The sequence below is a fragment of the Plantibacter sp. 2H11-2 genome, assembly GCF_050031945.1.
Classification (GTDB): domain Bacteria; phylum Actinomycetota; class Actinomycetes; order Actinomycetales; family Microbacteriaceae; genus Plantibacter; species Plantibacter auratus.
Window position 1 is genome coordinate 111,565 of the sequence record NZ_JBNBBL010000009.1, and the last position, 54,467, is coordinate 166,031.

Here is a 54,467-nt window from a genome sequence, read left to right on the forward strand (position 1 = left end):
CGCTGGTCACCGCGTCCGACGCACCGGCCGCACCCGAGCCCACCGGAGTCTCCGCGCTCGTCCACGACGTCATCACCGAGGCTGCCGCCGAGTGCCCGGTGCCGCGCGCGTCGGCACAGCTCGTCATCGACCTCGGCCTGCCGCGCAACGTCGACCCCGACGTTTCCACCGTCTCCGGTGCCGTCCTGCTCGACCTCGAGACCATCCGCATCCACGCGCCGCTCGAGGAGCTGCAGGCCACCGAGGTCGCGCGCTCCATCGTCAGCCGCGCCGCACAGAAGTTCGCCGCGGTCGGCGAGGAGCGCAGCCTCGAGCCCGCCGTCGTCGCACTCCGCAGCCACGTGCACGCACTCGTCGAGGCCGAGGTCGCCCGTGCGACCGCTCGCGGCGACGACGACGGTTCGACCGCCCGCGCACTGCGTCACCTCGCCGGAGTGCTGCTGCACGAACCGACGGTGCGCGCACGGAACCTCGCGCGCAACGGCGAGCAGGCCGCGTACACGACGGCGCTGCAGACGCTCTTCGGCATCGACGTCCCGCAGACACCGGCGGTCGTCGCGCCGGTCGCCGACACCGACTCGGCCGCCTCCGCCTCCTAGGCTTCCGACGGCACCGGGCTTCTCGCGTCGGGTGGCTCCGGTCACCGAGCCGAACCCCGGTCACCGAGCCTGTCGAGGTGCGCGAACACGCGACCCGACCATGGACGTTCCTCGTGTGCCCTTCGACAAGCTCAGGGACCGGAGAGGGGTGCTACTCAGGTACGGGAGGAGGGTTGCCGCCCAGGGACCGGTGCGGGAAGGGCGCTGGAACGACGAACGGGCACCGGCGCGATGCCGATGCCCGTCGTGATCCGCCTGCGGAGCAGGCCGTGGATCAGTAGTCGTAGTTGTAGTCGTACGAGCTCGCGGCGCCCATGACGCCGGCGAAGATGAGGATGTAGAAGATGATGACGACGATGCCGGCGAGGACCGAGACGCCGCTCACGATGGTGCCGGCGAGGGCCAGGCCGCGGCCCTGCTCACCGGTGCGCTTGATCTGACCGAGCGCGATGATGCCGAGCACGAGGCCGACGACGCCGAACCCGACGAACGGGGCGATGAGCGAGATGATCGCCATGACGTTCGTCTTCGGGCCGGTCGGCTGCGCGTAGCCGTACGGCGCCTGGGGCTGTCCGTACGGAGCGGCGGGCTGGCCGTAGGGGTTCTGCTGCTGCCCGTAGGGTGCCTGCGGCTGGCCGTAGGGGTTCTGCTGCTCGCCGTAGGGCGCCTGCGGCTGACCGTACTTCGGCTGCTCGCCGTACTGCGGAGCCTGCTGGCCCGACTGCTCACCGTAGGGCGAGGGCTGGCCGTACTGCGGAGCCTGTTCGCCGTACTGCGGAGCCGGCGGAACCTGAGATTCGCCGTAGGCCGGCTGCTGGGGGTTCTGGCTCTGACCGTATGGGTCGTTCGGCTGGCCGGAGTTCGGATCAGTCATGAAGGTGCACCTCGCGCATAGGGGTTCGACGAACGGACTCATGCTTGCAGCGCGCCGTCGCCTTGTCAACACAGGGTAACCCGCGATCCCTGATGTTCACTGGGCTCGCGCGGCGGGCACCGGAGGCGGTGGCAAGATGGACGAGGGGGTGCGAATGGACGAGGAGTCGGTGGCGGAAGCCGAGGACGTCACGCTCGCCGATGCCCCGCCGGTCGCCGAGCGGCCTGGCGCGCTGACCATCGCCGGGATCGTCGCCGTCGACTGGGTCCACTCCGTCGTCTGGCACACGCGGGCCTTCTTCAGCGGCCGAATCCCGAGGGAGTACGCCCGAGGCGACGCGAGTCGCCCCGTCGTCGTCCTCATCCCCGGCGTGTACGAGACCTGGGCGTTCCTGAAGCCGGTCGCCGACCGCCTGAACGCCGACGGCTACCGGATCCGCATCGCCCGCGGCCTCGGATACAACCGCAAACCCATCCGCGACACGGCGGCCCGCTTCGCCCGCGCGCTCGGGCGGTTGCCGAAGCCCGCCGCCGGGTGCGTCATCGTCGCGCACAGCAAGGGAGGCCTCGTCGGAAAGGAGCTGCTCCTCACCGAACGCGAGCGGCTGGGCCTGCTCGGGGTCGTCGCGATCTGCTCGCCGTTCTCCGGGTCGGTGCTCGCGAAGTACGTCGTCGACCCGAGCCTCCGCGCCTTCCTCCCGACAGACGAGACCATCGTCGCGCTCGGCGCCCCGCACGACGTCAACGCCGACATCGTCTCCATCTACAGCACCTTCGACCCGCACGTGCCGTCCAGCAGCGTGCTGCCCGGAGCGACGAACGTGCTCCTCCCGGTGCCGGGTCACTTCGTGATCCTCAGCACGGACGAGCTCAAGGACGCCGTGGAACTCGCCGTCGACGGGTTCGCCGATCGGGTGCGGCCCGCACTCGACACCGAGAACCCGGCCGACCGGTGAGCCGCGCACCCGAGAGCTCGGGCAGCGCGCTCCCCGACATCCTCGTGTCCGCGGTCGCGATCGTCCGCGGACGGCGGGTGCTCATGGTGACGGCTCGCGGCCGCGACGTCCTCTACATGCCGGGCGGGAAGATCGACGCGGGCGAGACGCCCGCCGAGGCCGCCGTCCGGGAGGCACGCGAGGAGGTCGCGGTCGAGATCGATCCGGCGCGGGTGTCGCCGTTGTTCACGGTGGTCACGCAGGCGCACGGCGAACCCGACGGCCGGCTCGTGCGGATGCACGTCTTCGCGGCCGAGACGCACGAGACACCGACGCCCTCCGCCGAGGTGAGCGCGGTCCACTGGGTGGGCACGGAGTCACTCGACCGCTGCCCACCTGCGGGACGCGACGTGCTCGAGCGCCTGGCGGCGGCGGGGCTCATCGACTGAGGAGCCCTCCGACAAGCTCAGGGACCGGCGGAGGTGAACCCTTCGACAAGCTCGGGGACCGACACGCTCAGGGACCGGCGGGGTGAGCCCTTCGACACGCTCAGGGACCGGCCGACCAGGGCCCGGATGAGTGAGACCGGCTCAGTGCACGTACTCGAGGAGGTCCTGGCCGAGGATCCGAACGGCGTCGACCACCCCGAGGCGCGTGCCGAGCTCCGTGTCGTCGTAGCTCGTGCACACGGCGTAGCTCACGGCGCCGTTCGGACCGCGGAGGATGCCCGCTTCGGCTCGCACACCGACCCCGGAACCGGTCTTGTTGAAGAGCTGGATGCCGTGGTCGGGCTCACGGTGGGCCAATGGGTCGAGCCCGAAGCCCGAGGCGACGAGCGAGAGGTCGGTGTTGAGCGACAACCAGGCCAGGACCCGGCGGCTGGTGGTCGCGTCGACGATCTCGCCCGTCGCGAGTGCCTGGAACAGCCAGGCGAGTTCGCGGGCGGAACCGACGGAGAGCTGCGGTGCGTTGTCGGGGCCGCGGTGGTCGCGGACGATGTCGAGGAGGGCCGTGCGCTTCAGCCCGATCTCCTCGGCACGGTGGCGGACGGCGTCGAGACCGATGTGGCGGAGCAGGACGTTCGTGGCGAGGTTGTCGCTCGTCGCGCCGACGAGGGCCGCGAGGTCGGCGACCGGGAGGGACGGCGCTTGCAGGTGCTGCCAGATCCCGGAGTCGGCGACGGCGTCGAGTGGCTCGCGGTCGAGGATGGTGAGCCCGCTGAAGTCGGCGTCGCCCAGACGGGCCGCGACCTCGATGAGGAGAAGGACCTTGCCGATCGAGGCAGTGGGCACGACGACGTGGTCGTCGGCCGACATGAGCATCTCGCCGGTGGTGATGTCGTTGATCCGGAGGCTGACCTGCGCACCCGACGCGGCCAGCTCACCGAGGGCGCTGAACCCGCGGGTGAAGGGTTCGATCTGGGCGGAGGCACGGTGGCGCCCTCGACGCGCATCGCGCGAACGGCGACGTTCCGACTCGTGCACTCGTGAAGCCACGGCTGACCGAACTCCTCTGCTCCAGATGGTGATCCCGACGATCCTGCGGGTGTGGACCTGCCCCGGTCAGCCCACTCGACGGCCGTCCGACGACCCGCGCAGCGGGCCTCCGGATGTGCCGTCCACGGTATCGTAAGCGCCCTTCGCGCTGGCTGCGAATCTGGGCCTGGGAACGTCGTTCCCGGGCGCGTCGGTCCGACATCCGTCGCTTCCATCGCCCGCGAATCCGGTCGGTCCACCGCCCGGATCCCGTCGGGCCCAGAGCCTGATCAGGGGCGAGCGCGGGCTGGGAACTGGGTCGCGAACTTGCCGCCACTGACGTCGATCAGCGCACCGGTGACGTAGCCAGCCTGGTCGCTCGCGAGGAACCGCACGATGTTCGCGACGTCCTCCGGTTCCTCCCATCGGCGCACCGAGAGCGTGTCGAGGAGTTCGTCCTGCTGCGCCGTCGGGAGATCGGCGAAGCCGTTCATCGCCGTCGGCACCATGCCGGGGGCGTAGGCGTTCACCGTGATGCCCCACGGCCCCAGCTCGCTCGCGAGGACCCTGGTCAACTGGACCACCGCGGACTTGGACGCCGCGTAGGCCGCGCTGCCGACGCTCGGGATGACCGCAGCGAAGCTCGCGGCGTTGATGATGCGCCCGGAGCGCTGTTCCTTCAGATACGGGATGACCGCCTTCGACACCCGGAAGACGCCGCCGACATTGACGTCGAAGCACCTCGTCCACGCGGCGTCGCTCGTCTCCTCGAGCAGCGACTGCACGTTGACCCCGGCGTTGTTCACGAGGACGTCGATCCCTCCGAGCCCGGCGGCAGCCGCCGCGACCGCGCTCGACACCGATTCCTCGGAACGCACGTCGCATGCGATGGCGACGAGGTCGCCGTGGTGGGACGCCACGAGCGCGTCCAGGGAGGAGACGTCGAGGTCGAGCACCGCGACGCGGGACCCCTCGGCGAGGAAGGACTCCACGAGGGCGAGCCCGATTCCGCGAGCACCTCCGGTCACGATCACCCGTCGATCCGTCAGGTCCAGCTGCATCGGTGTCTCCCGTCGTTTGAGCGCGTCCGTCGACGCGTCGACCCGATGTCGACGGCAGCGTGCGCACCAGGCGAGTAAAACATACTTATGATCGATCAGCTCGATACACTGGCGTCATGACGGATCGAGTGCTCTGGGTGACGGGTGGCGGCAGCGGCATGGGGCAGGCCGTGGCGATGTCTGCTGCTGAGGCGGGCTGGCGCGTCGCCGTGACGGGGCGACGCCGCGAGGCGCTCCTCGAGACCGTCGAGGCCGTCACCTCCGCCGGCGGTGTGGCCGTCGCCGCGGAGGCCGACGCGACGGACCCCACTTCGCTCACCCGAGCCCACGAACGCATCGTCGCCGAGCTCGGCCCGGTCGACGACCTCGTCACCGCGGCGGGCCTGAACGCACCACGGCGTCGATGGGACGACCAGTCGATGACGGAGTTCGCCGCGATCGTCGACACCAACCTCACCTCGGTCGCCCGGACGATCGATCTCGCACTGCCCACCATCCGTGACGCACAGGGACGGATCATCGTCATCTCCTCCTTCGCCGGTTGGCGCTTCTCGACGAAAGGTGGCGTCGCCTACAGCGCGAGCAAGACCGCGCTCGCCTCGCTCTGCGCGACCCTCAACGAGGAGGAGGGACTCCGCGGCGTCGGCGCCACCCACCTCTGCCCGGGCGACGTCGACACCCCGTTCCTCTCCATGCGGCCGCAGGTGCCGGACGCGTCGGCGCGCGAGACGATGCTGACACCCGAGGACATCGGCCGCGCCGTGCGGTTCATCCTCGACGGCCCGCCACACGTGCGGATCGATGAGCTCGTGATCTCCCCCACCCGTCCGTCAGCACGGGCGTGAGCCGCGCACCGGGGACGTCGGCCTTCGAACGGACGCTCGACCGGATCGGTACCGACATCGTCGACGGTGGACTACCCGCCGGCACGGTGTGCACGGTGGACGAGCTGGTCGACCGCTCTGGGCACTCGCGGTCCGTGGTCCGGGAGGCGACCCGCGTGCTCTCCGGCATGGGACTCCTCGCCAGCAAGGCGCACGTCGGCCACACGGTGCAGCCGTCGTCGAGCTGGGACTGGTTGCAGCCTCGGGTGCTCCGCTGGGCGTTGGCGAGCGGACGACGGGAGTCCACCCTCCTCGCGATCCGCGAACTCCGCACCGCGACCGAGCCGGAGTCGGCACGGCTCGCGGCCGAGCGACGCAGCGACGACGACGCCCGCGAGCTCCGCGTGACGAGTGAGGCGCTCCGCGCGGCCGCGGTTCGCCAGGATCCGATCGCGTTCCTCGAGGCCGACCTCCTGCTGCATCGCCTCATCCGGCGCGCGGCGGCGAACCCGATCCTCGACCGGGTCGGCGACGCCGTCGACGAGGCCCTCCGGGATCGTGTGGACCAGCTGCCCGGCGACGGCATCGACCACCACGACGCGGCGTTGCACACGGACCTCGCGTCGGCGATCGAGGCGCAGGACGGCGAGCGGGCCGCCGCGACGATGCGCGTGATCATCCTCCGCACGGCCTGACGGCGGCGATGCCCGACCGCCCCTCGCACTCACGGTTCTCGCAGCTTCGTGAAACACGTCCGTCACGCAGGTAACGACCGTGTTGCAGTGCTGGAAAATATTTGCAAGCTTCCTGTACTTATTGAATACTGTTTCCACACCCACTGAAAACAGCAGGGATCGACCGCGGTTTCCCGGTCACTCCGGATCCCGGGCCAACGACGGCTCGGACTCCCGATCCCAGAATCGAGGAGCAGCACCATGCGCAAGCGCACCCTTCCGCTGGCCGTCCTCGCCACCGCGGCACTCGGCCTCACCGCCTGTGCCGGTGGCGGTTCCGGCTCAGGCGACGTCTCGGCAGACGGCCAGACGCTCACCGTCTGGATCATGCAGGGCACCAACCCCGACTCCGAGGCCTTCTTCAAGGAGGTCGGCTCGGCCTTCAAGAAGGAGACCGGCGCCACCCTCAAGGTCGAGTACGTGCAGTGGGCCGACGCCCACGACCGCTTCGTGACGTCGATCGCCGGGAACACCACCCCCGACGTCGCCGAGACGGGCACCACCTGGACGGCCGAGTTCGCCGATGCCGGCGCCCTCGCCCCCATCGGCGACTACGTCGACAAGGCCGGCCTGAAGGACGACCTCGTCAAGGGCCTCGCCGACTCCGGTACGTACGACGGCGAGCTCTACGGCATGCCGTGGTACGCCGGCGTCCGCTCGATCGTCTACCGCACCGACGTCTTCGAGGAGCTCGGCCTCAAGGCGCCGACCACCTGGCAGGAGATCATCGACGCCGGCACCGCGATCAAGGCCGCCAAGCCCGACATGATCCCGTTCCCCGTCCCCGGTGACGCCGAGTTCACGGCGTACCCCTGGGTCTGGGGCGCCGGCGGCGAGGTCTCCGAGCTCGACGGCGACACCTGGAAGTCGGGGCTCGCGAGCGACGACTCACGCAAGGGCATCCAGTTCTGGACCGACCTGGCCACCAAGTACGACCTCTCCTCCTCAGGTGCCACCACCTGGAAGGAGACGGACGTCCTCGACAACTTCGTGCAGGACAAGGTCGCCATGGCGATCATGGGCTCCTGGACCCCGGCGACGATCGTCCAGAAGAACCCGGAGCTCGAGGGCAAGTTCGCCGCCATCCCGATCCCGGGTGAAGACGGCGGCATGTCGCCCTCCGTGCTCGGCGGTTCGCACCTCAGCATGTTCAACACCTCGAAGAACAAGGACCTCGCGTTCCAGTTCATCGAGATGATGACCACAGGCAAGTTCGCCTCCGAGTGGGCCGAGCAGACCGGCTACTTCCCCGGCCAGACCTCGCTCCTCAGTGACTCGACCGAGAGCGACGACCCGCTGGTGAAGCCCTTCGCCGAGCAGTTCGTCGACGGCGGCGCTTCCCTCCCCGTGACCCCGAAGTTCGGTGCGGTGCAGGCGAAGAAGACCACCAACGCGATGATCCAGGCCATCCTCTCCGGAAGCAAGTCGGTCGACCAGGCGACGACCGATGCCGCCAAGGAGATGGACGACATCATGAACGGCAAGTAGCCGATCGTGTCGACCCTCACCCCGCCCACGGTCACCCGCGAAGCCCCCGCTTCGCGGGTGGCCGGGGGCCCCTCCCCCAAGCGGCTGCGCCTCCTGATGCGCACCCGCCCCTGGCTGCTGCTCGCGCCGGCGCTCCTCATCCTCGCCGTGCTCCTCCTCTGGCCGCTCATCCGCGTCGTCCTGTTCTCCCTGCAGGACTACGGCCTGCGCGAGATCGTCAGCGGCGACACCAACTTCAACGGCGGCGCCAACTACGCCGAGGTCTTCGCCGACCCGACCCTCTGGACCGTCGTCCTCCCGAACACCGTCTTCTTCGCCGCGGCCGCCGTCATCGGTACGGTCGTCCTCGGCACCCTCGTCGCCCTGCTCATGGCGAACCTCGGCTCCTTCTGGCGCACCATCGTCGGCAGCGCCATCATGGTCGCCTGGGCGATGCCCGCCGTCACCGGCACCTACGTCTGGGTCTGGATCTTCGACGCCGACCGCGGCATCGTCAACCAAACGCTCATGGGGCTCGGGCTCATGGACGAGCCCTTCAACTGGTTCACGAACCAGTTCACGTTCTACGGCATCGCGCTGCTGAACGTGATCCACCACGGCTTCCCGTTCGTGGCCATCACCGTCCTCGCCGGCCTGCTCGGCGTGTCCAAGGAGATGCTGGAAGCCGCCGAGATGGACGGGGCGGGCGCGTTCCGTCGCTTCTTCCAGATCACCTTCCCGTCGCTGCGCCAGGTGTTCTCGGTCGTGATCATCCTGTCGACCATCTGGGACTTCAAGGTGTTCGCGCAGATCTACCTCATGCCGGGTGGTTCCGGCTCGAACCGCGAGGTGTTGAACCTCGGCGTGTGGTCGTACGTGGAGTCCTTCGGGCAGAACCGCTACGGCTTCGGCTCCGCGATCGCGGTGCTGTTGACGCTCGTCCTGCTCGGCATCACGATCGTCTACATCCGCGCCCTCATGAAGGAGGACGAACTGTGACCACCCACGCTCCCGCGCCCACCGCCGCCCGTCGACAGGCTCAAGGGCCGGGCACCGACCGGTCCACCACGCCGCAGGTCCCGATGCACCGGAAGGCGAGCGGTCGGAAGATCCGCTCGAACACCGTCAAGGCGATCCTCGTCACCCTCCTGCTCGTGTTCACGCTGTTCCCGGCGTACTGGATGCTGTCGAGCGCGTTCGACGCGCAGGCGTCGAGCGGCGGCCAGTCCTTCTTCCCGAAGGAGTTGTCGTTCACGAACTTCGAGTCGGTGCTGACCGACGGCGGGTTCGCGGTCTTCCTCCGCAACTCCGCGATCGTCGCCGGTGCGACGGTGCTCATCTCCGCCGCCGTCGCGCTCCTGGCGTCGGTCGCGGTCGCCCGTTTCCGGTTCAAGTTCCGCACCGCGGTGCTGCTCATGATCCTCGTCGTGCAGATGGTGCCGCTCGAGGCGCTCGTGATCCCGCTGTTCGTGCAGATCCGCGACCTGCAGCTGCTCAACACGCTGCTCGGGCTCATCATCGTGTACGTCGCGCTCGCACTGCCGTTCGGCATCTGGATGCTGCGCGGCTTCGTCGCGGCGGTGCCCGTGGAGCTCGAAGAGGCGGCGTTCCTCGACGGCGCCAGCTGGTGGCGCATGTTCCGCTCGATCATGCTCCCGCTCGTGGCCCCCGGCCTCGTCGCGACGAGCGTGTTCAGCTTCATCACGGCCTGGAACGAGTTCATCTTCGCGATGACCCTGCTCGGCGGCTCGACGGAGAACTACACGGTGGCCATCGGCCTCAAGCAGTTCTTCGGCCTGAACTCCAACGACTGGGGTTCGGTCATGGCGGCGTCGACCATCATCACGATCCCGGTCATGATCTTCTTCATCCTCGTGCAGCGCCGCCTCTCCGGCGGACTGGTGTCCGGAGCGGTGAAGGGATGATCGACCCCGACGTCGCGCGGCTCGTCCGGGGCGTCCTCTGGCCGGGCTTCCTCGGCCGGACCGCCCCGGACTGGCTGTTGCGCGAGCTGGACGGCGGCCTCGCGGGCGTCGTGTACTTCGGGCAGAACCTCTCCTCGGACCCCGCGGAGGTCGCGGCGCTGTCGGCCGAACTCCGCGACCACAGGCCCGAGATCCTCATCGGCGTCGACGAGGAGGGCGGCAACGTCTCCCGCCTCGAGGCGCAGACGGGCTCCACCCTGCCCGGGCATGCGCAGCTCGGTGCACTCGACGACGTCGAGACGACGCGCGCGGTGGGTGCGGCACTCGCCGAGCGGCTCCACGCCGCCGGGGCGAACGTCGCCCTCGCGCCCGTCGCCGATGTGAACACCAACCCAGCGAACCCGGTGATCGGGGTGCGCTCGTTCGGCCCCACCGCCGAGCTCGTCTCCCGCCACGTCGCCGCAATGGTCGACGGATTGCAGGCCGGCGGGGTCGCGGCGTGTGTCAAGCACTACCCCGGCCACGGCGACACGGCGAGCGACTCGCACCTGGATCTGCCCCGCATCGACCTGGACCTGGCGGAGCTCGAAGCCGAGCACCTGCCACCGTTCGACGCGGCGATCGCCGCCGGCGTCGCGAGTGTCATGACCGCCCACATCGTCGTCCCGGCGTTCGGTGACGCACCGGCGACGCTCAACCCGATCCCCCTCCGTCGGCTGCGCGAAAGCGGCTTCGACGGCGTGATCATCTCCGATGCGCTCGACATGGCCGCCATCCGGTCCACCACCGGCTCTGGACGCGGGGCGGTCCTCGCCCTCGGGGCCGGGGTCGACCTGCTCTGCATCGGCAACCCGTCCAACCTCGGGCCGAAGCAGGGCGCGACGACCGACGAGGACGACTACCTCGAGGTGTTCGAGGCGGTCTGCGCCGCCGTCGCCGACGGCGAGCTCGATCGAGCGATCGTCGAGCGCGCGGCCGCCCGTGTGGCGTGGCTCGCGCGGTCCGTCAGCCCTTCCCCGGTCCCTGAGCTTGTCGAAGGGCGCTTCTCCGACGCCATCCGGCGGGTCGTGCGCGTCCGGGGCGACGTCGCCATCACGGCCTCGCCGATCACCCTCGTCGACCTCCGCGACCGACCGACGTTCGCCGTCGCCTCGGCCCACGATCCGTTCGCCGAGTCACTCGCCGAACGGTTCGACGTCACCCGGCTCGCTGCCGGCCAGAGCCTCCGGACACCGGATCCAGACGCCGAGGCACCCGCCTCCGACGAGCTGGCCCTGCTGCTCGAGACGATCCCCGCCGACGACGGGATCGTCCTCCTCGCGGACCGCCTCGGCGACGACACCCCGCAGCGTCTCGCCGTGGACCGCGTCGCGCTGGTCCGCCCGGACGCCGTCGTCGTGAGCGTCGGGCTGCCAATCTCCGAGGACGCCGTCCTGCCCCTGCCGGTGATCGACACGCTCGCGGCCTCCCGGGCGTCCGCCGACCGGGTCACCGAACTCCTCACCGCGGCCTCCACCGCGGCGCCGATGCGCCATCAGTACGACCAGCACCACCGGAACGGATCATGAACCACCTCGCAGCACCCGTCCTCGCCATCGATCTCGGGAAGACCTCCTGCCGCGCCCGTATCACGAGCGGATCCGGCGACGACCTGACCGTCCTCGCGGAGGCCCGCGGCCACGGTGCACCGGGCCTCGCCGACCACGAGGGTGCGGAGCTGTCCGCCCGCGCAGTCCTCGAGACGGTCGCGCACCTTCCGGCGGACCTCCTCGCCGAGGTGCAGCACGTCGGGATCGGCGCCGCCGGGGTGGAGGCGGCACCGCACGAGGTCGCCGCGTTCACCGCCGAGCTTCGCCTGGCGCTCGGAGCGACGATCGCCGTCGTGAACGACGCCCTGGCAGCCCACGCCGGCGCCTTCGCCGGTGGTCCCGGCACGGTACTCATCGCCGGCACCGGATCCGTCGTGTTCGACGTCGACGCCGACGGCTCCGTGAAGCAGATCGACGGGTGGGGTCCCTGGCTCGGAGACGAGGGCAGCGGTCGATGGATCGGGCAGCAGGGCCTCGAGGCGTGCATGCGTGCCTTCGACGGGCGCGGCCCCGCGACCACGTTGCTCGCCGACGCCGAGGCGCTCATCGGGTCGATCCCCGCGCTCCCCCGCTGGGTCTCGAGCACCGGAGCACCGGCCCGCCAGCTCGGCACCTTCGCGCCCACGGTCATCACCCGAGCCGAGGAGGGCGACACCGTCGCCGCGGACATCGTCGACGCCGCCTGCGCCCACCTCGCCGTGAGCGCCGCCGCCGCCGGCACGGGCGCCGTGTGCGTCGTCGGCGGGATCGCCTCCCACCCCTACGTCGCCGCACATCTCGCGACGGCCATGCACGAGGTCGGCGTCGACCTCGTCGCACCCCGCGGTGACGCGCTCGACGGAGCCAGACTCGTCGCTCTCGACACCGCGATCTCCTACGACGGAAGGGTCGTGCGCGACGATGTCCACGCAGTCTGAGAGCGCCTCGACCGGGGCCGCTGAACCCGAGCGGGACCGCATCCGCGCGGAGCTCGCCACCCTCTCGACGGAGCAGGTGAACGAGCGACACCCCGACCTCGACGCCCTCTCCACGCGGGAACTCGTCGCCGCGATGAACGAGGACAACCGTTCCGTCCCCGACGCCATCGCGGCCGTGGAACCCGAGATCGCCGAGGCCGTCGAAGCGATCGTCGAGCGCCTCCGCCGGGGCGGACGACTCGTCTACCTGGGCGCCGGGACCGCCGGACGGATGGGCATCCTCGACGCGAGTGAGGCGCCACCCACGTTCGGGACCGACCCCGGCCTCATCGTCGGGCTCATCGCGGGTGGTCCGGGCGCCATCCAGCAGGCGGTGGAGAACGCCGAGGACCGCGACGACCTCGGTCGGGCGGATCTGGAATCGCTGTCGATCACCGCGGACGACGCCGTCGTGGGTGTCTCCGCATCCGGTCGCACGCCCTACGTCCTGGGCGCCCTCGAATACGCGCGCTCGATCGGTGCGATCACCATCGGCCTGTCGTGCAACGCCGGCTCCCCACTCGCCCGGGACGCGGACATCGGCATCGAGGCGGTCGTCGGTCCGGAGCTCCTCACGGGATCGACCCGGCTGAAGGCGGGGACGGCGCAGAAGCTCGTGCTCAACATGCTGTCGACGATCACGATGGTGCGGCTCGGGAAGACGTACCGGAACCTCATGGTCGACCTCCTCACCACGAATGAGAAGCTGCGGGCGCGGGCGGAACGCACGGTCATGCTGGCGACCGACGTCGACGCCGCCACGGCCGCGAAGACGCTCGCATCCGTGGACGGCTGGGTGAAGGCCGCTATCCTCGTCCTCGTGACCGGCATCGCCGCAGATGAAGCAGTCGCCCGCCTCCGTGGTGGCGACGGCTCCCTCAGTGCGGCCATCGCAGCGCACGCCGCCGAAGACCCGACGGGGGCCGCACCGGATGTCCACTGACGCGCTGCTCGTGCTCCGCCAGGCGATCCCTCGTCTGAGCGCCGCCGAGACGCGCGTCGCCGAGACCATCATCGGCACCCCCTCGCTCGTCGTCGAGTTGACCATCACCGAACTCGCGAAGGCCTGCGGCACCTCGCAGGCGACCGTCGCGCGGTTCTGCCAGACCATCGGGTACACCGGCTACCGGGAGTTCCGGGTGGCCGTCGCGACCTCCACGAGTCGCGAGCAGGCGGAGCGTGACCGGTTCGAGGTCGACGACGCCGACATCGACCCGGACGACTCGGTCGAGACGGTCGTCGCGAAGGTCGCGTACCAGGAGGTGCAGGCGATCGAGCTCACCGCCCGCTCGCTCGACCGCGACGCTCTGGACGCGGTCGTCGACGCACTGCTCACCGCCCCACGGATCGACATCATCGGCTTCGGGTCCTCGAACCTCACGGCGCAGGACCTCCACCAGAAGCTCTACCGGATCGGCATGCCGGCCAACACCTTCGTCGACGCCCACCTCGCACTGCCCTCGGCCGCCCTCCTCGGGCCGGGTGGCGTCGCCATCGGCATCTCGCACTCCGGGCTCACGGTCGAGACCGAGCAGGCGATGCAGCTCGCGCGGGCCGCCGGCGCGACGACCGTGTGCATCACCAACTTCCCCGACTCCCCGATCGCCGGCCGCTGCGACCTCGTCCTCGCGACGCAGGCGAGGGAGAGCCGATACCGCTCGGGTGCGATGTCCTCGCGCATCGCCCAGCTCGCGCTCGTCGACCTGCTCTTCATCCGCGTCGCCCAGCGTCGCTACGACGCCGCGGCGGAGTCGCTCCGCGTCACCTACGAGTCGATCCAGGACCACCGCATCGACACCTGAGTTCGGAGATCACGGCAGCAGCGAGACGCCCGTGTGCTCGGCGAGGGTGAGCAGCAGCTCGTCCTGGAACGCCTCGTCGCGGACCGCGCGGTGCGGCTCCTCGCGTCGCTGATGGTGCCAGTAGCCGGAGGTGTCGGCGCCGCGCGCTTCGGCGAGCGCCACCTGGGTCCGGTGCCCGAGTTCCAGGTCGTCGGGCGCGTTCGGGCCGCCCATCCGTGTCGGGACCCACCCCGGGTCGACCGCGTTGCTGAACCCCCCGGGACGCACTCGCGCGATGGCCGCCGCGAGGACGGTCACGAGGAGTTTGCTGTCGGAGTAGCTCGCCGTCCTCGTCGAACCCGACCAGTCGAGCCCGTCGAGCGTGGCGGTGCCACCGCGGTGCATGCTGCTGCTGAGGAACACGAGTCGCCGCACGGGGACGAGGGCGCTCAGCAGGTAGGGCGCGACCACGTTGACCGGTAGGACGGCCGCTCCGTCGAGGACGCCGGCGTTGTGGATGATCGCGTCCACGGGACCGGCTGCGGCGACCTGCTCCGCGAGCTCCTGGACGCCGTCGAGGGTGGCGAGGTCACCGGTGACGAGGTGCGCGGAGGGCTCGTCGAGCAGCCGGACACCGTCGGCGCGGGCGATGCTCCGTACGTGGACGAGCACCTCGTGCCCGTGCTCGACCAGCTCGGTCGCGGCGCCGAGCCCCAGGCCGACGGCGGCACCGGTCACGAGGATGCGCGCCATCAGCGACCCCCTGCCCGTCCGGCCTCGCTGGTGTCGGGCTCGTTCGTGACCGCCGCAGCGTCACGCTGCTCCGCCTCCCGCTGGGACGCCGCCCAGTTCGCGAGCAACTGCAGACGCTCGGCGGACGGTGAGCCGGGCTCCGCCGTGTAGACGAGCACGACGTGGCCTGGGTCGGCCGTGATCGCGAGCTCCTCGTAGGCGAAGGTCATCTCGCCGACGATCGGGTGGTTGAACCGCTTCGTTCCCGTGCCATGGGTGCGCACGTTGTGCGCTCCCCAGAGGGTGCGGAAGGCATCGCTCCGGGTCGACAGCTCACCGACGAGGTCGTGCAGTCCCTTGTCGTGCGGGTCCCGGCCGGCCTCGGCACGCATGACCGACACGCACATCTCGGCGAAGACGTCCCAGTCGGGGTAGAAGTCCCGGGAGGCCGGGTCGAGGAACTGGAACCGCGCGAGGTTCGGCGTGCGCCCGCCGTCACCGATGACCGGTGAGTAGAACGCGCGCCCGAGCTCGTTGGTCGCGAGCAGGTCCTGGTGGGTGTTGCGGACGAAGGCGATGCCGTCGGTGATCGCGTCGAGCATCCAGTGCAGGCTCGGCCGGGTCGCGGGGTTCTTGGCCGCCCGGCGACGCGGCCGACCGGAGAGCGGGACACCGTCGGCCGCGCGGGCGAGGTCGAACAGGTGGGTGCGTTCCGCCTCGTCGAGCTGGAGCGCCCGGGCGATGGCGTCGAGGACGGTCGACGACGCTCCGGCGATCGCACCACGCTCCAGCTTCGCGTAGTACTCGACACTGACCCCGGCGAGCGCCGCCACCTCGGAACGCCGCAGTCCGGCCACCCGTCGGTTGGGGCCCGCGGTCAAGCCGGCGAGTTCCGGGGTCAGCCGTGCCCGACGCGTCATGAGGAACTCGCGTACGTCTGCTCGATCGTCCATGCCTCCGACGATACGTCCTCGAGGCGAGCCGACAGGTGCCCTCTCGGTACACCTCTCAGGCGGGACTCCCTCCCGCGTCGCGCGGGGCGTTGACTGGTCGCCTGCACCACCCGACAGAAGGAGCACACATGCGCGCAGTCGTCATGCACTCGCCCGGCGACGTCCGGGTCGAGGACCGTCCGGACCCCACCATCGTCGACCCGACCGACGCCGTCATCCGGCTCACGGCGACCTGCATCTGCGGGTCCGACCTGTGGCCCTACCGCGGGGTCGAGCCCGTCGACCACACGAACATGGGGCACGAGTACGTCGGTGTCGTCGAGCAGGTCGGCGAGGACGTGCAGACGATCGCCGTCGGCGACTTCGTCGTCGGCTCCTTCGTGACCTCCGACAACACCTGTGAGATCTGTCAGGCGGGGTACCAGTCGAAGTGCGTGCACGCCGAGTTCGTGTCGGTCGCCGCGGGCACGCAGGCGCAACTCGCCCGCATCCCCCACGCCGACGGCACACTCGTGGCGACGCCGGGGCAGCCGGACGCGGAGCTCATCCCCTCGCTGCTCGCCGCGTCCGACGTGCTCGGGACGGGCTGGTTCGCCGCGGTCGCCGCCGAGGTGGGGCCGGGGAAGACGGTCGTGGTCGTCGGTGACGGGGCCGTCGGGCTCATGGGCGTCCTCGCGGCCCGGGAGCTCGGGGCGGAACGCATCATCGCGATGTCGCGTCACGCCGACCGGCAGGCGCTCGCCCGTGAGTTCGGTGCGACCGACATCGTCGAGGAGCGCGGTGCGGCGGGTGTCGCACGCATAAAGGAACTGACCGGCGGTCTCGGCGCCCACAGCGTCATCGAGGCGGTCGGCACCGAGGAGTCCATGCTGCAGGCGATCCGCTCCACTCGCGGTGGCGGCCACGTCGGCTTCGTCGGCGTCGCCCACGAGGGTGTCTCGCTGCCGCTCGACGAGCTCTTCTTCGCCGAGGTGCACCTCCACGGTGGGCCGGCGCCGGTGCGGCGGTTCCTCCCCGAGCTCATCCGGATGATCTGGGAGCGGAGGATCGACCCGGGGAAGGTCTTCGACCTCACGCTGCCGCTCGAGGACGCCGCCGAGGGGTACCGGGCCATGGACGAGCGCCGTGCGATCAAGGTGCTGCTGACGCTGTGAGCCCCGCAGCACCGATCACCTCGACGCCCGATGCGCCGGTCGGGGCGTCGACCCTCCCCGCAGCCGGGACGCCCACCCGGATGCCCTGGTTCGCACTGGCGGCCCTCGCCGCGATGGGGTTCGTCCTCGTGGCCGCGGAGACGATGCCGGCCGGGCTCCTCCCGGTCATCGCCCGGGATCTCGACACGAGCGAGGGCCTGATCGGTCAGTTCATCAGCGTATGGGCGCTCGGGACCGTGATCGTGACGGTCCCGGCGCTCGCCCTCACCCGTGGCATGCGTCGCAAGCCACTCCTCCTCGGCGCGATCGTCGGGCTGATCCTCGCGAACACCGCGACCGCGGTCTCGGGGGACGTCGTCGTCGCGCTGGTGTCGCGGTTCGTCGCCGGTGCGTTCTGCGGGGTGATCTGGGGCATGCTCGCCGCCTACGGGCGTCGCATCAGCCCGCCCGACCGTGGAGGCCTCGCACTGTCGATCGTGTCCGTCGGAGCACCCGCCGGGCTGGCACTCGGGACACCGCTCGGCGCCTGGCTGGGCGTTGCGTTCGACTGGCGCTGGGCGTTCGGAGGACTCACGGTGCTCGCGCTCGTCGTGCTCGTGTCCATCGCTGTGTTCGTACCCGACGCGGCAGGGCAGCCTCGCTCGGCACGGCTCCCGCTTCGGCGGGTGCTCGTCCTGCCCGGTGTCGCGGTCGTCCTGGCGGTGATCGTCGTCTGGATGCTGGCTCACAACACCGTCTACACCTACATCGCGCCGTTCCTTCGGGCTTCGGGCACGGGGCTCGGGGCCGATCTCGTGCTGCTCGTCTACGGTGTCGCATCCATCGCGGGCATCGGTCTCACGGCGGCGCTCATCGACCGGGCTCCGCGCGCGCTGCTCCACGTGAGCGTCGCGACGTTCGTCGTGGCGGGCGCGCTACTCCTGCTCGGCCACGCGTCGATCGTCGCCGTCCTCATCGCGACTGTCCTGTGGGGGCTGGCGTTCGGTGGCTCCTCCGCCCAGCTGCAGTCAGCGCTCACCCGATCGGGACGCGAGCACTCGGACGTCGCGAACTCCTTCCTGCCCGTCGCGTTCAACCTCGCGATCTTCGCCGGCGGTGTCCTCGGGGCTCTCCTCCTCGGCACCTTCGACGGCCTGATCCTCCCGGTGGTCATGATCGCCCTCGGACTCGCTGCGCTGCTGCTCACGATCGTGGGACGCCGGTCGGCCTTCGCCGCGGGGTGACGCGGAGGCCGAGCCGGTGGCGGCGGTCGCGTGAGACCATCGGGCATGGCTTCCATGGACGACGCACCGCGGATCGGGGACCTCGAGGTCGAGGACGATGCGGTCTCCGCCGCCGGCGTGCCCCTCCAGGAGCTGGCGATCGGACTCGGCTTCGGGGTCGACGAGACCACGACAGCCGACGTTCCGGCTGACGGATGGCGGGTGCTCCGCCGGCTGGAGGGTGGTTCGGCGTATCTCGGCTCGCCGGTCGACACGGACCACCGGCGCTGGCGTGTGGCGCAGGTGCATCCGGGCGAGCAGCCCCCGATGGTGCAGGTCCACCCGGACACGCTGGACCTGCGTCCGAGCCGAGCTGAGCGCCGACAGGCGTTGGAGCTGCGGTGGCCGTCGTTCGTCGCCGAGGTCGCGGATCCGAGCGAGCTCGTCATCGACGTCGTGAACGCCGGTGCGACGAGGTGGACGCCCGAGCAGGAGGGGTTCCATGCCGTCGGCGCGCTCACCGCACCCGGGGAGACCGAGTTCTCCTTCGGGTGGATGGGTTCCGCCACGGACCGCGCGGTCCCGCTCGACCCCGGGGAGTACGCCCGGGTCCCGGTCCAATTGCAGCTGCCGTCGGAGCCGACGTCGTTGCAGCCGGGGCCGTACGACCTCCATGTCGTGATCGTCGCCCTCGGGCTGCGACCCGCAGCTCCGCTCCGCGTCCACCTGACCGCCGACATGGTCGCGCGTCTCGTCGCCAGGCAGCACCGCCACCGTTCCGACCCCGCGAGCGAGCGACGCGCGTTCGATCGAGAGATCGAAGCGGAACGGCTGCGAATCGGTGCCCGACGGTCCTGGCCCGCCATCGCCGAGGTGGTCGGGAGCGCTGCGTCGGACGACGAAGCGTTGGAGCGCATCGCGGCAGTGCTCGGGACCACGACGGATCAGGCGGCATCGGTCTACGACGCATCACTCCGCGCGATGGTCAGGGCGGACGCCGACCGCCGTGACGAGCGACTGCAGGAACTCATCCGACAACGCGACGCCCTCGGGTGACGGCCCGCTCACCGAGAGTGCAGAAGATGTCCGTTCACGCCGCGTTTGAGAGCGTCTTGCGCACTCTCGCCGAGCGCATCAGCGCTCGCGCTCGCTCAGCCGGGCCGGATACGCTGGCGGGCGGGGCGAGACGACCGCTCGACCCACGAGGGGATGCCGGATGCTGACTGACGCACTCACCATCGTCCTGGCGGTCGTGTCGGCACTGCTCCTCGGATTCGCCGCGCGGCGGGTGCTCGACGCCCCGGTCGGATGGCCGCGCAGTATCCTCGTCGGGCTCGTCGTGTTCGTCACCGGCCCACCGTTCGTGAACTGGCTGCTGCAACAGACCGGCCTGGTCCAGCCTGGTGAGGCCGGAGATGCTCGAGCGGCCTTCGCAGCGATCGCCGTGGCGCTGCTCGCGATCGGTTGGATCTTCGCGCTCGGCCTCGGTGTCCTCGTCGCCATCGAGGTCATCATCCCGACACGGCCGCTGATGAACCCGATCGACGTCGTCCGCTCGGCGATCAAACGACGGCGACGGACGAGGCGATACCTGCAGATCCTCGCCATCGCGTCACGGCACGGCGCGGGCTGGCTCGTGCACGGCCGATCCCGCGTCCAGCTCGAACTCACCACGAGTGAGCAGCGCGCCAACGCGATCATCGCCACGATCAACGATTCCGGCGTCACCTTCGTGAAGCTCGGACAGGTGCTCTCGACGAGACGCGACCTGGTGCCCGAGCCGTACCTCAGCGCCCTCGCGTCGCTGCAGTCCGAAGCGACCACGCTGCCCTGGCACGAGGTCCAGGTCGTCATCGAGACGGAACTCGGTGCTCCCATCGACACCGTGTTCGCGTCGATCGACTCCGAACCGCTCGCGGCCGCGTCCGTCGCGCAGGTGCACACCGCCGAGCTGCTCGACGGTACCCCCGTGGTCGTGAAAGTCCAGCGACCGGCCGCTCGGGTGCAGGTCGAGGCCGACGCCGACATCGTCGTCCGCCTCGCCGAGCGCGCTGAGACGCACACCAAGTTCGGGCAGGACCTCCGCCTCGCGTCCGTCGCGCGCGCCTTCACCTCGACGCTGCTCGAAGAACTCGACTACCGGATCGAAGCCCGCAACGTGGAGATGATCCGCAGCACCTTGAAGCGTCGCGAGGAGCGCGACGAGGGCGTCCGGATCACGGTGCCGCGCGTCTATCCGGCGGCCTCCGGCGCCCGCCTGCTCACCATGGACCTCGTCGACGGGTTGCCGCTCAGTCGAGCGCGGGACCGGATCGCGACCATCCCCAAGGAGGAACGCGAGACCCTCGCGACCGGCCTCATGGAGGTCGTGCTCGAACAGATCCTCGTGCACGGGGTCTTCCACGCCGACCTCCACCCGGGCAACGTCATCCTCCGCGAGGACGGGTCGCTCGGGCTGATCGACTTCGGGGCCGTCGGCGTCATCGAGCGCAGCCAGCGGCAGCGGCTCACCGCGGTGATGCTCGCGACCGTCAGCGAGGACGACATCGCGGCGACCGACGCCCTCCTGCTCATCGTCGACCTGCCTGAGGACGCCGACCTCGACGCCCTCCGCCACGACGTGGGCATCGTCATCACGACCGAGCGCCACCGCCCCGGTGGCGACGGCTCGATCTTCAGCCGACTCCTCGACGTCATCCGGCAGCACCACATCGCGCTCCCCGGCGACCTCGCCGCCGCGTTCCGCAGTTTCGCGACCCTCGAAGGGTGCCTCAAAGCGCTCGACCCCGAGTTCGACATGTTCGAACAGGCCCTGCCGATGGTCCCGCGGCTCCTCCGCCGCTCGCAGTCCATCCGGCAGACGGCGGTCACCCTGCAGGCGCAGGCCGCCGTCACCGCCGCGTTGGCCCGCAACCTCCCGCGTCGACTCGACTCGCTGCTGTCCGGACTCGAGGACGGGACGGTCGGCGTGACGCTGAAGGGCTTCGCCGATGAACCGGCGAAGGGGCTCGTGGAGGGCGTGACCGCTGAGATCGTCGGAACCCTGATCTCGATCGCCGCCCTGGTGATCGCCGTGGTCCTCGTCGTCACCGGTGCCGGCCCGGTCCTCCCCGGCGGGCTACGGGTGTTCGATCTCATCGCGGCGTTCATCGGGTTCCTCGGCTTCCTGGGGCTGCTGCGCGTCCTGCGGCAGACCGTCGTCCGCAGGGGTCGGTGACCGGAGCACCCCACTGTTCACCTCACGGCGCTACCGTGATCGGGTGAGCGACCCCCGACTGCAGCGACGCCTGGGCACGAGCGCTGCGGTGTTCATCGGCCTGGGCTCGATGATGGGCGCCGGGGTCTTCGCGGTGTTCCAGCCGGCGGCGCAGGTCGCCGGCGCGGGACTCCTCATCGGGCTCGTGATCGCCGCGGTCGTCGCCTGCTGCAACGCGATGTCCTCCGCGCAACTCGCCGCGCAACTCCCCTCGGCTGGCGGCACCTACCTCTACGGCCGCGAACTCATCGGGCCGTGGTGGGGCTTCGCCGCCGGATGGAGCTTCGTGCTGGGCAAGACCGCGAGCGCCGCAGCCATGGCGGTCACCTTCGCGGCGTATGCGGCACCGGCCGAGTGGAGTCGTCCGGTCGCCGCGCTCGCGGTCGCCCTGGTGGTCGTGACCAACTGTCTCGGGGTCACCCGCACCGCGACCGCGACCCGGGTGATCGTGGTGGCCGTCCTCCTGGTGCTCGCCGTGGTCGTCGGTTCAGGCGTCGTCGGGCCGAGGGCCGGTTCGACGGGGGTCGCATCGCTCGGGTTCGACGCCAGCCCGCTCGCCGTGCTGCAGTCGGCGGGGCTGCTGTTCTTCGCCTTCGCCGGGTACGCGCGGATCGCGACCCTCGGCGAGGAGGTCCGCGACCCGGCCAAGACGATCCCGCGCGCGATCGGGATCGCGTTCGTCGTCGCCGTGGCCGTCTACGTGGCCGTCGCCGTCGTGTCGTTGCTCACGCTCGGCGCGGACGGCCTCGCGTCCAGCGTGCGACCGTTGGCCGCGGTGGTGGAGACGAACGGGTGGCCGTGGGCTGCGACGCTGGTGCGACTCGGTGCGGCGGCGGCTTGTCTCGGAGCACTGCTCGCGGTGTTCGCGGGCATCGGCCGGACCGCCTTCGCGATGGCGAGGACCGGCGACCTGCCGCGCGCCCTCGACGCGGTGCACCCGCGCTTCGCGACCCCCTACCGCGCGGAACTGCTCATCGGGGCGGTCGTCATCGTCCTCGTCCTGCTCGTCGACCTCCGGAGCGCGATCGGGTTCTCCTCGTTCGGCGTCCTGCTCTACTACGTGGTCGCCAACGTCGCGGCGTACCGCCAGACGCGCGAGCACCGACGGTACCCGCGGGCGGTGAGCGTGTTCGGCGCCATCGGTTGCGTCGTGCTGATGTTCACGCTGCCGCCGACGTCGGTCATCGTGGGCACGGTGGTCGTGCTCCTCGGGTTCGCCGGGCGGGCGATGCTGGCACCTCGACAGGCTCGGTGACCGGGGTCAGGCTCGGTGACCGAAATCGGTCCCTGCCCTTCGGCACGCTCGGGATCCGCGTGTCGAAGGGCCGACCGGTTACAGCTGCGCGGAGAGGCGGAAGATGTTCTCGACGGCCAGCTCGGCGGCGATCGCGTCGCCGGCTTCGACCGCCTCGCGGAGCGCCGGGTAGCCCTGCTCCTTGGCAGTCCAGTCGGTGTTCTCCTCGGTGCGCGTCGCAGAGGATCGATAGGTGAGGCCGTCGATGATGTCCTTCGTCGCCGCGACGAGCGTGGCGTTCGGGCAGGCGGCGATGAACGCGTCGAAGAGCTCCCAGCTGAGTCGCCCGTGCTCGGCGATGTCGCGCTGCTCGACGACCACGATCACCTGGTTGATCGAGCGGACGAGCGCCTTCTTCTGCGTCGCGCCGAGGCCGGGGACGGTGACGCGGACGACACCGCCGAGCATCGCGCCCAGCGTCTGCATGACCTCGGTGCGCTGCGCCGGGTCGGGCAGGGCGACGCGGGTGTACCGCTGCGCGGCCATCTCGATGAGGCCGACGCGGGCGAGGTCGTTGAGGGCCTCGCGGATCGGCGTGCGGGAGATCCCGAGCCAGGACTGCAGTTCGCCGTCGTTGAGGTGCTCGCCGGGCTCGAGGGTGCCGTCGAAGATGGCCGTGCGGATGCGCTCGACAGCGACCTCGCGGAGTGAACGACGCTCGACGGGCGGGTTGGCTGAGGGCACGGGCATGCGGGATCTCCTTCGTCGGCGAATGCTATGCCATCAGCGTACCGAATATCAGCGGATCCACCCGGGGTTGACGGGAGATTCGACGACACCTGACGGGCGGGGTCTCCGCGCGGACATCGCCGGGACGCCCTCCCGCAGGCGGCTAGTCCTGAGGGATCAGCGGGACGATGTCGCGGCTCGGCGGCACGACCTCGCCGCTCTTGCTGCCGCCGATGACCTTGCCCTCGGGGCGGTCGTAGACGAGGTCGAACTCGGTCTCATCGGTGCGCACCCACGCGCCGATCCAGCCGGTCGCCGTCTCACCGGCCGGTGTCGCCTGGAGGAGCGAGTAGCCGGCCGCGGCCATCGGCGCCTTCAGCGCCTCGGGCGTTCCGAGGCCGAGCGTCACGTAGTCGAGGTTGACGGCACGGGTGGTGACCGAGACCCGGTAGGGGAAGACGCTGCCGCCGTACTCGTCGCCGGCCTCGAGTCGGACCTGGACGAGCATCGGACGCAGGCCGTCGGTGGTGCCTGCAGGCGCCGGAAAGTCGTCGACCATCGCGAGGGCGGTCACCTTCGTGCCGTCGACGTCGTCGGTGAGCGTCTGCTCCTGGAGCGGCGTGCTCGGCGGCTGTGACACCGACGGCGCCGGCGAGGCGGACGATCGGCCTGCGTCCGACGAGGAGCCGGTGGAGCAACCGGTGAGGGCGATGGCAGCCATCGTGAGAGCCGCGGCCAGGGTCGTTCGACGAGAACTGATGCGCATGACTCAATCCTGTCAGACGCGCCCTGGTGCGTTCCGTCGCCGGAGGACGCTTCCGAACGACACGGTCGGGCTCCGTAGGCGTGCCGGGGCGGCCTTCTCGGAGAACCGGCGACGGGCGCTCGCGCTGCAGCCGCTCAGACAGCGCCACCGAAGTAGACCTCGACCTCCCGGACGGCGCCGTCGACGACACAAGTCGCCTCCAGGTTGCGGTACGTCTTCCCTTGCACGACGTACTCGTAGCGGTGGAGGACGATGCCGTCGGTCTCGACGATCTGGAGCGTCACGCCGGGGGTGTCGAAATGGTCGGCGCTCGGGAAGCAGCGTTCCAGCCAGGTCATTCGGTCGATGTGGTCGTCCTGCGGGCTCGTGAAGACGAAGTCCGCGTGCATGAGCGCCTCGGCAGCAGCGCGATCCTGCTCGCGGAACGCGCGCATGAATGCCAGAACCGTGTCGATCGCCGATGAACGCATGCGGTGATCCTAAGCGCGGGCCTGGCGCCGCGGTCGGGGAAGGTGTCCGCGTGGGGCCCTTCGCCAAGCCCAGGGACCGGCTGCCGACGTTTCAGTCCCTGCGCCGGTTGCGGGGCCGGCTTAAACCTCCCGCAACGCGCTTCGACAACCGCGGAGACTCGTTCCCTGAGCCTGTCGCAGGGCCCACGAGCAACCTCCCCCACCGCACCTCGACGGACTCCGCGACCGTGTCACCGCCGGTCCCTGAGCTTGTCGAAGGGCACCCCGAGGGACCTTCCCGGACCGCACCTCGACAGCCGCGGAGATCCGGTCCCTGAGCCTGTCGAAGGACCCCCGAGCAACCTCCCTCACCGCACCTCGACCGGCTCGGCGACCGCGTCACGGCCGGTCCCTGAGCTTGTCGAAGGGCGCCCCGAGTAGGCGCCAGGTGTCGGATAAATACGCAGATCAGAGGCTGATTCGGTGCGCGTTCGAATGTCAGTGGTCCGTGTTTGGATGGATCCATGACCAGCACCGCACCGAACCCGCTCGCCGCCGCCGCGGCCGGGTTCGATGCGGTCTGGCAGGGCGCGCTCGATGCGATCCGTCCCGGCTCCGGTGTCGCGGAGCAGCTCGAGAACATGAACGATGAGGCGGTCCTCCGTGTCCTCGACGAACTCGGTGCCGTGCAGCACGCGGTCGAGGTCCTCGCCGCCCGCGTCACCGGTGCAATCGCGTTGCGGCCGTCGCCTAGCCGCCGCGATGGCACGCTCGTGCGCGCCGCGGGTTACGCGAACCCGGGCGTCATGGTGTCCGAGCGGTGGCGGGTTGCGCGCGCCCGCGGCGCGGCGATCGCGGAGGTCGGTGCCGCGATCACCCAGCCGCGCGGGCTGCTCGGCGAGTTGGAGGAATGCCCGTTCCCAGCGATCACCGCCGCCCTCGAACCGGCACCCGGTTCCGACGCCACAACCGCCCAGGCCGACGGACCCAGCGGGTCATCCTCGCCGGCCACCACGGATGGTGACGCATCCGCTGCCCTCGGCAGCCCACGCTCACCCCTGAGCGTCGATGGTGCCGCGGTCATCGTCCGCGAGCTCCGCAACGCCGGCCGCATCTGCACCAAACCCGAACTGCAGGCGGCGTCGGTCATCGCCATCGAGCACGCCGCCCACGCACCCCTGCAAGACGTCACCCGCATCGCGAAACTCGTCCGCACCCGCCTCGACCAAGACGGCCGCGAACCCCGCGACGAACTCCTCCGCCGAGCAGAACGCTGCACCATCCACGAACTCCCCACCGGCATGACCCTCCTCCGCGCCGAACTCGCCCCCGAAAGCGCCGCCTTCATCCGCGCCGGCCTCGACGCCCTCATCGGCGCCACCACCCGCAAACCCCACTTCATCCACCCCGACACGGCCGACCCCGCCCACCAACCCGACGGATCCGGTCACCCCATGCCCGACGGGCCGTCGCTCATCCCCACCGACCGGCGACGCGCCATCGCCCTCACCGAGACCTTCCGACACCTGGCCGGCTGCAGCAGCGCCGCCACCGAACTCACCCCCGTCACCGTCATCATCCGCACCGACCACGACACCCTCGAAACCGGCCTCGGTGCTGCCACCATCGACGGCATCGACGAACCCATCGGAGCTGGCGCCCTCCGCCGCCTCGCCGCCGACGCCAACCTCATCCCCATGATCCTCAACGGACCATCCCAAGTCCTCGACCTCGGCACCAGCACCCGCCTGTTCACCCGCGGACAAAAACTCGCCCTCGCCGAACGCGACGGCGGCTGCGCCTGGACCGGCTGCACCCACCCACCATCCTTCACCGAAGCCCACCACATCCGATGGTGGTCACAAGGCGGACCCACCAACCTCGACAACGGCATACTCCTCTGCCCCTTCCACCACCACCGCATCCACGACGACCACTGGACCATCACCATCCAAAACGGTGTCCCCTGGTTCATCCCACCCAGCCACATCGACCGCCACCAAACCCCCCTCCGAGGCGGACGCATCCACCTCGCCGCCTGAACCAAGGGCATCCGCGCGCCTCCGCACACGCCTGCCCTTCGACAAGCTCAAGGACCGACACGGGAACCACCCTGCCTCGTACACGCTCAGCGACCGACGCCGTCCTCGACAACCCGGCCACCCCGGTCCCTGAGCCTGTCGAAGGGCCCACGACGAACCGTCATACCTGCCCTTCGACAAGCTCAGGGACCGCGACGGGAACCACGCTGCCCCGACAAGCTCAGCGACCGGACCACCCAACCCCCGAGCCACTCGAAGGGCCGATGACGAACCGGCCCACCCACCCTTCGACAAGCTCAGGGACCGAGACGGGAACCACCACCCGTCGACAAGCTCGGTGAACGACGCCGTATTCGACAACCCGGCCATCCCGGTCCCTGAGCCTGTCGAAGGGCCTACGAACAACCGTCATACCTGCCCTTCGACAAGCTCAGGGACCGAGACAGGACGCCATCGCGCATAGCCAACCTCTGCGACCGACGCTGTATTCAACAACCCCGCCATCCCGGTCCCTGAGCCTGTCGAAGGGCACACGAGCGACCACCCGCCCTTCGACAAGCTCAGGGACCGGGGACACGGACTCGGGGACCGGGGACACTGACTCAGGAACCCTGGACACCTGCTCAGGGGGCCAAGAACTCCGGCTCAGGCTCCGGGCTGCCGCCACGGGGCGGGGCGTCAGCTCGAGGAACGGGGAGACCTCAGCTCAGGCGCTCGGAGGCGCCGTCGACTCCCGCACGATGAGCTGCGGCACCGAACGCACCACGCCGACGGAGTCCGCATCGCTCAGCACCTCGAGCAGCGTCGACATGATCGTCCGCCCGAGCGCCGGGAAGTCCTGCCGCATCGTCGTCAGCGGCGGCGCGAAGTGCTCAGCCTCCGGGATGTCATCGAACCCGACGACGCTCACATCACCCGGCACCCGCAGGCCCCGCTCCGACAACGCGTGGATCACCCCGAGCGCCATCTGGTCGTTCGCCGCGAACACGGCCGTGAACAGCCCACCGACCCGTTCACCGGCCCGCCCGTCGTCATCGTCTCCGACTCCGAGGCCCGCCACGAGCTCCCGCCCGAGCCGGAACCCGCTCGCCGGCGTCCAGTCGCCCACCAACGGCTCCCGGGCGACGAGCCCGTGCTCGGACAGCGCGTCACGCCACCCCCGCACCCGCTCCAACGCGTCCACCGAATCCGCCGGCCCCGCGAGATGCGCGATACGGCGATGCCCCAACCCGACGAGGTGGTCGACGAGGATCCGCGCCCCCTGGTACTGGTCGATGGAGACACGGTGGAACCCGTCCCGACGACTCGACTCGACCGCGACGAGCGGCACCCCGAGCTCGATCCCGCGCACCGCGTCGAGCGCCCCACGATGCGCCGCGATGAGCACGATCGCCTCGACGTTCTGCCGCAGCAGCAACTCGACGGCCTGCCGCAGCGACGCCGGATCCGACTCCAGCATGCTCGCCATGCTCACGGCATACCGGGCATCCCGTGCAGCCTCGTTGAAGCCGAGCGCCGTGCTCGACGGCCCGTAGTCCGGCCCACCGGTCGTGATCAGACCGATCGTGCGTGAACGGCGGGTGACGAGTGACCGTGCGGCCTGCGAGGGCGTGTACCGCAGTTGGGCGATCGCCTGCTCGACCCGTTGCCGCGTCGCGGGGCGCACGTTCGGCAGATCGTTGAGCACCCGCGAGACGGTCTGATGTGAGACTCCGGCCAGACGCGCCACATCGAAGATCGTCGCGACCCGCGTCTTCTCGTCGTCGTTACCCACCAGCCCCACCGGCTCCCACCTGGCGACGTCCGCACGTCTCGCTGAGAGCAGCGTATCCGTCGATGCGCGGCGTATTCGCGCTCTCAGCGCACCTCCAGCGGTTCGTCAGGTCCGCCGCGATGGGCACCGGTCCCCATCGCGGGTGGACAGCCGACCTCGGTACCGTGATGGACGAGCCGACGGTCGCGCGGGTGCCGCGTGATCAGCTGCGCGTCGCGACCGACACCCGAAGAGGAGCACACATGATCATCTGGACCCGTTGGGGCATCGTCGTCTTCCTGATCTTCGGGCTCTCCGTCGGCGCCGGCTTCCTCATCAAGTCGATCGTCTCGCCCGACGGCGGATCGGCGCAGTCCGGGGTGTTCGTCGGCATCGGATTCCTGCTCGGCGCCGTCGCGTGCTGGGCCTTCGGGAAGTTCGCGCTGGCGAAGCTTGATGCACCGCGGCCGGTCGTCGTGTGGCAGCAGCTCGCGCAGCCGTACGTCAACGAGCACGGCATCACCGTGAAGCAGGAGGCCGTCCCCGTGCGCCACCCGCAGACCGGCGAGCAGCTCTACAGTCGCCCGAGCTCCACACTCTTCTTCATCCCCGTCCGCTTCTGGGCGTACGTGATCGCCGCACTGGGTGTCGTCACGATTGTCGTGAACGTGGTGCGCGGCTGACGCTCAGCCCTGGCGACCCTTCCACCGCGGGTTCTGCTTGTTGATGACGAACACCCGGCCACGGCGGCGGACGATCTGCGACCCCGGCTTGTCCTTGAGCGACTTGAGTGATGCGCGGACCTTCATGGCGACCTCCTGGTGATCACGATGCGTGCTACCTTGTTGAGAACGATTCTCAACAGAACGCACTGTAGCACCCATCGACCAGGAGAACCCGCCGTGACCACGCCTCGCATCCCGCTGACCGTGACGCTCGTCCTCGGCACCTGTCCGCCGGAGCGTCGCACCGTGGCCCGACAGATCGCCGGAAGGTCCGCGGCGCTCGTCACGATCGAGCGGCAAGACGACGCCGAGAGTGCCCACCCTGACATCGACGACGCGATCGACGCCGTCGCGCGACACCCGCTCGCTCCCCGGCACCTCGTCCTCGATTGCGGGAGCACGGTCCGCCCGGTCGACGCGGTCTCCGCCGTCCTCGGGCACCGCGACACGGCCGTCCTGGACGCCGTCGTGACCGTCGTCGACGCAGCCCATCTCCTGCACGACATCCAGGACGACGAGTACGTCACCCACGACGAGGACGGCGATACGGCGTACACCGCGCGGTCGATGATCACCGTGGAGCAGCTCGAGTACGCGGACACCATCGCCGTCGCCGGCCGACGTGGCGTCACTCACGAGCGGCTCGCGGTGCTCCTCGCGCTCCTCAGCCACCTGAACCCGACGGCGCTGACGCGGATGGTCGAACCGGTCGCAGCCCGACCGCGCGTCACGCCCGGCACTCCGGCGACCGCGAGCAACCGTGAGCCGCTCGCGCGCTACCGCGACTCCCCGTTCGAACTGGACCGCTTCAGCACGTCCCCCGGGTGGATCGCGATGCTGAACGGCGAGCACCGGCCGTGGGTGGATCACGAGCGCGTGACCACCCTGCGGTTCGACAGCCCCCGACCGATGCACCCGGAACGACTCCTCGCGTGCTTCGACGGACCGATCGAGGCGGGGCGGTTCGGCCAGGTCATCCGTACGGCGGGGTTCCTCGTCCTCGCGACGCGCGCCTCCCGCGTCGGCGTCCTGCAGCACATCGGCTCGATGATCGATCTTGAACCCACCTCGTTCGAGACGAACGACCCCGGCGCACCGCTCGGCCAGGAGCTCGTCGTCACCGGCATCGACCTCGACGAGATCGCCATCACCGCCGCCCTGCACGCCTGCACCCTGACGGACGAGGAACTCCTTGCCGGGCCGGCGGCGTGGGCGCACTACCCGGACGCCTTCACGCCATGGAGCACCACCCACGAACACTGAGCGGCCGGCCCGTCAACTGCCCAAAACGGTTCGGATCCCGGTCGATGTCGTGCAGGTTTGGGCGGCTCAGTGGATCCGCGCGCTCACCCACTCCTCGCGGACGAACCGCACGAACTGCTCGACGGCCGGCGACACCGCCCGGGCACGGCTGGTGGCGACACCGATCACCCGGACCGCCTCGTCGTCGAGCGGGACGAGCACGACGCCCTCCATACTCGTGGAATCGGGGAGGACCGCGATCCCGACCCCGGCGCGTACGAGACCACGGAGCGTCGACAGCTCGGACACCTCCATCGTCACGCGGGGCACGACGCCATGCCTCGCGAAGTACGCGTCCGCGATCTGCCGGAGCCCCGAGTCCGTCGTCATCGCGAGGAACTCCGTCTGCTCGAGGTCGGACGCCGCCAACGACGTCCGATCGGCGAACACATGCCCGACCGGCACGCCGAGCGCGAGCCGCTCGGAGGTGAGCGGACGCCACTCGATGTCCGGATCCCGCGGTTCCGGGCTGAGGAAGGCGACGTCGGCCGAGCCGGAGCGGAGCGCGTCCAGCACGCTGTCGGCCTTCCCGCCGTCGAGGACGAACCGGATGTCCGGCAGCAGCTGGCGGTACTCGCTCACGATGCGCGGAATGAGCCAGCCACCGAGGGACGAGACGTAAGCGATGGACACGAGTCCGGCCGAGGGGTCGCGGAGCTCGTCGATCCGCGACTGCGCGTTGTCGAGCTCGGTCTGCGCCCGGAGCGCGTGCACGAGGAGGATCTCGCCGTAGCGGTTGAGTTCGAGCCGGCTGCGGTGGCGATCGAACAACTCGACCCCGGCGTCCGCCTCGAGCCGACCGATCGCCCGCGTGAGCGTCGACTGGGAGATACCGAGCGCCTCAGCGGCGTACGGGACGTGACCGTCTTCGGCGAGCGCCCGAAGGTACGCGAGTTCGTCGATCCTCATGCCCTCATGATGCCGCACCGGCGAGCCCGGCTGGGGCGGCACCTCGACAAGCTCGGTGACCGGGGCGCGCTCGGTGACCGGATGGGGCTCGGCGACCGGGCGCGCTAGCGTGGTGCAGTGATCCGCAGACCGCGACCGAGCCAGGCGGCGACCGGCGCCCTCCTCGTCCTGGCCGGACTCGTCTGCCAGGAGCTCGGCGCGTCGATCGCGGTCGCGCTGTTCCCGCAGGTCGGTCCGATCGGCATGGTGACGCTGCGGCTCGTGTTCGCCGCGCTCATCCTGCTGGCCGTCGCCCGCCCGGCCCTCCGCGGACACCCGAGGAGCGCCTGGGGATCGGCGGTCGGCTTTGGGCTCGTCCTCGCCGCGATGAACGTCTGCTTCTACCTGGCACTGGACCGCATCCCGCTCGGCCCGGCGGTGACCCTCGAGATCCTCGGCCCGCTGGCGCTCAGCGTCATCGCGGGTCGTCGATGGACGAGCGCGCTCTGGGCGGGCGTCGCCCTCGTCGGCGTCCTCCTCCTCGGCGGGGTGCTCCTCCACAGCGGACCGACGGCCGCACTCGACCCGCTCGGCGTCATCCTCGCGCTCGCCGCCGGCGCCCTCTGGATCGGCTACATCCTGCTGTCGGCGCGGACGGGGACGGAGTTCCCCGGTTTGAACGGTCTGGCGATCGCCGCCGCCATCGGCGCCCTCGTGACCATCCCCCTCGCCGCAACGACCGCCGGCACCGCCCTGTTCGATCCCGTCATCCTCCTGCTCGGGCTGGGTGTCGCCGCGCTCTCGTCGGCCGTGCCGTACGCGCTGGAGTTCGTCGCCCTCAGACGCCTCAGCGCCGCGACGTTCTCGATCCTGCTCGCATCCGCGCCAGCCATCGCCGCGATCGCCGGACTCCTCGTGCTCGGGCAGGAGCTCACGACACCGCAGTGGCTCGGCATCGCCTGCGTGGTCGGTGCCGGAATCGGTGCCGTGCTCTCAGCTCGGCGCGGTCGCGCACCCGAGGTGCAGCCGAGCATCGCGCCGAGCTGATCGTCAGGTCAGGAGGCGGCGAAGCGGGCGTGCACCCGGGAGGAGACGGTGATGTCCTCCGGCTTCAGGTCGAGGGCGGTGTCTCCGGCGGGTGCGGCGGCTCCGCGCATCATGGGCGCCGCGGTCTGGGTCCCCGAGGTGCGGGTCTCGTCACCCAGCATGCCGGGATCAGCCAGCGCGACCGGTCGCACCGTGCCCAACCCGAGGCTCCGCGCGTAGGCGGTCGCGCGGTCCACGGCGTCGCGGACAGCGTTGTGCTGGGCCTCGGCCGTGATGCGGTGCTTCGTCACCTCGGTGAGCGCCCACGTGACACCCGTCACCGTGACGCCGTCCTGGACCGCGATCTCCTCGGCCCAGCGGGCCAGCGCCTGGAGGTCGGCGAACTTCACCTCGAGCGCGACCGACGCATGGTGCACGAGCGGCAGCTGCTTCCCGTCCTTGTTCCACGGTCGCTCACTCCACACCCGCAGCCGGTCGGCCGACCACCAGGTCACGGCCGACTGCGCGCGGAACTGCTCCGCCGTCTGGCTGAGCGCCCGGTGCAGCGCGGTGGTCCGGGAGACGACGGGCTCACGTTCCGGCCCCTGGAACCCCGCCGAGATGAGGACGGTCCCACGCTCAGCCGGGTGGTGGTAGTCGAAGCGGCCCTCGACGGTGATGATCGTTTCGCTCATACCCGGCACTCTATCCCGCGACGGCGGCTACGCTCTGGACCATGACGGACGGCGGAACCTGGGCGGATCGACGACGTGGACGGCAGCGGGACGCACACGGTCCGGCGGGACGCGGGCTGCCGCCCGGCGACGTCGAGACGGTCGCGAAGTACCTCAAGGAGCGCGTCTACGCGACCTTCACCGGCCTCGCGATCGTCCTCGTGCTGGCGGCGAACGTGGAGCACCACGACGCGCCGGATGCGCTCTTCTCGCTCGTCATCGGCGTGGTCGGCATCACCCTCGCCGGCCTGGTCGCCGAGATGATCGCGCACCTCGCCGCCCACGGTGCGTTCCCCGACGAGCGCGGGTGGCACTCCATGCTCCGGATCGCGTGGGGCTCACTGCTCACCGTCGCGACCCCCACCATCCTGCTCGTGCTCGCCGTGTTCGACGTCATGGAACTCGAGACGTCCCTCCGCGTGTCCGCGATCGTCTACCTCGTCACGCTCGGGCTCAGCGGGTGGGTCGCCGTCCGGCGCGCCCGGCTGTCCGTCTGGCAGCAGCTCATCGCGCTCGCGGCCCTCGTGCTCCTGGGTGTCCTCGTCATCGGCGTGCAGGTCCTGGCTCACGGCTGAATCGCGGACCCGAGCTCGGACCCCGTCGGAAATGCCGGAGCGGTCGACGGCGTTGAGGAGCACGTGAGCACTCCGGAGACCGTCGATGTCGTCGTGATCGGCGCGGGTCAAGCCGGACTGTCGGCCGCCTACCACCTGCATCGCCGCGGATTCGTCCCGCTGGGCACCACCGAGGCCGCGACCGCAGCACGCACCTTCGTCGTCCTCGACGCGAACGACGCCCCGGGCGGCGCCTGGCAGCACCGATGGCGGTCGCTCACCATGTCGACCGTCAACGGGATCTACGACCTGCCCGGCATGCCGAAGCCCGAGCTCGATCCCGCCTCGCCGAGTGTCGACGTCATCCCGCCGTACTTCGCGGCGTTCGAGGAGCGTTTCGCCCTCGCAGTCCGCCGCCCGGTGCAGGTCCGCGCCGTCCGCCGCGAGGACGACGACCCGCACGGTCGACTCCTCGTCGAGACCGCGGCGAGCTCCGACTCCTCAGGCACTGACTCCCCTGGCGCCGACTCCCCCGCCGTGTTCCGGGCGCGGGCGATCGTCAATGCGACGGGCACCTGGACGAAACCGTTCTGGCCCGCGTACCCGGGGCGGGAACGGTTCGCCGGACGCCAGCTGCACGTGGCCGACTACGTCTCCGCTGACGAGTTCCGCGGCCAACGCGTCGTCGTCGTCGGGGCCGGCATCTCGGCCATCCAGCTGCTCGAGGAGATCTCGCGGGTGGCGGAGACGGTGTGGATGACACGACGCGAGCCGGAGTGGGTGGAGGACGACTTCGACACCGCCGCCCGGGTGGAGGCGATCAAGGGTGTCGAGGAACGCGTGCGCCAAGGCCTCCCACCGGGCAGCGTGATCTCCGTGACGGGGATGCACTGGACGCCGTGGGCGCGAGCGGCCGAGGCGCGCGGCGTCCTGGTGCGTGAGCCGATGTTCCGCCGCATCGAGGAGCACGGGGTCGTCCTCGCCGACGACTCGTTCCTCCCGGTCGACGCCATCCTCTGGGCCACCGGGTTCCGAGCAGCGCTCGACCACCTCGCACCGCTCGGCATCCGACTGCCCGGGGGCGGTATCCGGATCGACGGCACCAGGGCGGCCGACGAGCCGCGGGTGCACCTCATCGGGTACGGCCCCTCAGCGTCGACGGTCGGCGCGAACCGGGCCGGGCGGGCGGCGGTCATGGCGATCCTCGCCGACCTCGACGCCGCCGTCCCTGTCTCACACCGCTGACCCCGTCACTGCACCGCGACGGGGATCGGCACGGCGGGAGCCCGCTCGGAGCGCACGAAGCCGATCCCGAGCAGGATGCAGACTCCACCGAGGAGCTGCGCGAGCGACAGCTGCTCCCCCAGGAGGATCCAGGCGAACCCGGTCGCCGCGACCACCTCGAGGAGGCCCGCGAAGGAGGCCAGTCGGGAGCCGAGCATCTGACTCGCGGTGATGCTCGCCGCATAGGCGACGGCCGTCGACACCACCCCGACGAACAGGAGCGGCACCCACCACACGACGTCGATGCCGAGCACCGTGACGTCGGCGTCGGAGGTCGTGAACGGCACGCCGACGAGCCCCGCGAGCCACAGACTGAGCGCCCCGATGAGCAGACCGATGGCGGCGAACGCCACCGGAGGCAACCCCTTCGCCGGCCGCGCCGAGATGACGTAGTACGCGGCGCAGCCCACCATCGCGAGGATGGCGAACAGCAGGCCGACCGGATCGAGCGTCGAGCCACCGCTCGGAGCGACGACGAGCACGAGCCCGACGAGCGACACGACGGAGCCGACGAGCACGACCGTCGCAGGACGACGTCGGGTCAGCACCCATGCGACGGCGACGAGCAGCAGCGGTGCCATGTACTCGACGAGGATCGCGGTCCCGACGGCGATGGTCTGCAGCGCCGCGAAGTAGACGAGCTGCGTCGCCGCCACCCCGATGAGGCCCATGCCGAGCAGTCGCCAGCGTCCACGCCAGACCGCGTCCCAGCGACCGCGGAGCGCGATGAGGGCGAACGGGGCAAGTACCAGGCCACCGATCAGGGCACGGACGGTGACCGCGGCAGCGGGACTCCACCCCGATGCGAGCACCGGTTTGATGAACGCTCCGGAGGTGCCGAACGCGACCGCGGCGAGTACCGCGACGAGCAGACCGACCGTGGTCGAGGACGTGTGCTTCATGGGTGTCTCCAGCTGCCGCGAGTGGGGCCGGCAGAAGAGGTGGACGCCCGGCTGAGATGAAGCTACTCTCGGAGAGAGTAAGGAGTCAACTTGCATTTTGCCCCTGACACCGAGGATGCGCTGCTCTTCGCCGCGCTGCTCGTGAACACCCGCGCATCGGCCTCCCGGAGCGGACTCGACGAGCTCGCGACACCGCCGCAACTCGTCGAGCTCCTGCGGGTCAGTCGGTACTCGGGTCGGGTCGACGGCGATGAGCCCGAGCGGGCCGCGGTGGCCAGGCTCCGGGAACGGATCCACGCACTCTGGGCCTCCGACGCGGACGCCCCGGACACCCGCGACCGCGCCGTCACCGAGATCAACGCGATGCTCCGGGAGTCCGCCGCGCTCCCCCAGCTGCGCCGCCACGACGGCTTCGACTGGCACCTCCACGCCACCGAGTTCGACGCACCGCTCGTCGACCGCGTCCAGACCGAGATCGCCATGGCACTCGTCGACGTCGTCCGGTCCGACGCCTGGGACCGCCTGCGGCTCTGCGCCGCCGAGGATTGCGACGGCCTGCTCGTCGACCTGTCCCGCAACGGTTCGAAACGCTACTGCTCCGTCCGCTGCAGCAACCGCGTCAACACGATCGCGTTCCGCGCGCGGGCGCAGTAGCGGTCGTCAGCAGGCCCGGACGACGCTCACGACCGCGCGCTCGTCACATCCCAGAGATGGTGCACCGGGTCGTGGATGAAGTAGCGGCCGAGGGTCTCGGTCGTGAAGCGCGCGCCGTCGCTCCGTCGACCCGTCCGCGTGAGCGCCTCGTCCGGTACCCGCTCGAACGCTGCGGCAAGCACCGTCGCGGCCTCGACCAGCTCCGCCGACACCCGGTTCGGGTCCTGCTCGCCGTAGCGCTCCTCCAGAGCCGTCGCGTCCTGGTCCCAGTTCTCGAACGCGGGATCGTCTTCGTCGAGGACGAGCCGCAGCCGGACGTCGAAGATGCGGAACACGTCCCGCACGTGGGCCGCGTACTCGAGCGGCGACCAGGTCTGCGGGTCGGGCCGCTCCCGGACGTCGGCACGCTCCAGCACCGCCGGCCACGCGGCGGCGTTCGCCAGGATCAACCCGGGGAGGTCTCGGAACCCGAACCGCGACGTGTCCATCCCGCACTCGGGACAGGCGCGCTCGAGGACCCAGGTCCAGTTCTTCGTGTCCGGGACGATGGTGTCGTCGTCGGGGGTGTTCGTCGTCATGGGTTCACTCTAGGAAGCAGCGTCGTTCAGCACCCTCGCGAAAGCGTCATCGTGCCGCGATCCGCCGCCACCGTCCGCTGGTGGCGCCGTGCCGATGCCTCCGTTACCCGGCGGGGGCGACCGGCGGGGCGCAGACCATCGCCGAGGCGGCGAGCTGCTCCGCCATCTGCTGCTCGGACCATGGGAGTGCGATCTCGGGCGCCTTCTGCCCGCTCGCCGGTGCCGCCTTCGCACCGATCGAGGCGAGTTGCATGGCGAGCGTCTGCGCGAAGCCCGCACCGAGCGTCGAGTTGTTGAGCATGACGACGACCGTCAGTCCGGAGGCCGGGTCGGAGAATGCCGCCGAGAGCGAGCCGGGGATAGCGCCGGCCTGCCCGCGGAACGGACCGATCTGCAACCCACCCACACCGAAGCTCTTCCAGGTCGGCTCAGCCTCGCCCAGCGAGACGGGGTCCTTCCACTGCTTCTTGAAGGTGCTGTCGTTCAGCAGCGAGCCGGATGCGAAGGACTGCGTGAACTTCCGCAGATCGTCGACCGAGGAGACGACGCCACCGGCGGTCCACACCATCGAGGGCGACAGCTCGGTCTCGTCCGTCGGTGCGTCGCACTGGTAGGTGCCGTCCGCGATGCGCGGCGTCAGGTACCCATTGGGGTGCGACCCCGGAAGCTCGACGGTGGAGGCGTCGGGGAAGCTGGACTTCGACATGCCGAGCGGCGAGAAGACGTAGTGGTCGTACAGGGACTGCCAGGACTGACCGGTCAGCTCCTCGAGCGCCATGCCGAGCAGGATGTAGCCGGTGTCACTCGAACCGAAGAGCGCCCCCGGAGCCGTCCGCGTACCGCTCGCGAGGCCGTTCGCGAGGATCTCGGCCATCGACCAGTTGCGGGTCGGGTTGGTGACGAACTGCGCGTTGAGCGCGGGCGTGTAGGTGCCGAGTCCCGACGTGCCGTTGCACAGCTGCTGGTAGGTGATGCCCTCGATGCCCTGGACCTGCGGGAGGGTCTTGTGCACCTGGTCGGTGAGCTTGATCTTGCCCTCGTCGACGAGTTCGAGGAGCACGGTGCAGGTCATCGGGCGCGTGGTGTCGCCGATGCGGTAGACCATGGACGGGTCCATCTTGGTCTTGCCACCCGGCTCGGTCGTGCCGACGCCGGCCGTGTAGCTCCCGGCCCACGGCGCCCAGACGCCGACGATGGCGCCGGAGGATCCGGACTGGGTGACGGCGGCCTCGACCGCCGCCGTGATGGCGTCGGTCGTGTCGCTCGCGAGCGTGCCGCTGACCTGGTCGGGGAAGTCGGTGTCGGACACCGAGGGGCCCGAGCAGCCGACGAGCACCGTCGCGAGGGTCGCCGCGGTAAGGAGTGCGGCGAGACGCCGGCGCCTCGGAGCTGTTGCAGTCAAGTCATCCCCCTGATGAGCGGTCTGCGGAGCTGCAGACTGTTCCCGATTGTAACCGGGCGCGGCTGAGAGCTGCGGTCGCACGCCGCGTGCCGGTCACTCGGGCGGCGGACCTGGTGCGGGGCCCGTCGATGGTGTTCCCTGGAGAGGTGACCTCGAACGCCTTCCCGCAGACCACCGTCGACGCCGTCCTGGCACACATGAACGGCGACCATCCCGACGACAACGTGCTCATCGTGCGCGCCTTCCTGGAACCGGCGGCCGAGGCCGCCACCATGATCGCGCTGGACGGGACGGGTGGCGAGTGGACCTGGACGGTCGACGGCACCGCCGCGGGTGGGCGGGTGCCCTGGCCCGCCGGCACCATCACCGAGCGCGGCGAGATCCGACGCGAGGTCGTCGCCCTCTACGACGCCGCGTGCGCCCGTCTGGGCGTGGAGCCACGCCCGCACGACTGAGCGACGGCCGCCCCTCGGCCGTCGACCGCCGATCACCGCCTCAGGTGACCAAACCATCGACGCCCGCACCTCCGAACTCCTCAACGCCCCGAGACGATTCGCGGCACGAAGGATCAGGAGGCATTCCCATGCGTCATTCACCCAACCGGCTCCTCGCCGCCGTCTTCGGCGCGGTCTACGTGGTCGTCGGACTCCTCGGCGGGATCGTCGCGGGCGGCCTGCCGTTCCTCACCACCGAGGGCGGTCTCCTGCTCGGGGTCTTCGAGGTCAACCCGCTGCACAACATCGCGCACGTCCTCATCGGCGCGGCACTGCTCATCGCCGGGCTCTCGAACGTCGTCGCGGCCAAGACCGTCAACACGGTGATCGGTGGTTTCTACCTCCTGCTCGGTGTCGTCGGATTCTTCATCGTGGGCTCCGCGCTCAACATCCTCGCGCTCAACACGGCCGACCACTTCCTCCACCTCGCGAGCGCCGTGGTCCTGCTCGGTGCCGGACTGGCTGCGGACAAGCGCACGCACCGGGTGGCGACGGCCTGACATGTCGCTCTCCGTCGAGCGTCAGGACGTCCGAGCGGGAGGCGACACCGCGGTCCGCTCCGGGACGACGTCGATCTCGAACAGCCTGCTCGCGATGTGCGCGCTCGGCGCCGGTCTCGTGCTGATCGCGACCGGCGCCGGGTCCTCCCCCGTGGGCGCGATCCCGCTCGTCACCCTGGGCGTCGCCGCACTGCTGTGGTCCGTCGTGGTCCTCGTCCGCGACCGGGTGCCGGGCCTCCGAGCGTCCTTCGCCGGCACGGTGGGCACGGTCGTCGTCTGGGTGGCGCTGTACGGACTCGCCTCCCTCGGTGTCACGACCGTGCCGCCGTTCCTGCCGACCCTCTCGTCCACGGTCCTGCTGCTCATCGTCGCCGGGGTGCTCGCACGGCGACTCCGGCGGGTCACCCTCGCCTCGACGGCGCCGGACGAACTCGAGCTCGACGCCCTGCTGACGCGAGCGAGCCGTCGGCGACGTCGCGAGCCGAGCACCGGACGGTACGTGCTCACCCTGCTCGCCGGGGCAGCGGTCGTGGCGGCGATCACCACACCGGCACTGGCCCAGACCAACGCCGGTGCGTTCGCGGTCCCGCACGGTTCCCTGCACAGCAGCCACTGATTCCCTCCACAGCGACACATCCACCCTCCCGTTCACGAGCCCTGCCCGTTACACTTAGGCAACCCTTACCGAACCAGCCGACGCGGAGTCCGACATGAGCACTGTGATCCCCTTCTCCCAGGCCCTGCGCGAGCGCACATCCTCCGGCCACTCCTCCAGCGAGGGGGCGGACTTCATGAGCGACCTCATGACCGGGAAGGGTTCGAAGGAGGACTACGTCGCCCTCGTCGCGCAGCACTTCTTCATCTACGAGGCCCTCGAGGCCGCAGCCGACCGCATGCGCGCCGATGCCGTCGCCGCTCCGTTCATCAGTGACAAGCTGACGCGGCTCCCCGCCATCGTGCAGGACCTCGAGTTCCTGATCGGTCCGGACTGGCGCGAACAGATCACGCCGCTGCCCACTACCGCCCGGTACGTGGCACGGATCAACGAGGTCGGCGCCGTCTGGCCCGGCGGCTTCGTCGCGCACCACTACACCCGGTACCTCGGCGACCTCTCGGGCGGGCAGATCATCCGCACGCTCATGCAGCGCCAGTTCGGCTTCGACACCAACGGCGTCGGCTTCTACCTCTTCGGCGACATCGCGAAGCCGCGCGAATTCAAGGACACCTACCGCGAGCAGCTCGACGCCGTCCCGTGGGACGACGAGGAGCAGGCCCGCGTGATCGACGAGGTCATGGTGGCGTACCGCTTCAACACCGACCTCTTCCGAGACCTCGCGACCGCGAAGGCCGCAGCGACCGCCGTCGCCTGACCTGTCCGCCAGGCCTCGGCCGGGTGCCGTGCGGTCTGCGAAACGCCCCTCCCGCCGCTCGCCTGCCGGGCGTAGCATCTCGGGCATGGACGTCATCCTCGTACCCGGTTTCTGGCTCGACGCATCCTCGTGGAGTGCGGTCACACCCCCGCTCGAGGCAGCCGGCCACCGGGTCCGACCGCTCACCCTCCCCGGTCTCGAGAGCGTCAGTGCCGACCGCGCCGGCATCGGCCTGCGCGACCACGTCGACGCCGTGGTCGCCGAGATCGACTCCGGCACCGAGCCAGTCGTGCTCGTCGGGCATTCCGGCGGCGGCGCCATCATCTCCGCCGCGATCGACGCCCGCCCTGACCGCGTCGTCCGCGCCGTGTACGTCGACTCGGGTCCGCTCGCCGACGGCGCGTGCATCAACGAGGAACTCCCCTCGTCGGGTTCCGATATCCCACTGCCCGACTGGACGGTGTTCGACGCGGAGGACCTCGTCGACCTGGACGAGGGGCTCCGCGAGCAATTCCGGGCCAGGGCCGTCCCGCAACCGAAGGGCGTCGCCGTCGACCGACAGCAGCTCTCCGACGACGACCGCCGCCTGTCCGTCCCGGCGACCGTGGTCGCGTGCGAGTTCTCCTCGGAGATGCTGCGCGGCCTGATGGAACAGGGCCACCCGTACGTCGCGGAACTGGCGCGGCTGCAGGACGTCGAGTTCGTCGACCTCCCGACGGGCCACTGGCCGCAGTTCACGAAGCCGGCCGAGCTCGGCGCGATCCTGCTCCGGGCCGTCGACCGCACCTGACCTCTGCTCAACCCACGACCAGGCAGGTCAACGCGAGGCGTCGACGGGCGCTCAGGTCATGAGGTACGCGAGCGGCAGGATGCCGAGTATCGCGATGAAGACCACTGCCAGAACGGCGTACACCGCGATCTGCGCGCCGCGTCCCTTGATGACCGCCTGACCCCTCGGAGCGAGCGAGCCTGAGACCCACTGCTGCGCCGGCGCGATGTAGTCGAGCGTCGGCGCCTCGCCGGGCTGCAGCAGGTAGTCGGCACGGCCGAACTCCCACAGCCACGCCATCGAGCACGAGACCTGCACGGGCCGGTCGGCCGGAACCGTGAACTGCGACGGTCCCCAGGTCGGGCGGTGCTCGAAGCCGTCAATGCGCACGACGAGTGGGATGAACCCCCAGTATCCGGCGAACGGCGGCTTGCTGGCGTTCAGCTCGAGCGTGCGCCAGGCGGTGATCGGACCGGGCTGCGGCCAGCCCTGCTGCATGGGATGGGTCATAACCGACAATCGTAGGGTCATCGACCCCATTCGTTCGCCCCTTTTCGGGCGACGGAGCACCGATTCGCCCAACAATCGGCGAACGGACGCTACTGCCCCGACATGAACCGCTTCACGTCGGTGTCGACGATGATGTCGCTCGGGCGCAGCGGCCGGGAGAGGTAGAGACCGTCGAGCGTCGAGATGCGGCTGAGTGCGACGTAGCTCTGCCCCGGGCTGAACGCGCGGCTGCCGAGGTCGACGATCGCGCGGTCGTAGGTCTTGCCCTGCGACTTGTGGATGGTGACCGCCCACGCGAGCCGCAGCGGGAACTGCGTGAACTCCGCCACGATGTCGCGCTTCAGCTGCTTCGTCACCGAGGAGTAGGAGTACTTGTACTTCTCCCACGTCGCCGGCTCGACCTCGAACTGCTCGCCGTCGACCTCGACCCAGACGGTGGAGTCGATCTTCACCACGGTCCCGAGCGTGCCGTTCACCCAGCGACGCTCGCTGTCGTTGCGGAGGAACATGACCTGCGCACCGACCTTGAGGTCGAGCGCCTCGTCGGCGGGGAACGCCCGGCCGCCGAAGTCGCCCGAGACCTCCGCGTTGGCGGTGAGTGGCTTGCCGTCGAGCTTGGCGAGCGCCGCCTTGTTGATGCGGTCGACGGTGTCGTTGCGGCTCGCGAGGGTGATGACGCCGTCTTCGGGAGGAGTCCTGGCGCCCATGCCGTTCAGCCGGCCGGCCATCTCGGCGGTGACCTGGCCATGCCGGACGCCGTTGAGGAGGTACTTGAACTCGGCCTCGTGCTGGCGGTGGATCTCCGTGAGCTCGACGAGCTGCAGCGGCGTCTCGGACCACACCTTGGCGTCGAAGAACCAGAACGAGCGGTAGGTGTCGGCGATGTACGCCCGTTCCTCGAGGCTGCCGGGCACCGGAGCGAGCTGGTACGGGTCGCCGAAGAGCACGATCTGCACGCCGCCGAACGGCTCGCGCGGCCGCTGCCGGGCCTGCCGGAGACTCCGGTCCATGGCGTCCATGAGGTCGGCGCTCACCATGGAGACCTCATCGACGACGAGGGTGTCGATGGAGTTGAGCAGCTTGCGGGTCTGATCGTTCTGGTCGATCGTGTGATCGGCGATGAGCCCGATCGGCAGGCGGAACAACGAGTGGATCGTCTGGCCGCCGACGTTCAGCGCGGCGACACCCGTCGGGGCGCAGATGGCCAGCTGCTTCGAGGTGTTCCAGGCGAGGTGGTTGAGGAGCGTCGACTTCCCGGTGCCCGCTCGACCCGTCACGAACAGGTGCTCGCGGGTGCTCTCGATGCGGTCGAAGACGGCTTGCTGCTCGGCGGAGAGGGCTACGCTCATGATGCTTCGGTTCCCTCCCGTTTTCGCCCTTCAATCCTACGCGAGGTGCCCGCCTAGGATGTCAGGATGAGCCATGTCGCGACACGTGGGGAGCTGCGACGCCCGGGAACGGTGCGCGGTGCGCTCGTCCGCGCCGTCGTGCTGTGGCTCTGCATCGCGGCGCTGCTCGTCGCGGCCATCGTCTCCGCCTGGTCGGCCGTCGCCCGCGACGTCTACGGCGCCGGTTCCTTCGCGCGCGGCTACCTGGACGCCCTCGCAGACGACGACGCCGCGACCGCGCTCGCGTTGCCCGGAGTCGCCCTGAGCTCCGCCGAACTCGCCGACGCGGGCCTGCCCGCCGAGAGCTCGGACGCTCTGCTCCGGAGCGAGGCGCTCGGCACGATCGAGGACGTGCGCCTCGTCTCCGACGTCACGACGGGCTCGGGCGCCCACGAGGTCACCTTCTCGTACCGACTCGCTGGGCAGCCGCACAGCACGGTGTTCTCGATCACGAGCGGCGAGCGCACCTTCGGGCTGTTCCCGTCGTGGCGCTTCGAGACGAGCCCGTTGAGCGTCGTCCAGCTGACGGTCGCGCACACGACCGGGTTCCGGGCGAACGGTTTCGAGCTCGACACCCGCCGCGTCGCGGAGGGGACCGAGGGGGCCTTCACCTCCACCATCCCGCTCCTCACCTTCACGCCGGGCAGCGTCGACTTCGACGTCGACACCACCTACCTGGCGGCGTCAGTGGAGACGGCGACGACGACCGAGGTCGCGAGCGTCGTCGATGCCGAGGTGACCGCGAGTGCCACCTCGGACTTCGTCGGGGAGGTCCAGACGCAGATCGACGGCTACCTCGACAACTGCGCCACGCAACAGGTCCTCCAGCCCACCGGGTGCCCGTTCGGCATGGTGATCCGCGATCGCGTGGACGACCTACCGGTGTGGTCCATCGCGGCCTACCCCGTGGTGGCGGTGCAGCCGGGCGACACCGGTTGGCAGATGCCGGCGACGGCCGGAGCCGCGCACCTCGTCGTCGACGTGAAGTCGCTGTTCGACGGCACGGTCTCGACCCTCGACGAGGACGTCCCGTTCACGCTGTCGGCGTTCGTGACGATCCGCGACGACGGCTCCCTCTACATCGACCTCCGCTGAAGCCCGCGAACTGTCACTTCGACACAGTCCGACACCCCTCACACTGTTCCGGAGTGACAGTTCGCGGGCTAGGAGCGGGTGTCGTTGGCCGCCATGCGCGCGAGACGCTCGTTGTACTCGTTGAGCTCCGCGTCGTTCGTGCGGTCCGCGTTGCGATCGAGTCGCTTCTGGTCCTTCGCGTCGCTCTTGCTCCACGAGATCGCGACCGCGACGGCGAGCGCCAGGGTCGGGATCTCGCCGACGCTCCAGGCGATCCCGCCGCCCGTCTGCTGGTCGAGGAGCGGTGCCTGCCCCCACGTGCGTCCCATCGCCCCGAACCAGTCGGCGAGGAACAGCCCGGTCGAGGAGATGATCGCCAGCCCGAAGAACGCGTGGAACGCCATCGTCGCGAAGAGCAGCAGGAGCCGCATCGGGTACGGCAGGCGATACGGGACCGGGTCGATGCCGATGAGCGACTGCACGAAGAGGTAGCCGGTGATGAGGAAGTGCACGACCATCCACTCGTGGCCGATGTGGTCCTCCATCGACCAGCGGAACAGCGGCGTGTAGTAGAACACCCAGAGTGATCCGGCGAAGAGCACCGCGGTGACGATCGGGTTCGAGATGATCCCCGCGAACTTCGAGTGCACGGCCAGGAGCACCCACTCCCGACCCCCTCGGGAGTCGTCCGAGCGCTTCCGCACCGCCCGCGCGAGCAGTGTGACAGGCGCTCCGGGGACGAGGAGCACGGGGACGAGCATGGTGAGGCCCATGTGCCCGAGCATGTGCACGCTGAAGAGGTACGGCTGGTAGACGTTGATGCCACCGCAGGTGAGGTAGAAGAGCACGAGCAGCCCGAGCACCCAGCTGACGGTGCGCAGGATCGGCCAGGAGTCGCCACGGCGGTGGAGGCGGACGACACCCGCGATGTAGAAGAAGATGCCGAAGGCACAGGCGAGCAACCACAGCAGGTCGATGTTCCACTCGGTGAAGTACCGCGCGAAGGTCAGTTCCGGCGGCAGTTCCTCCCCGGTGAGCAGCACCGCGGGTGTCGGCGCGGTCGGCACGGTCTGGTCGACCGGCGGGGCCGTCTTCGCGAGGGCTGCGGCGGCACCGGAGGCGATGCCCATGAACCCGAGCTCGAGGGCGACCAGCCACCAGAAGGTGCCCGTGCGGCCCGCGGGGGTGTCCGCACGTGCAGCGGCGGACCGCTCGATGCGGCCGATGAGCACCCGACGCTGCAGCGCACCGAACAGGCCGAGCGCCAGCAGGGCGAAGACCTTGACGAGGACGAGGATGCCGTACGGGGTGCCCAGGCGGTCGAGCGAGCCGATGCGCAGCTCGGCGCTCACGTATCCGGAGACGGCCACGACGACGAAGGACACGAGTGCCACGGTCGAGTACCGCATGAGCACGGGGGCGAGCCGGCCGTCTTCGAGGGTCTTGCGGATGAAGACCAGCGTGAGCAGACCGCCGAGCCAGATGGCGGCGAACACGAGGTGCAGGCCGAGCGCGGTGACGGCGGCGTTGTGCCCGCTGGCCTCGGCGGAGTGACCCTGCTGGGCCATCGGCAGCAGCGACACGAGGGACAGCCCGAAGACGAACACGAGCACCGTGTGGTTGCGGACGGCGAAGCAGAGCACCGTCACGGCCGCGGCGATGAGGGTCGTCTGCAGCCAGGCCTGGCCCGACTCGATCCCGGTGAAGAAGAGGCTGAGCTTCGCGCCGAACGCGTCGTCGAAGGTGAGCGGCACCTGCGTGACGTTCAGGAAGGTGAAGAAGCCCGTCACGCCGGAGGCGACGGTGAAGACCGCGGCGCCGGCTGCGGCGACGTCGAGCGCAGCGCCGTACTCGCGCCGGTCCGGGCTGAGCGCCCAGCAGGCCATGAGCAACGCGCCGATGGTGACGGCGGCGCTCAGGTTGACGAGCAGTTGTGCGATCGGGAGCCCCCACCGCACGACGGCGCCGGGGTCGCCCAGGAGTTGCGCATCCGCTCCACCGCCGAAGGCCAGACCCGCGAGGAGGGTCGCCACAGCCACGAGGAGCAGGAGGGCAGGACCCGCGAGGCGGACGACACGATTCACGCTGCAAGCCTACGCGGCGCTGCTGGGAACCCCGACCGCAGCGGGCTCAGCCGGCGCTCGGTCCCTGAGCCTGTCGGAGGGCGCCGCTCACGCCCGGACGAGCAGGGTCGAGGAGCCGTCTTCCAGCCGCCGCACCTCGATGCGTTCGCCGATGCGCTGCTTCATCTCCTCGACGTGGCTGACGACGCCGACGACGCGGCCGCCGGCCGAGAGCCGACCGAGCTCGGCCATCACGGTGTCGAGCGTCTCGGGGTCGAGGCTGCCGAACCCTTCGTCGACGAAGAGCGTGCCGAGCTCGACACCGCCGGCCTCGCCCGTCACGACGTCCGCGAGCCCGAGTGCGAGGCAGAGCGAGGCGTAGAACGTCTCGCCACCGGACAGCGACTTCGGATCGCGACGCCGGTCGGTCCGGTGATCGTGCACCGTGAGCGACAACCCGACGCGCTGGCTGCGGGAGGGTCCTTCCTTGACGTCGCTGCGGACGAGCTCGTAGCGCCCGCCTGACATCGACTCCAGGCGCGCGTTCGCCGCCGCCACGACATCCTCGAAGCGGCGCAGGAGCACGTAGGTGCCGAGGGTGACCTTCGTGCTGTTCTCGCTGCCCGTGGCCGACACCACGTCGGCGAGGCGGACGACGGCCGCGGCCTCGCGGACCGCGTCGGCGTTCTCGTCGGCCGCCTCGGCGAGCGCCGTGCAGGCCGCCGCCGCGTTGGTCGCTCGTCGTGCGGAGACGGCGGCCGCTGCGGTCGCGGTGCCTGCTGCCGCCTCGGCGTCGGCCAGTCGTCGGGCCGTCGCTTCGACGTCGGGTGCGGCGGTACCGGCGACTCCGGCGATGGCCGGGCTCGCGAGTGCTTCCGCGTTCGCGGTCGTGTGACGCAGGTGGTCGGCCACCCGCGCCTCGGCGCTCGCCCGTTCGACCCCGTTCATGACTGCGGCTTCCGCGGCCGCGCGGTCGGCGAACCCGGCCCGCTCGAGTCCCGCCTCCAGCTCGACCGCGCGCTCGGCGTCACGCAGGCGCCGGTCAGCGACGGTCGCTCGTGCCGCCGCGAGCAGGGACAGCGAGGAGAGCTCGGCCTCGAGCATCGCGTCGAGCTCGGCAAGTGAAGCCGCTCGACCGGCGAGGACACCGGCCACCTCGGCGCGGGCCTGCTCGTGGGCGCGCTGCGCGGCGGCGAGCCGCTCGGTCAGTGTCGCCCGAGTGGCGGTGCGTTCCGACACCGCGACCACGCCGGCCAGGTGCTCGTCCGCGAGGCGCCCGGCCTCCGCGACCTCGGCGTCCGCCTGCTCGGCGGTGACCACGGCCTCCGCGTACTGCCTGTCGGCCTCCGCAGCGGCCGCATCGACGGCCGCCCGCGCAGCGACCGGGTCGAAGCCGGTCGTCGCCGTCGAAGCGTCGGACGAGCCGGTTGCAGCCACGTCGCCCGGGTCGTCGGCCAGCGCGAGGAACTGCTCGACGAGGCGACGACGCTCCGCCCGGGCGATGTCCCGGGCGTTCTGCGCCGACTGCATCGTCGCCTCGGCATCGGCCCGCGCGACGGATGCCGCTTCGACCGCGTCCGCGTCGGGGTGGTCTCCGTCGAGCACCGCGGGCGCCGGATGACTCAGCGAACCGCAGACGCTGCACGGCTCGCCGTCCCGCAAGCCGGTGGCGAGTTCACCCGCCATGCCCTCGATCCTCCGGAGGCGCAGCGACGTCTCGACGTCGATCGCCGCCTTCGCGGCCGTGGCGGCCTCGGTGACCTCGTCGGCGAGCCCCTCGAGGCGTTCGTCGGCCGCGTCCACCCGATCCAGCACCGCACGGCGTTCAGCCGCGCGCTCGACGGACCGGGCGGCCCTGGCCGACTCGGTGGCCGCACGCGAGGCGCGCTCCGGTGCCGAGCTGAGCGCTGCCCGGCGGGCGTCCCGTCGCGTCTGTTCCGCTGCGAGCTCGGCGAGCCGTTCGTCGACGGTCGCGAGCTCCTCGGCGAGTGCTGCGAGCGCGAGTTCCCGGTCGGCGTCGGCGGCTTCGAGGACGAGCACGGCCGCCATCGACGCTCGCTCGACGGTGAGGGATTCGCGGCACGCGGCGACGGACGCGTCGTCGAGTGCGACGATCGCCTCGTCGGCCTGCTCCTCCATCGCGGTGAGCGACGCGATGGCATCCTGGAGCGCCGCCGATGCCGTGGCCGCTCCGGCGAGCGCGGACGCGACGGTGTCCGCCCGAGCCCCTGCCGCAATCCGTTCGGAGAGCCGCGCGACCGGTTCGTCGTCCACCGAGAGCAGCTCGCGCTCGGTCAGCAGCTCCGCGCGACGTTCGATGGACGCGAGCAGTGTCTGGGCCGCGGCGTGTTCGGTGCGAGCGCCCTCCAGGGCGACCCGCGCCTCGCCAGCGGTCGAGGCGTCGGCGGCGGCGTGGCGCTCGAGGACGGCGACGATACGCGTGGCGTCACCGCCGAGGTCTTCGGAATCGGCTTCGAGCGGGACCGCGAGGGTCGCGACGTCGGGATCTGGGTCGGGCTCCGCAGCCGACGGATCACCGGCAGTCGCGGGAGCACCTGAGTCGGCATCGACCGCCGCGGGGACGTCCATCCCGGCCGGGGTGTCCGCTCCCTTGCCCGCGACGAGTTCCCGTGCGTCGTCGAGTTCGGCCGCTCCAGCGAACCGGGCGATCGCGCGGCCCAGCGCCTCTCGTGCGCCTTCGATGTCGCGTTGGGCCTGCCGACGCTGCTCGACGAGGTGCTTGGCGACCCGCTCGTAGTGCTCCGTCCCGAACAGGGACCGGAGCAGTTCGCTGCGCTCCTCACCGCCGGCGGCGAGGAACTTCGCGAACTCGCCCTGCGGGAGGACGATGGTCTGGACGAACTGTTCCCGGGTGAGACCGACGATCCGGCTGATCTCAGGACCGATCTCCTGTGCGCGGGTCGACAGGGTCTCTCCGGCCAGTGCGTCGGGATCGGTCAGGCGGACGAGGGTGGCGCTCGCCTGCTGCGGTGTGAAGCCGGCACCGCGCTGCTTCGGCCGCTGGTAGGCCGGCGTCCGCCGCACCCGGTACACGCCGGATCCGGTCTCGAAGACGAGTTCCACGAACGGTTCCGTCCCGGGCTGCGCGTGGTGCGAGTGGAGGCGGTCCTTGCTGGCCCCCGTACCGGCGAGTTCGCCGTACAGCCCGAACACGATGGCGTCGATGATCGTGGACTTGCCGGCTCCGGTCGGGCCCTCCAGGAGGAACAGACCAGCCCGCCCGAGTTCGACGAAGTCGATGGTGTGCTCACCGGCGTACGGTCCGATGGCCTGCAGCGTCAGTCGGTGCAGGCGCATCAGGCACTCACCTCCGCGGCGAGTGCTGCCTCGTTCGCCGCCGCGATGAGCTCCCGCTCGCGAGTGGTCGCCGGTGCACCCGTCGCGTACTCGATGAACTCGGCGGTGACCTCGACCGGGTCGGAGACCGCCGTGACGGCTGCGGCGCGAACCTCCTCGGAACGGTTCGCCGGCGCGTGCGACCAGACGAGCAGGTGCGGGAAGCGCCGGGTCAGCGTCGCGTACAGCTCCGGTGGCCGGACGTCGTCGGTGACCGTGGCGCGCACCCAGGCGTCGACGGCGTCGTCTCCCGTGGGGCCCTGCAGCTCTGCGAGGGTTCCGGTGACGTCGACGAGCCGACGGGGCACCGGCGCCGGCAGCAGTTCCAGGTGCACGGAGCCGTCGGCGGCGAGGTCGACCAGCACGCTCGACTTCACCTGGTTGCGTTCGGAGAAGGAGTAGGCGAGCGGCGACCCGGAGTACCGCATGCGTTCGACGCCCGTCGCGGCCCCGACGTGCTGCGCACCGTGGAGGTGGCCGAGCGCGACGTAGTCGAAGTCGTCGAACAACTGGGCGGGCACCGCATCGACCCCGCCGATCCGGATGTCGCGTTCGCTATCGCTCGCGAGACCACCGATGACGAAGGCATGCGCAGCCACGACCGATCGGACCGTTCCGTGCTCGCGACGCTGCGCGAGATCGGCTCGGACGCTCGCGAGGGCTGCACCCATGACGGCGGCGTGCGACCGCGCGAGCGGCTGGTCGTCCGGGGCCAGCACCCCTCGTGCGGTGTCGGGGTCGAGGTAGGGCAGTGGGTAGAAGGCGACGGGCCCGTGTTCGTCGTCCACCAGGACCGGTTCGCCGACCCGCGCGAGGTCGGCGCGAATGTCGATCCCGTCGCGCAGCATGGCGGCGCCGAAGCCGAGCCGGATGGCCGAATCATGGTTGCCCGGGGCGAGGATGACGCGGGTGCGGCCAGCAAGCCGCCCGAGCGACTCCGACAGGAGCGTCACCGCCTCGACCGGCGGGATGGCGCGGTCGTAGATGTCGCCGGCGACGAGGAGGACGTCGACCTGGTGGTCCACGACCGTCTGCTCGAGGTGCGCCAGGAAGTCGCGTTGGAAGGGGAGCAGGTCGACCCCGTGCAGCGAACGGCCGAGGTGCCAGTCCGAGGTGTGGAGGATCCGCATGACAGCAATGCTAGGCCGAGCCGCCGACACCTCGCCGCACCCCGGACGGCACCCGGACGAACGACAGCAGGGCGTCGCTCTCGCGACGCCCTGCTGTGTGGTCTGAACCGGCGGAGTGTCTCCGTGGTCCGAGTCCGTGCGGGCTGACGCCCGCGACGACTTACTTGACGGAAGCCTTGAGCTTCGAGCCGGCGGTCACCTTGACGCGCTTGCCGGCCGGGATCTGGATCTCGGCGCCGGTCTGCGGGTTGCGGCCCGTGCGAGCGGCGGTGTCGGTCTGCTCGAAGGCGATCCAACCCGGGATCGAGACCTTGCCGCCCGTGGCGACGGTCTCAGCGACGGTGGTGAACAGCGCGTCGACAACGCTGCCGACGGTCGCCTGGCTCTGGCCGGTCGATGCGGCGATGGCGGCGACGAGTTCGGTCTTGTTCAAATTTGCCATTGTGAGGGTCCTCCTCGGACGTTGCTGCAACGTACAGCTGATGTGTTGGTAGCGAAGGTGTCGCTGATACGGCACCAACTGGTCGGTGTGACCGCCTCGAATGTAGCAGCAATCCGCGAGATTTCGCGGATTTCTCCGCTCTACGCGGACAATCGGGCCTGCGTGTCGGTCGTTTCCCAGCTGGGAGCCGTCGGTGTGGCCGCTCAGCGGACCCCGATGACGCTGTGCCCGGCAGCTCGCGACAGCAACCACGCCTCGATCGTCGGGAAGAGGGTCAGGACGGCGATCGCGAGGAACGCGAACTGATACGGCAGCAGCTGGCCGCCACCGACCCCGTCCTCGAGGGAGAATCCGGTCGTCAGCAGGATCGCTCCGACGGCGACACCGAAGCCGCTCGCGACCTGTTGCAGGGTCGAGTTGAGGGTGTTGGCGCGAGACATCGCAGCGGGTTCGACGTCGGCGAAGGTGATGGTGTTGTACGCCGTGAAGCCGATCGACCGGGCGACCCCGCTGAGGAAGAGCAGCAGTGCCATGAGCACGATCGACGTGTCAGCGGTGAGGAACGCCATCCCGGCCATGCACAGGACTCCGATCAGGTTCGACGACACGAGCACCAGACGGAATCCGAACCGCCGCAGCATCCAGGTCGTCGCCGGCTTGATCGCGAGGTTGCCGGCGAAGAGGAAGAGCACCATCGAACCGGCCTGGACGGGCGTCCAGCCGAATGCGTCCTGGAAGAGCAGCGGCAGGAGGAAGGGGACGGCGCTGATGGTGAGCCGGTAGACGCTGCCCCCGGCGTTGGCCAGACGGAAGGTCTCGATGCGCAGCGAGCGGAGGTCGACGAATGGGTGGGGGGCACGGAACAGGTGCCGGATCGCGAGGGCGAGCAGGACGACACCTGCCACGAGCGACCCGATGAACCACCGGGCGTCGAACCCGGCGCCGGACACCAGGGACGCCGCCACGAGGAGCGACGCGAGCCCGACGCAGGCGAGCGACAGGCCGAGCCAGTCGAGCGGAGGCACCTCGTCGGCGGCGAAGTCGGGGACGATGCGGAGCGCCACGATGAAGGCGACGACACCGATCGGCACGTTGATGAGGAAGATCCAGTGCCAGGAGGCGTACTGGGTGATCACCCCACCGAGGAACGGCGCGATGATCGGGGCGGCGAGGGCGGGCCACGTCAGGAGGGCGATGGCCTGGATCAACCGCTCCTTGGGCGTCACCCGGAGCACGGCTAAGCGGCCGACCGGCACCATCAACGCCCCGCCGACACCCTGGAGCACCCGGAAGCCGACGAGCATCGGCAGGCTCGAGCTCAACGCGCACAGCACGGAGGCGATCGTGAACACCGCGATCGCAAGTGCGAAGATGCGCTTGGCACCGAACCGGTCCGTCAGCCAGCCGCTGACGGGGATGAGGACAGCGACCGTGAGCAGGAACGCGGTGACCGCGAGCCCCACGGCCGTCGACGAGGTCCCGAGGTCGCGCGCGATGCTCGGTGCAGCTGTGGTGAGGATGGTCCCGTCGAGGTTCTCCATGAAGAAGCAGCCGGCGACCAGGAGGGCGATGGCTCGTTGCGTGCGGACGTCCAGCAGCGCCTCCTCCATGGATGTGGGAATCGTTCGATCCTTGCAGCTGTCGCCGACAACGCGAAAGGGCCGCCCGCGATGCGGACGGCCCTTTCGGTGTTGCGATGCTGTGTCAGCGGAATGTGAGCTCCGACTGAGCGGGTGTTACCAGCTCGACTTGCGGACGCCGGGCAGTTCGCCCTTGTGCGCCATGTCGCGGAAGCGAACGCGGCTGATGCCGAACTTCGAGAGGTTGCCTCGCGGGCGACCGTCGATCGCGTCGCGGTTGCGGAGGCGAACCGGCGAAGCGTTGCGAGGAAGCTTCTGCAGGCCGAGGCGAGCTGCTTCACGCGACTCGTCGGTCCCGGCGGGGTCGACGAGGGCCTTCTTCAGCTCGGCGCGCTTCGTGGCGTAGCGGTCGACGATAACCTTGCGCTGCTCGTTACGGGCGATCTTGCTCTTCTTAGCCATGTTTAGCGCTCCTCTCGGAATTCAACGTGCTTGCGCACTACGGGGTCGTACTTCTTGAGCACGAGACGGTCTGGGTTGTTGCGACGGTTCTTCTTGGTCACGTACGTGTAACCGGTACCAGCCGTCGAACGGAGCTTGATGATTGGACGGACGTCCTGCTGCTTAGCCATTAGATCTTCACCCCACGAGCGAGAATGTCCTTGACGACGGATTCGATGCCTCGGGCGTCGATCACCTTGATGCCCTTGGCGGACACCTTCAGGGTGACGTTACGACGCAGCGAGGGCACGTAGTAGGTCTTCTTCTGCACGTTCGGGTCGAAGCGGCGCTTCGTGCGACGGTGCGAGTGCGAGATGTTGTGACCGAAGCCGGGAACGGCTCCTGTCACCTGGCACACTGCTGCCATAGTAGTTTCTCCTTCATTACCGCAGGGCGACTGCCCTGCCCAAGATCTCTTGTCGGCGTGCGCGATCCCGGTCTGCGTGAGCGGTGGGGATCGTGGACACGATGTGGACATGGAGCGTCCACACCAAGGGTCAAGCGTACGCTGTGACCAGGCGTTTTGCAAATTCGTGTTTGTACAACTCAACGCGCTGCGCGTTAACGCGCTGCGCGTGTTAACGCGCTGCGCGTGTTAACGCGCTGCGCGTGTTAACACGCTGCGCGTGTTAACGCAAAATGGCCACCCAAGAACCTTGGGTGGCCATTTCAACGAAGAAGTCCGGCGGTGTCCTACTCTCCCACAGGGTCCCCCCTGCAGTACCATCGGCGCAAAGAGTCTTAGCTTCCG

55 protein-coding genes and 1 rRNA gene (1 of these 56 running past the window's edge) are annotated in these 54,467 nt (G+C 70.2%); 30 read left to right on the forward strand and 26 right to left on the reverse strand.

The annotated features are described in order from the left end of the window. Positions 1 to 599, forward strand: partial view of a glutamyl-tRNA reductase gene (locus tag ACQG07_RS16530; protein ID WP_426738855.1) — the 3' portion only. 862 nt of this gene lie to the left of the window's left edge; 599 of the gene's 1,461 nt are visible here — the last part of the coding sequence; its start codon lies off the left edge, out of view; it ends in the stop codon at positions 597 to 599. Between the two features lie 274 nt (positions 600 to 873). Here the strand turns inward: ACQG07_RS16530 and ACQG07_RS16535 are convergent, their stop codons facing one another. Further along, positions 874 to 1,473, reverse strand: coding sequence for a DUF4190 domain-containing protein (locus ACQG07_RS16535; protein WP_159876233.1), 600 nt, complete (start codon positions 1,471 to 1,473; stop codon positions 874 to 876). Positions 1,474 to 1,627: 154 nt separating this feature from the next. On the opposite strand from ACQG07_RS16535, the gene ACQG07_RS16540 reads away from it, so the two are divergent. Further along, positions 1,628 to 2,428: an esterase/lipase family protein gene (locus ACQG07_RS16540; RefSeq protein WP_426738856.1), complete on the forward strand. Its 801-nt coding sequence runs from the start codon at positions 1,628 to 1,630 to the stop codon at positions 2,426 to 2,428. Continuing rightward, complete coding sequence (locus tag ACQG07_RS16545; protein WP_342365758.1) at positions 2,425 to 2,856, forward strand: NUDIX domain-containing protein; 432 nt, start codon at positions 2,425 to 2,427, stop codon at positions 2,854 to 2,856. Before ACQG07_RS16540 ends, ACQG07_RS16545 begins: the two co-directional genes overlap by 4 nt. A 141-nt stretch (positions 2,857 to 2,997) precedes the next feature. Here the strand turns inward: ACQG07_RS16545 and ACQG07_RS16550 are convergent, their stop codons facing one another. Both ACQG07_RS16550 and ACQG07_RS16555 read right to left on the reverse strand, forming a co-directional pair. Further along, entirely contained in the window at positions 2,998 to 3,903 is a 906-nt protein-coding gene (locus ACQG07_RS16550; protein WP_064294922.1) for a serine hydrolase, read from the reverse strand. A gap of 269 nt (positions 3,904 to 4,172) precedes the next feature. Then, positions 4,173 to 4,943 carry an SDR family NAD(P)-dependent oxidoreductase gene (locus tag ACQG07_RS16555; RefSeq protein WP_426738857.1) on the reverse strand — a complete coding sequence of 257 codons (771 nt, stop codon included), beginning with the start codon at positions 4,941 to 4,943 and terminating at the stop codon, positions 4,173 to 4,175. Between the two features lie 116 nt (positions 4,944 to 5,059). On the opposite strand from ACQG07_RS16555, the gene ACQG07_RS16560 reads away from it, so the two are divergent. The 9 genes from ACQG07_RS16560 (at position 5,060) to ACQG07_RS16600 (ending at position 14,240) form a co-directional block, all read left to right on the forward strand. Further along, entirely contained in the window at positions 5,060 to 5,788 is a 729-nt protein-coding gene (locus tag ACQG07_RS16560) for an SDR family oxidoreductase (protein WP_426738858.1), read from the forward strand. Further along, positions 5,785 to 6,462, forward strand: a complete 678-nt coding sequence (locus tag ACQG07_RS16565; protein ID WP_159876241.1) for a FadR/GntR family transcriptional regulator — start codon at positions 5,785 to 5,787, stop codon at positions 6,460 to 6,462. Before ACQG07_RS16560 ends, ACQG07_RS16565 begins: the two co-directional genes overlap by 4 nt. A gap of 240 nt (positions 6,463 to 6,702) precedes the next feature. Beyond that, positions 6,703 to 7,989, forward strand: a complete 1,287-nt coding sequence (locus tag ACQG07_RS16570) for a sugar ABC transporter substrate-binding protein (RefSeq protein ID WP_064294926.1) — start codon at positions 6,703 to 6,705, stop codon at positions 7,987 to 7,989. 6 nt (positions 7,990 to 7,995) lie between these two features. Continuing rightward, positions 7,996 to 8,967, forward strand: coding sequence for a carbohydrate ABC transporter permease (locus ACQG07_RS16575; RefSeq protein WP_370282131.1), 972 nt, complete (start codon positions 7,996 to 7,998; stop codon positions 8,965 to 8,967). 83 nt (positions 8,968 to 9,050) lie between these two features. After that, positions 9,051 to 9,893 carry a carbohydrate ABC transporter permease gene (locus ACQG07_RS16580; RefSeq protein ID WP_079706980.1) on the forward strand — a complete coding sequence of 281 codons (843 nt, stop codon included), beginning with the start codon at positions 9,051 to 9,053 and terminating at the stop codon, positions 9,891 to 9,893. Beyond that, positions 9,890 to 11,461: a glycoside hydrolase family 3 protein gene (locus ACQG07_RS16585; protein ID WP_426738859.1), complete on the forward strand. Its 1,572-nt coding sequence runs from the start codon at positions 9,890 to 9,892 to the stop codon at positions 11,459 to 11,461. The genes ACQG07_RS16580 and ACQG07_RS16585 overlap by 4 nt, the downstream gene beginning before the upstream one ends. Then, positions 11,458 to 12,399 carry an N-acetylglucosamine kinase gene (locus ACQG07_RS16590; RefSeq protein WP_426738861.1) on the forward strand — a complete coding sequence of 314 codons (942 nt, stop codon included), beginning with the start codon at positions 11,458 to 11,460 and terminating at the stop codon, positions 12,397 to 12,399. The genes ACQG07_RS16585 and ACQG07_RS16590 overlap by 4 nt, the downstream gene beginning before the upstream one ends. Beyond that, positions 12,383 to 13,381, forward strand: coding sequence for an N-acetylmuramic acid 6-phosphate etherase (gene murQ, locus ACQG07_RS16595; RefSeq protein ID WP_426738862.1), 999 nt, complete (start codon positions 12,383 to 12,385; stop codon positions 13,379 to 13,381). Before ACQG07_RS16590 ends, murQ begins: the two co-directional genes overlap by 17 nt. After that, positions 13,371 to 14,240 carry a MurR/RpiR family transcriptional regulator gene (locus tag ACQG07_RS16600; protein WP_137244254.1) on the forward strand — a complete coding sequence of 290 codons (870 nt, stop codon included), beginning with the start codon at positions 13,371 to 13,373 and terminating at the stop codon, positions 14,238 to 14,240. The genes murQ and ACQG07_RS16600 overlap by 11 nt, the downstream gene beginning before the upstream one ends. Positions 14,241 to 14,249: 9 nt before the next feature. On the opposite strand, the gene ACQG07_RS16605 is transcribed toward ACQG07_RS16600, so the two are convergent. Further along, complete coding sequence (locus tag ACQG07_RS16605; RefSeq protein WP_426738863.1) at positions 14,250 to 14,972, reverse strand: SDR family NAD(P)-dependent oxidoreductase; 723 nt, start codon at positions 14,970 to 14,972, stop codon at positions 14,250 to 14,252. Next, positions 14,972 to 15,904: a helix-turn-helix domain-containing protein gene (locus ACQG07_RS16610; protein WP_191942060.1), complete on the reverse strand. Its 933-nt coding sequence runs from the start codon at positions 15,902 to 15,904 to the stop codon at positions 14,972 to 14,974. The genes ACQG07_RS16605 and ACQG07_RS16610 overlap by 1 nt, the downstream gene beginning before the upstream one ends. Positions 15,905 to 16,032: 128 nt before the next feature. Between ACQG07_RS16610 and ACQG07_RS16615 the strand changes: the two genes are divergently transcribed. The 5 genes from ACQG07_RS16615 (at position 16,033) to ACQG07_RS16635 (ending at position 22,771) form a co-directional block, all read left to right on the forward strand. Beyond that, positions 16,033 to 17,058, forward strand: coding sequence for a zinc-dependent alcohol dehydrogenase family protein (locus tag ACQG07_RS16615; protein WP_426738864.1), 1,026 nt, complete (start codon positions 16,033 to 16,035; stop codon positions 17,056 to 17,058). Continuing rightward, positions 17,055 to 18,281 (forward strand): MFS transporter, encoded by a 1,227-nt coding sequence (locus ACQG07_RS16620; protein ID WP_426738865.1) that lies wholly within the window; start codon positions 17,055 to 17,057, stop codon positions 18,279 to 18,281. Before ACQG07_RS16615 ends, ACQG07_RS16620 begins: the two co-directional genes overlap by 4 nt. A gap of 45 nt (positions 18,282 to 18,326) precedes the next feature. Further along, positions 18,327 to 19,316, forward strand: a complete 990-nt coding sequence (locus ACQG07_RS16625; protein WP_426738866.1) for a hypothetical protein — start codon at positions 18,327 to 18,329, stop codon at positions 19,314 to 19,316. Between the two features lie 160 nt (positions 19,317 to 19,476). Further along, a complete protein-coding gene (locus ACQG07_RS16630) occupies positions 19,477 to 21,477 on the forward strand; it encodes an ABC1 kinase family protein (RefSeq protein ID WP_159876257.1) in 2,001 nt (666 codons plus the stop codon). 43 nt (positions 21,478 to 21,520) lie between these two features. Beyond that, the gene (locus tag ACQG07_RS16635; RefSeq protein ID WP_426738867.1) at positions 21,521 to 22,771 is read left to right on the forward strand and encodes an APC family permease; all 1,251 of its coding nucleotides are present in this window, start codon (positions 21,521 to 21,523) and stop codon (positions 22,769 to 22,771) included. A gap of 78 nt (positions 22,772 to 22,849) precedes the next feature. Here the strand turns inward: ACQG07_RS16635 and ACQG07_RS16640 are convergent, their stop codons facing one another. The 3 genes from ACQG07_RS16640 to ACQG07_RS16650 form a co-directional block, all read right to left on the reverse strand. Then, positions 22,850 to 23,500, reverse strand: coding sequence for a GntR family transcriptional regulator (locus ACQG07_RS16640; protein WP_274500104.1), 651 nt, complete (start codon positions 23,498 to 23,500; stop codon positions 22,850 to 22,852). A 142-nt stretch (positions 23,501 to 23,642) separates the two neighbouring features. Then, positions 23,643 to 24,245 carry a hypothetical protein gene (locus tag ACQG07_RS16645; RefSeq protein WP_426738868.1) on the reverse strand — a complete coding sequence of 201 codons (603 nt, stop codon included), beginning with the start codon at positions 24,243 to 24,245 and terminating at the stop codon, positions 23,643 to 23,645. A gap of 134 nt (positions 24,246 to 24,379) precedes the next feature. Beyond that, complete coding sequence (locus ACQG07_RS16650; RefSeq protein ID WP_426738869.1) at positions 24,380 to 24,715, reverse strand: nuclear transport factor 2 family protein; 336 nt, start codon at positions 24,713 to 24,715, stop codon at positions 24,380 to 24,382. A gap of 503 nt (positions 24,716 to 25,218) precedes the next feature. Between ACQG07_RS16650 and ACQG07_RS16655 the strand changes: the two genes are divergently transcribed. After that, positions 25,219 to 26,736 (forward strand): DUF222 domain-containing protein, encoded by a 1,518-nt coding sequence (locus ACQG07_RS16655; RefSeq protein ID WP_426738870.1) that lies wholly within the window; start codon positions 25,219 to 25,221, stop codon positions 26,734 to 26,736. A 706-nt stretch (positions 26,737 to 27,442) separates the two neighbouring features. Here the strand turns inward: ACQG07_RS16655 and ACQG07_RS16660 are convergent. Next, the gene (locus ACQG07_RS16660) at positions 27,443 to 28,510 is read right to left on the reverse strand and encodes a LacI family DNA-binding transcriptional regulator (protein ID WP_426738871.1); all 1,068 of its coding nucleotides are present in this window, start codon (positions 28,508 to 28,510) and stop codon (positions 27,443 to 27,445) included. 242 nt (positions 28,511 to 28,752) lie between these two features. Here ACQG07_RS16660 and ACQG07_RS16665 point away from each other — a divergent pair, with 242 nt between their 5' ends. Then, positions 28,753 to 29,172: a hypothetical protein gene (locus ACQG07_RS16665; RefSeq protein WP_426738872.1), complete on the forward strand. Its 420-nt coding sequence runs from the start codon at positions 28,753 to 28,755 to the stop codon at positions 29,170 to 29,172. A gap of 3 nt (positions 29,173 to 29,175) precedes the next feature. Here the strand turns inward: ACQG07_RS16665 and ykgO are convergent, their stop codons facing one another. Then, on the reverse strand, positions 29,176 to 29,298 hold the full coding sequence (gene ykgO, locus ACQG07_RS16670) for a type B 50S ribosomal protein L36 (RefSeq protein ID WP_079707423.1): 123 nt from the start codon (positions 29,296 to 29,298) through the stop codon (positions 29,176 to 29,178). A gap of 93 nt (positions 29,299 to 29,391) precedes the next feature. On the opposite strand from ykgO, the gene ACQG07_RS16675 reads away from it, so the two are divergent. Continuing rightward, on the forward strand, positions 29,392 to 30,477 hold the full coding sequence (locus tag ACQG07_RS16675) for a GTP-binding protein (RefSeq protein WP_426738873.1): 1,086 nt from the start codon (positions 29,392 to 29,394) through the stop codon (positions 30,475 to 30,477). A 66-nt stretch (positions 30,478 to 30,543) separates the two neighbouring features. On the opposite strand, the gene ACQG07_RS16680 is transcribed toward ACQG07_RS16675, so the two are convergent. Next, positions 30,544 to 31,425 (reverse strand): LysR family transcriptional regulator, encoded by an 882-nt coding sequence (locus tag ACQG07_RS16680; protein ID WP_274500098.1) that lies wholly within the window; start codon positions 31,423 to 31,425, stop codon positions 30,544 to 30,546. A 117-nt stretch (positions 31,426 to 31,542) separates the two neighbouring features. On the opposite strand from ACQG07_RS16680, the gene ACQG07_RS16685 reads away from it, so the two are divergent. Further along, entirely contained in the window at positions 31,543 to 32,451 is a 909-nt protein-coding gene (locus ACQG07_RS16685; RefSeq protein WP_274500097.1) for an EamA family transporter, read from the forward strand. Between the two features lie 8 nt (positions 32,452 to 32,459). Here the strand turns inward: ACQG07_RS16685 and ACQG07_RS16690 are convergent, their stop codons facing one another. Beyond that, positions 32,460 to 33,125 (reverse strand): SIMPL domain-containing protein, encoded by a 666-nt coding sequence (locus ACQG07_RS16690; RefSeq protein WP_426738874.1) that lies wholly within the window; start codon positions 33,123 to 33,125, stop codon positions 32,460 to 32,462. A gap of 41 nt (positions 33,126 to 33,166) precedes the next feature. Between ACQG07_RS16690 and ACQG07_RS16695 the strand changes: the two genes are divergently transcribed. Both ACQG07_RS16695 and ACQG07_RS16700 read left to right on the forward strand, forming a co-directional pair. After that, positions 33,167 to 33,739 (forward strand): hypothetical protein, encoded by a 573-nt coding sequence (locus ACQG07_RS16695; protein ID WP_079707427.1) that lies wholly within the window; start codon positions 33,167 to 33,169, stop codon positions 33,737 to 33,739. Positions 33,740 to 33,802: 63 nt separating this feature from the next. Next, positions 33,803 to 34,963 (forward strand): NAD(P)-binding domain-containing protein, encoded by a 1,161-nt coding sequence (locus ACQG07_RS16700; protein ID WP_426738875.1) that lies wholly within the window; start codon positions 33,803 to 33,805, stop codon positions 34,961 to 34,963. Positions 34,964 to 34,968: 5 nt separating this feature from the next. Here ACQG07_RS16700 and ACQG07_RS16705 read toward each other — a convergent pair whose 3' ends face one another. Continuing rightward, positions 34,969 to 35,904 (reverse strand): EamA family transporter, encoded by a 936-nt coding sequence (locus ACQG07_RS16705; protein ID WP_426738876.1) that lies wholly within the window; start codon positions 35,902 to 35,904, stop codon positions 34,969 to 34,971. Between the two features lie 90 nt (positions 35,905 to 35,994). On the opposite strand from ACQG07_RS16705, the gene ACQG07_RS16710 reads away from it, so the two are divergent. After that, entirely contained in the window at positions 35,995 to 36,558 is a 564-nt protein-coding gene (locus ACQG07_RS16710; protein WP_192006889.1) for a CGNR zinc finger domain-containing protein, read from the forward strand. A 26-nt stretch (positions 36,559 to 36,584) separates the two neighbouring features. Here ACQG07_RS16710 and ACQG07_RS16715 read toward each other — a convergent pair whose 3' ends face one another. Together ACQG07_RS16715 and ACQG07_RS16720 are read right to left on the reverse strand one after the other, a co-directional pair. Next, complete coding sequence (locus ACQG07_RS16715; RefSeq protein ID WP_426738877.1) at positions 36,585 to 37,136, reverse strand: DinB family protein; 552 nt, start codon at positions 37,134 to 37,136, stop codon at positions 36,585 to 36,587. A 103-nt stretch (positions 37,137 to 37,239) separates the two neighbouring features. After that, on the reverse strand, positions 37,240 to 38,538 hold the full coding sequence (locus ACQG07_RS16720; RefSeq protein WP_274500092.1) for a serine hydrolase domain-containing protein: 1,299 nt from the start codon (positions 38,536 to 38,538) through the stop codon (positions 37,240 to 37,242). Positions 38,539 to 38,684: 146 nt separating this feature from the next. On the opposite strand from ACQG07_RS16720, the gene ACQG07_RS16725 reads away from it, so the two are divergent. From ACQG07_RS16725 to ACQG07_RS16745, 5 genes are all read left to right on the forward strand, one after another. Further along, positions 38,685 to 38,993, forward strand: a complete 309-nt coding sequence (locus ACQG07_RS16725; RefSeq protein ID WP_341864867.1) for a DUF2470 domain-containing protein — start codon at positions 38,685 to 38,687, stop codon at positions 38,991 to 38,993. Between the two features lie 128 nt (positions 38,994 to 39,121). Further along, positions 39,122 to 39,532, forward strand: coding sequence for a DUF4383 domain-containing protein (locus ACQG07_RS16730; protein ID WP_274500091.1), 411 nt, complete (start codon positions 39,122 to 39,124; stop codon positions 39,530 to 39,532). 1 nt (position 39,533) lies between these two features. After that, positions 39,534 to 40,148: a hypothetical protein gene (locus ACQG07_RS16735; protein WP_426738879.1), complete on the forward strand. Its 615-nt coding sequence runs from the start codon at positions 39,534 to 39,536 to the stop codon at positions 40,146 to 40,148. Positions 40,149 to 40,242: 94 nt separating this feature from the next. Then, positions 40,243 to 40,902 carry a heme oxygenase (biliverdin-producing) gene (locus tag ACQG07_RS16740; RefSeq protein ID WP_086475147.1) on the forward strand — a complete coding sequence of 220 codons (660 nt, stop codon included), beginning with the start codon at positions 40,243 to 40,245 and terminating at the stop codon, positions 40,900 to 40,902. An 85-nt stretch (positions 40,903 to 40,987) separates the two neighbouring features. Next, complete coding sequence (locus tag ACQG07_RS16745) at positions 40,988 to 41,692, forward strand: alpha/beta fold hydrolase (protein ID WP_426738880.1); 705 nt, start codon at positions 40,988 to 40,990, stop codon at positions 41,690 to 41,692. Between the two features lie 51 nt (positions 41,693 to 41,743). Here ACQG07_RS16745 and ACQG07_RS16750 read toward each other — a convergent pair whose 3' ends face one another. Together ACQG07_RS16750 and ACQG07_RS16755 are read right to left on the reverse strand one after the other, a co-directional pair. Continuing rightward, positions 41,744 to 42,181, reverse strand: a complete 438-nt coding sequence (locus tag ACQG07_RS16750; protein ID WP_079707438.1) for a hypothetical protein — start codon at positions 42,179 to 42,181, stop codon at positions 41,744 to 41,746. 89 nt (positions 42,182 to 42,270) lie between these two features. Beyond that, positions 42,271 to 43,530 carry an ATP-dependent DNA helicase gene (locus ACQG07_RS16755; protein ID WP_079003639.1) on the reverse strand — a complete coding sequence of 420 codons (1,260 nt, stop codon included), beginning with the start codon at positions 43,528 to 43,530 and terminating at the stop codon, positions 42,271 to 42,273. A gap of 66 nt (positions 43,531 to 43,596) precedes the next feature. Between ACQG07_RS16755 and ACQG07_RS16760 the strand changes: the two genes are divergently transcribed. Further along, positions 43,597 to 44,664, forward strand: a complete 1,068-nt coding sequence (locus ACQG07_RS16760) for a hypothetical protein (protein WP_426738882.1) — start codon at positions 43,597 to 43,599, stop codon at positions 44,662 to 44,664. Positions 44,665 to 44,732: 68 nt separating this feature from the next. On the opposite strand, the gene ACQG07_RS16765 is transcribed toward ACQG07_RS16760, so the two are convergent. The 9 genes from ACQG07_RS16765 to rrf all read right to left on the reverse strand — a co-directional run. Further along, positions 44,733 to 46,727, reverse strand: a complete 1,995-nt coding sequence (locus ACQG07_RS16765) for a cytochrome c oxidase assembly protein (RefSeq protein WP_079707440.1) — start codon at positions 46,725 to 46,727, stop codon at positions 44,733 to 44,735. Positions 46,728 to 46,814: 87 nt separating this feature from the next. Then, complete coding sequence (locus tag ACQG07_RS16770; protein WP_426738884.1) at positions 46,815 to 50,024, reverse strand: AAA family ATPase; 3,210 nt, start codon at positions 50,022 to 50,024, stop codon at positions 46,815 to 46,817. Further along, entirely contained in the window at positions 50,024 to 51,193 is a 1,170-nt protein-coding gene (locus ACQG07_RS16775) for an exonuclease SbcCD subunit D (protein WP_426738885.1), read from the reverse strand. The genes ACQG07_RS16770 and ACQG07_RS16775 overlap by 1 nt, the downstream gene beginning before the upstream one ends. A 160-nt stretch (positions 51,194 to 51,353) precedes the next feature. Beyond that, the gene (locus ACQG07_RS16780) at positions 51,354 to 51,635 is read right to left on the reverse strand and encodes an HU family DNA-binding protein (RefSeq protein ID WP_064294762.1); all 282 of its coding nucleotides are present in this window, start codon (positions 51,633 to 51,635) and stop codon (positions 51,354 to 51,356) included. A 203-nt stretch (positions 51,636 to 51,838) separates the two neighbouring features. Further along, positions 51,839 to 53,245 carry a DHA2 family efflux MFS transporter permease subunit gene (locus tag ACQG07_RS16785; protein ID WP_426738886.1) on the reverse strand — a complete coding sequence of 469 codons (1,407 nt, stop codon included), beginning with the start codon at positions 53,243 to 53,245 and terminating at the stop codon, positions 51,839 to 51,841. Positions 53,246 to 53,371: 126 nt separating this feature from the next. Continuing rightward, the gene (gene rpsN / locus ACQG07_RS16790; RefSeq protein WP_064294760.1) at positions 53,372 to 53,677 is read right to left on the reverse strand and encodes a 30S ribosomal protein S14; all 306 of its coding nucleotides are present in this window, start codon (positions 53,675 to 53,677) and stop codon (positions 53,372 to 53,374) included. A 2-nt stretch (positions 53,678 to 53,679) separates the two neighbouring features. Further along, positions 53,680 to 53,847, reverse strand: coding sequence for a 50S ribosomal protein L33 (gene rpmG, locus ACQG07_RS16795; protein WP_056010525.1), 168 nt, complete (start codon positions 53,845 to 53,847; stop codon positions 53,680 to 53,682). Continuing rightward, complete coding sequence (gene rpmB, locus ACQG07_RS16800) at positions 53,847 to 54,083, reverse strand: 50S ribosomal protein L28 (RefSeq protein ID WP_056010522.1); 237 nt, start codon at positions 54,081 to 54,083, stop codon at positions 53,847 to 53,849. Before rpmB ends, rpmG begins: the two co-directional genes overlap by 1 nt. A gap of 313 nt (positions 54,084 to 54,396) precedes the next feature. Continuing rightward, positions 54,397 to 54,467: ribosomal RNA gene (gene rrf / locus ACQG07_RS16805) — 5S ribosomal RNA — on the reverse strand; the annotation flags it as partial.

Bases quoted from the DNA above. Each gene is read 5' to 3' on its own strand.
- ACQG07_RS16535 (WP_159876233.1), bottom strand. From the start codon at position 1,473: ATGACTGATCCGAACTCCGGCCAGCCGAACGACCCATACGGTCAGAGC.
- ACQG07_RS16540 (WP_426738856.1), top strand. From the start codon at position 1,628: ATGGACGAGGAGTCGGTGGCGGAAGCCGAGGACGTCACGCTCGCCGAT.
- ACQG07_RS16555 (WP_426738857.1), bottom strand. From the start codon at position 4,943: ATGCAGCTGGACCTGACGGATCGACGGGTGATCGTGACCGGAGGTGCT.
- ACQG07_RS16560 (WP_426738858.1), top strand. From the start codon at position 5,060: ATGACGGATCGAGTGCTCTGGGTGACGGGTGGCGGCAGCGGCATGGGG.
- ACQG07_RS16570 (WP_064294926.1), top strand. From the start codon at position 6,703: ATGCGCAAGCGCACCCTTCCGCTGGCCGTCCTCGCCACCGCGGCACTC.
- ACQG07_RS16580 (WP_079706980.1), top strand. From the start codon at position 9,051: ATGCACCGGAAGGCGAGCGGTCGGAAGATCCGCTCGAACACCGTCAAG.
- ACQG07_RS16585 (WP_426738859.1), top strand. From the start codon at position 9,890: ATGATCGACCCCGACGTCGCGCGGCTCGTCCGGGGCGTCCTCTGGCCG.
- ACQG07_RS16590 (WP_426738861.1), top strand. From the start codon at position 11,458: ATGAACCACCTCGCAGCACCCGTCCTCGCCATCGATCTCGGGAAGACC.
- murQ (WP_426738862.1), top strand. From the start codon at position 12,383: ATGTCCACGCAGTCTGAGAGCGCCTCGACCGGGGCCGCTGAACCCGAG.
- ACQG07_RS16600 (WP_137244254.1), top strand. From the start codon at position 13,371: ATGTCCACTGACGCGCTGCTCGTGCTCCGCCAGGCGATCCCTCGTCTG.
- ACQG07_RS16605 (WP_426738863.1), bottom strand. From the start codon at position 14,972: ATGGCGCGCATCCTCGTGACCGGTGCCGCCGTCGGCCTGGGGCTCGGC.
- ACQG07_RS16610 (WP_191942060.1), bottom strand. From the start codon at position 15,904: ATGGACGATCGAGCAGACGTACGCGAGTTCCTCATGACGCGTCGGGCA.
- ACQG07_RS16615 (WP_426738864.1), top strand. From the start codon at position 16,033: ATGCGCGCAGTCGTCATGCACTCGCCCGGCGACGTCCGGGTCGAGGAC.
- ACQG07_RS16625 (WP_426738866.1), top strand. From the start codon at position 18,327: ATGGCTTCCATGGACGACGCACCGCGGATCGGGGACCTCGAGGTCGAG.
- ACQG07_RS16630 (WP_159876257.1), top strand. From the start codon at position 19,477: ATGCTGACTGACGCACTCACCATCGTCCTGGCGGTCGTGTCGGCACTG.
- ACQG07_RS16640 (WP_274500104.1), bottom strand. From the start codon at position 23,500: ATGCCCGTGCCCTCAGCCAACCCGCCCGTCGAGCGTCGTTCACTCCGC.
- ACQG07_RS16645 (WP_426738868.1), bottom strand. From the start codon at position 24,245: ATGCGCATCAGTTCTCGTCGAACGACCCTGGCCGCGGCTCTCACGATG.
- ACQG07_RS16650 (WP_426738869.1), bottom strand. From the start codon at position 24,715: ATGCGTTCATCGGCGATCGACACGGTTCTGGCATTCATGCGCGCGTTC.
- ACQG07_RS16655 (WP_426738870.1), top strand. From the start codon at position 25,219: ATGACCAGCACCGCACCGAACCCGCTCGCCGCCGCCGCGGCCGGGTTC.
- ACQG07_RS16665 (WP_426738872.1), top strand. From the start codon at position 28,753: ATGATCATCTGGACCCGTTGGGGCATCGTCGTCTTCCTGATCTTCGGG.
- ykgO (WP_079707423.1), bottom strand. From the start codon at position 29,298: ATGAAGGTCCGCGCATCACTCAAGTCGCTCAAGGACAAGCCGGGGTCG.
- ACQG07_RS16680 (WP_274500098.1), bottom strand. From the start codon at position 31,425: ATGAGGATCGACGAACTCGCGTACCTTCGGGCGCTCGCCGAAGACGGT.
- ACQG07_RS16690 (WP_426738874.1), bottom strand. From the start codon at position 33,125: ATGAGCGAAACGATCATCACCGTCGAGGGCCGCTTCGACTACCACCAC.
- ACQG07_RS16695 (WP_079707427.1), top strand. From the start codon at position 33,167: ATGACGGACGGCGGAACCTGGGCGGATCGACGACGTGGACGGCAGCGG.
- ACQG07_RS16705 (WP_426738876.1), bottom strand. From the start codon at position 35,904: ATGAAGCACACGTCCTCGACCACGGTCGGTCTGCTCGTCGCGGTACTC.
- ACQG07_RS16715 (WP_426738877.1), bottom strand. From the start codon at position 37,136: ATGACGACGAACACCCCCGACGACGACACCATCGTCCCGGACACGAAG.
- ACQG07_RS16730 (WP_274500091.1), top strand. From the start codon at position 39,122: ATGCGTCATTCACCCAACCGGCTCCTCGCCGCCGTCTTCGGCGCGGTC.
- ACQG07_RS16735 (WP_426738879.1), top strand. From the start codon at position 39,534: ATGTCGCTCTCCGTCGAGCGTCAGGACGTCCGAGCGGGAGGCGACACC.
- ACQG07_RS16740 (WP_086475147.1), top strand. From the start codon at position 40,243: ATGAGCACTGTGATCCCCTTCTCCCAGGCCCTGCGCGAGCGCACATCC.
- ACQG07_RS16745 (WP_426738880.1), top strand. From the start codon at position 40,988: ATGGACGTCATCCTCGTACCCGGTTTCTGGCTCGACGCATCCTCGTGG.
- ACQG07_RS16750 (WP_079707438.1), bottom strand. From the start codon at position 42,181: ATGACCCATCCCATGCAGCAGGGCTGGCCGCAGCCCGGTCCGATCACC.
- ACQG07_RS16755 (WP_079003639.1), bottom strand. From the start codon at position 43,530: ATGAGCGTAGCCCTCTCCGCCGAGCAGCAAGCCGTCTTCGACCGCATC.
- ACQG07_RS16760 (WP_426738882.1), top strand. From the start codon at position 43,597: ATGAGCCATGTCGCGACACGTGGGGAGCTGCGACGCCCGGGAACGGTG.
- ACQG07_RS16770 (WP_426738884.1), bottom strand. From the start codon at position 50,024: ATGCGCCTGCACCGACTGACGCTGCAGGCCATCGGACCGTACGCCGGT.
- ACQG07_RS16775 (WP_426738885.1), bottom strand. From the start codon at position 51,193: ATGCGGATCCTCCACACCTCGGACTGGCACCTCGGCCGTTCGCTGCAC.
- ACQG07_RS16780 (WP_064294762.1), bottom strand. From the start codon at position 51,635: ATGGCAAATTTGAACAAGACCGAACTCGTCGCCGCCATCGCCGCATCG.
- ACQG07_RS16785 (WP_426738886.1), bottom strand. From the start codon at position 53,245: ATGGAGGAGGCGCTGCTGGACGTCCGCACGCAACGAGCCATCGCCCTC.
- rpsN (WP_064294760.1), bottom strand. From the start codon at position 53,677: ATGGCTAAGAAGAGCAAGATCGCCCGTAACGAGCAGCGCAAGGTTATC.
- rpmG (WP_056010525.1), bottom strand. From the start codon at position 53,847: ATGGCTAAGCAGCAGGACGTCCGTCCAATCATCAAGCTCCGTTCGACG.
- rpmB (WP_056010522.1), bottom strand. From the start codon at position 54,083: ATGGCAGCAGTGTGCCAGGTGACAGGAGCCGTTCCCGGCTTCGGTCAC.